The sequence below is a fragment of the Gilliamella sp. wkB171 genome, from assembly GCF_001693755.1.
GTDB lineage: Bacteria > Pseudomonadota > Gammaproteobacteria > Enterobacterales > Orbaceae > Gilliamella > Gilliamella apicola_F.
The window spans coordinates 57,672-107,075 of sequence record NZ_LYST01000051.1; the positions used below are offsets into that span (position 1 = coordinate 57,672).

Consider the following 49,404-nt stretch of genomic DNA (forward strand, 5'->3'; position numbering starts at 1 on the left):
TTAGCTGGTCAAGAAGGGATGGCTATTTCTACTTTACCTCCTTATACTCAAGTTTTAGATGATAAAATAGCGGAAAATGATATTGCTTTTATCGAGACTCCAAAAGAAGAAACGATGTTAGTATTACAACCGAACGATTTTATTGTTTTTTTACCTAATGAAGTGCATAAACCGCTTTGTGCAGTCGATAATAAGATTGCAGCGGTTCGAAAAGTTGTGGTAAAAATCGCATTGGATTATTTATAAATAGAAGTAAGGATTTTAGGTAACACTATGGCAACAAAAATCGCTGTTATTGGCGAATGTATGATTGAACTTTCGATAAAACAAGATTCAACAACCCGCAGCTTTGGAGGCGATACACTTAATACGTCGATTTATTTATCTCGTTTATTAAAAAATAAAGATTTTTCGATTCACTATGTGACTGGATTAGGAACTGATCCTTTTAGTCAAGAGATGCTTGATAGCTGGCAAAAAGAGCAGATCCAAACCGATCTTGTGCAAAAAATGTCTGACAAAATGCCTGGGCTTTATTCGATTGTGACCGATGAACATGGCGAACGCTCATTTTATTATTGGCGTAATGATGCAGCGGCTAAGTTTTGGTTAAAAACGGCTGAAACAGCAAGAATTGCTGAGCAAATTGCTAAATACGATTATGTCTATCTAAGTGGCATCAGTATTGCCATATTAGATGCTGAAAGTATTCTGAAATTATTGGATCTATTAAAACGCGTTAAAGCCAATGGTGGTAAAGTGATTTTTGATAATAACTTCCGTCCACGCTTATGGAGTAGTCTTGATTTAGCGCGTAGCGTATATGCCGATATTCTATCTTACACTGATATTGCATTTTTAACACTAGATGACGAAGATCTATTATGGGGCAAACTACCTTATGAACAAGTCATTGACCGCACTAAAAACTTTGGTGTGACAGAAATTGTGATTAAACGTGCTAGCGAAAGTTGTATTATTGAATCAGCCGAAGGACGTTTTGATGTGCCTGCCAATAAAATAGCTAAAGAAAAAGTGATTGATACGACAGCTGCAGGTGACTCATTTAGTGCAGGTTACCTTGGTGCACGTTTAAGTGGGCAAAATCCTGCGCAATCAGCATTGCAAGGGCATCTAGTTGCAGGTACTGTTATTCAGTATCGCGGGGCTATTATTCCTTTGGATGTTACACCAACATTAATCGAAGATTAAACAACAAAACGGTCAATAATGACCGTTTTTTATATCACATTTATATCACAATAATGTATGCCAACATATTAGCTTTAAAATATTTAATGCTGATTTTTAGGGTTAAATAAACAGATTAAGGCAATATTGCAAAAGAACGTACCGGAAAACCTGAGGCATTATTGGGTTTGGCTACAATATTAAAAATAACCGCTCCTTTGGTTGGCAACTGATCTAAATTGGTCATTAACTCAACTTGATAAGTATCTTGCTCTAAAACATAGTATTCACCTTTTAACGCATTATTTTCTCGAAATGCTTTTGCAGAGTCAGTATCAAACGTTTCATGACCAATAGCTTTAATTTTTCGCTCTTCAAATAAAAATTTTAATGCATCAAGTCCCCAGCCTGGAATTTGATTGTTTCCTTCTTTATCTTTATTTTCCATTGCCGATTGTGAAGGCCATTTCTTACTCCAGTCTGTTCGCAGTGCAACAAAACTACCGGTTTCAATTTGTCCATGTTGCTTTTCAAAAGCTAAAACATCATCTTTAGAAAAAGAAAAGTTGGGATCTTGTTCTGCGCGTTTAGATTGATCGATTACGATTAATGGTAATACTAATTCTTGTAATTCAAGTTCGTGTAAATACCGAGTATTAGGAACAAAATGAATTGGTGCATCTAAATGGGTACCATATTGACCAGCAAAACTAAAATTCTGTGCTAAAAAGCCGTCACTATGATCGAACAGCGTTTTTATTTCAGCAGGTTTAAACATAAAAAAATGGGGAGAATTGTGATCGAATGCATGAGTTAAATCTACCCATTTTTTCGATTTTAATAAGTTTAATGCTTGCAAGACTTCGTTATTCAAAATAGCTCCTTATTTTTAAAAAACGTGTGATTGGTTTATTGTAAGATGATTAAATTCTCTAAACTAATAATTTTCAGTTATAAAAATATAATTTTTAGTTCTAATTTATTTTTAAAAAAGTTTAAATACGCACAGTAAGAGGCAAAAAATGCTTTATTCGTGCTAATTGATTAAGAATTTTGGTTAATATGATTGAAATTTTGCTAACCGACACTATTGAGCTATATAGTAGTATATTTAATCAAATGTTACTGGTATAATATACAGTTAATTTTTTCCTAATTCGTCTAAAAACTCACTTTAAGAAGAGATCTATGTCAATCAAAGATATCGATATTCGTGGTGCGCGAACGCACAATCTGAAAAATATCAATGTAATCATTCCTAGAGATAAGCTGGTTGTGATTACCGGACTTTCTGGTTCAGGAAAGTCGTCGTTAGCATTTGATACTTTATATGCAGAAGGGCAACGCCGTTATGTTGAATCGCTGTCGGCTTATGCTCGTCAGTTTTTATCGCTTATGGAAAAACCCGATGTGGATCATATTGAAGGATTATCACCTGCAATTTCGATTGAGCAAAAATCAACATCGCATAATCCGCGTTCGACTGTAGGTACTATTACTGAAATTTACGATTATTTGCGATTATTGTTTGCCAGAATCGGTGAACCACGTTGTCCTAATCATAATTTACCTTTAGCTGCGCAAACGGTTTCGCAAATGGTTGATAGCATAATGGCACTTCCTGCCGACAATCGTTATATGTTGCTTGCCCCCGTTGTTACTGAACGTAAAGGTGAATTTGTTAAACTGTTTGAACAGCTATCGGCAAGTGGTTATATTCGTGTTCGGGTTGATGGTGATGTGTATGATCTGTCTGATCCTCCAACACTCGAACTTCAGAAAAAACATACAATTGAAGTCGTTGTGGATCGTTTTCGTATTCGAGATGATCTAAAATTACGTTTGGCTGAATCTATTGAAACAGCACTTTCAATTACAAACGGTATTGTTAAAGTCGCCAATTTAGATGATCCGAAAGCCGAAGAACAGCTATATTCGGCTAATTTTGCTTGTCCAATCTGTGGTTATAGCATCTCTGAACTTGAGCCTCGATTATTTTCGTTTAATAATCCTGCGGGTGCTTGTCCTGAATGTGATGGCTTAGGGGTACAGCAATATTTTGATCCAAAACGTATTGTGCAAATGCACGAGGTTTCATTGGCTGCTGGCGCAATTAAGGGATGGGATCGTCGTAATTTTTATTATTTTCAGATGTTAACATCACTAGCCGAGCACTATAAGTTTGATATTGACACTCCTTATGAAAAATTACCAGAAAAAATAAAAGATATTTTATTAAATGGTTCTGGTAATACCGAAATCCAATTTGTTTACACTAATGATCGTGGTGATGTAGTTAAACGTAAACATGTTTTTGAAGGGATTATTAATAATCTAACTCGTCGTTATAAAGAAACCGAATCGCAAACTATTCGTGAAGAGCTGGCTAAATATATTAGTAATCGTCCTTGCCCTAGCTGTGGTGGTTCTCGATTATGTACCACAGCACGGCATGTCTATGTTAATGATACTAATTTGCCAACGATTAGTGATTTAAGTACACAACAAGCCAAAGATTTTTTTGATAAGCTAACTTTAACTGGTCAACGTGCGCAAATCGCTGAAAAAATACTGAAAGAGATCAATGATCGTCTACAATTTTTAATTAATGTTGGATTAAATTATTTGACTTTGTCACGTTCGGCCGAAACGTTATCGGGTGGTGAGGCACAACGTATTCGATTAGCTAGTCAAATCGGTGCTGGATTGGTTGGCGTAATGTATGTTCTTGATGAACCGTCAATCGGTTTACATCAACGAGATAACACCCGTCTAATTGATACGTTAACCCATTTACGTGACCTAGGTAATACCGTTATTGTCGTTGAACATGACGAAGAAGCCATTATGGCGGCCGATTATGTGATAGATATTGGCCCCGGTGCTGGCGTTCATGGTGGCGAAGTTGTTGCACAAGGCACACCAAAACAGATTATGGCTTGTAAAAATTCATTAACCGGTCAATATCTATCTGGTAAAGAAAAAATTGAAATTCCTAAAAATCGGACTAAAGTCGATAAAAAACGGATACTTTCACTTATTGGTGCAACCGGTAATAATCTTAAAGATGTTACCTTAAATATTCCTGTTGGATTATTTACCTGTATTACTGGCGTGTCAGGTTCGGGTAAATCGACGTTGATTAATGATACTTTATATCCACTTGCGCAAAATGAGTTAAATGGTGCAGAAAAGAGTGAAATTGCACCTTATAAAGCAATAAAAGGCCTTAACTATTTTGATAAAGTCATTGCGATTGATCAAAGCCCAATTGGTCGTACCCCCCGATCTAATCCTGCTACTTATACTGGATTTTTTACTTCTATTCGTGAACTTTACGCAGGTGTACCTGAATCGCGTGCACGAGGATATAATCCAGGTCGATTTAGTTTCAATGTAAAAGGGGGGCGCTGTGAAGCTTGTCAAGGTGATGGCCTAATAAAAGTTGAAATGCACTTTTTGCCAGATATCTATGTGCCTTGTGATCAGTGTCATGGCGCGCGATATAATCGAGAAACATTAGAAATCAAATACAAAGGTAAGTCGATTAATGAAATTCTTAACATGACTGTTGAAGAAGGACGAGAATTTTTTGATGCGGTACCGATGATTTCACGCAAATTACAGACTTTAATTGATGTTGGTCTTGCTTATATTACCATTGGTCAGTCAGCAACAACATTATCAGGCGGTGAAGCGCAACGAGTAAAACTTGCAAAAGAGTTATCTAAGCGAGATACTGGTAGCACACTTTATATCCTAGATGAACCAACTACGGGTTTACACTTTGCAGATGTAAAACAATTGCTAGCTCAATTACATTCATTGAGGGATAAAGGCAACACCATTGTTGTTATTGAACATAATTTGGATGTTGTCAAAACTGCCGATTGGATTGTTGATTTAGGTCCTGAAGGCGGTAGTGGTGGCGGTCAAATAATTGCCGAAGGTACACCAGAAGATGTTGCTGAATCGAAAATATCTTATACTGGGCAATATTTAAAACCATTATTAGAAAAGCAAAAAAAGAGTTAAAGTTGTTTGTTAATAATTATATTAGGGATTAGTTTTTAGCTTAAGTATAATTTGTATTACTGACAATTTAATGCCGCATCAAGCAGTTGATATGAATGCGGCATTGCTTGTTTTTACTTGGATTATTAAAAATTAAGAGGGATGGCATTTTGATAATACAAATTGTAACGATGATCATTATTGCCTATTTATGTGGGTCACTATCAGGTGCGATGATTATTAGTCGTATTATGCGATTACAAAATCCCTCATTACATGGTTCTCATAATCCGGGGGCAACAAATGTCCTGCGGATTAGTGGAAAATTGCCAGCAGTATTTGTTTTAGTTTTTGATATGCTAAAAGGCGCTATTCCTGTTTATATTGCTTATCGACTTGGTATTTCCCCTTTCTTTTTAGGCATAATTGGTATTGCTGCTTGTTTGGGTCATATTTTTCCTTGCTTTTTTCATTTTCGTGGGGGAAAGGGCGTGGCGACAGCTTTGGGGATGATGGTCCCAATTGGGTTAGATTTTACCGGTTGTTTTATTTTAACTTGGCTTATTGTATTACTTATCACCGGTTATTCTTCTGTTGCTGCTATTGTTGGTTTTCTTTTAGCGCCATTTTATGTTTGGTTATTTAAACCTGAACTCACCTTGCCTGTTGCGATGCTTTCATGCCTAATTATTGTTCGGCATAGCAGTAACATTGCCAGACTATTTAAAGGTGTTGAGCCTAAAAGTCTTTATCGTAAACATTTAAAATAGTTGAAAAACAGTATCAAATGTTTGTTAATTTGTTCTGAATTTAACAACATTATGACTTATAAAATATAAATTAATAGAAAAATTGCTTACGCTTTTTTTGAATGAATTTGATTAATCGTTAATTAAATCAATAGAACATATCTTGTTTTATCAATAATAGAAACAAGGTATGATGAATATAAATAATAAATTGTTGGTTACTAAATTATTTTATGCAAATTAGCCCATTACTAGAATCATTTATGGAATCCTTGCGTTGCTTGCCAGGTGTAGGGCCAAAATCAGCACAACGAATGGCTTACCATTTATTACAACGCAATCGACAAGGTGGTATTAATTTAGCACATGTATTGCATGAAGCTATGATTAATATAGGCCATTGTAAGCAGTGTCGTACTTTTACTGAACAAGATATCTGTAATATTTGCGCTAATGTTCGTAGGCAAAGTAGTGGTCAGCTTTGTGTGGTTGAAACACCGGCTGATATCATTGCTATTGAACAAACGGGACAATATAGTGGACGCTATTTTGTCTTATTGGGTCATTTGTCACCGCTTGATGGTATTGGACCAACGGATATTGGTCTTGATTTGCTTAAACAAAGATTATCAACAGAGCAAATAAATGAAGTTATTTTAGCTACTAATCCGACTGTTGAAGGTGATGCTACAGCTAATTATATTGCGCAAATGTGCCTTGAATTTAATGTTATCGCTACGCGCATTGCTCATGGCGTTCCGGTTGGTGGTGAACTTGAAATGGTTGATGGTACAACATTATCTCACTCATTTATTGGTCGTCAAAAAATAGAATTTTAATCTTATTTATTTAGTAAGATTGTTTATCGTATAAAATTAACAATTGGATATTTACTCTAAGGTTAAATGGTATAAATACAAGAGGATAGATATGAAGTATAAAGCGGTTGCATTTGATATGGATGGCACATTACTGGCGAGTAATCGCCTAATTTTACCGGAAACAGTTGACGTACTTAAAAAAATCAGTGATAAAGGTATAAAAGTTATTTTAGTTTCTGGTCGCCACCATTCTGTGATTTATCCTTATTATTATCAACTTAACTTATCAACGCCGGCTATTTGTTGCAACGGATCGTATCTTTATGATTTCGAAAATCATAAAACTTTAGCGGCTAAACCAATGACCAAAGATCAAGCTAACATACTTTTAAATCTAGTTAACCATTATGGTATCCATACTTTGATTTACACTGATAAAATGATGACTTATGAAGTTTTAGACGATCATCTGGAAGGATTTTTTAAATGGGTTAATGCGCTACCAACTTTTTTACAGCCTGAGATCAAAAAGGTAGATAGTTTTGCAAAGGTGATTGAAGAGTCTAAAGCGATTTTCAAATTTGCAACAAGTAGTCATAATTTACCCGCATTGCAGCAATTTTCGCAAGCAGTGGATAAACTTGACCAGTTTTCGTGTGAATGGTCTTGGTCAAATCGTGCTGATGTTGCGATCAAAGGCAATACTAAAGGTAATGGACTTACTCATTGGGCACAACATGAGCAAATCGATTTAAACGAAATTGTTGCTTTTGGTGACAGTTATAATGACATCAGTATGTTAACGATTGCAGGATTGGGCATCGCGATGGGAAATGCTGATGATGAGGTTAAATCTCATGCAAATTATGCAATTGGTGATAATAATAGCCCAAGTATTGCAGCTGAATTGAAAAAACTCTTTTTATAAATTACTTGGTAAATATTGATTGTGTTCGAAATTCTTTATCAAGATAATGATTTAATTGCGATTAATAAGCCCTCAGGATGGTTGGTACATCGTAGCTGGTTAGACAAACAGCAAACTATTGTTGTTATGCAAACACTAAGGGATCAAATTGGACAGCATGTCTTTCCTATACATCGGTTAGATAGACCAACCTCTGGTGTACTATTATTTGCATTATCAAGTGACGTTGCCCGTTTAATGTCAGAGCAATTTAACTCAAAACAAATTGAAAAAACTTATCATGCAATAGTTCGTGGTTATGTCGATGGTGAAGCAGTGATTTATTATCCATTAATTGAAGAGCTCGATAAAATTGCCGATAAGTTTGCTGATCGTAATAAACCTGCACAAGATGCAGTAACTTTTTATCGAGCGATTAGTAAAATTGAGATACCTGTCAGTGTTGGGAAATTCAAAACAGCAAGATATAGCTTTGTAGAGTTAAAACCTAAGACCGGTCGAAAACATCAATTACGTCGTCACATGAAGCATATCTTTCATCCCATTTTAGGCGACAGCAAGCATGGCGATCTTCATCAAAATAGAGCTTTCACCGATTATTTTGGTATTAAACGATTAATGTTACATGCTAGTGGTTTAGCGCTCATTCATCCTATCACACAACAGCCGCTAGTGATTGAAGCTAAATTAGATCAAAGCTGGCAAAATATCCTACTTAATTTTAAATAGATGATTGAGTATAGTGTTTATTTTTTCTCTTTGATTCATCTAGATAAATAAGATAGTATGTTACGAAAGTATAAGCCATATTTATTATTGCAATATGGCTTAATAGTTTAATACATTTTGAATGATCCCTGTAAGGAAATGAAACAATGAAATTAGTAATGAAATTCTTTAGCGTCTTTTTACTTGCTCTTATAGTCTCTGCATGTTCTTCCGAAGAATCGCCAGAAAGAACGGCCGAGAATTGTGTTAAAGCTGTTTATAGCGGTGATTTAGACACTGTTATCAATCTAATGTATCTACCAGAAGACAAAACTAACAAAAATTTTGATATGAAAGAATTAGTTAAATCAAAAATGCAACAAGTAATAGGTAAAGCACAAAAATTGGCTCAAGAGCATGGTGGCGTTGATAAAGTTCAAGCTTCCCCTGCTGAATATATCAATGAAGATAAAACAATGGCAAAAGTTAAAACCACTATCTTTTTCAAAGATAAAACGCAACAAGAGGGTGGTAGTGCAAGTTTAATCAAAATTGATGGTAAATGGTTGATGAATTTTAACTAGTTTAGCAATATTAAATAATCAATATTGTGATAATACAATAAGGAAAGGGTAAAGCGTATTTACCCTTTTTTATTAGGAATCGATTTTGATGAAATATATTCGCTTTTTTCCTATAATTTTTATCATATTGACGAAATTAGTTTTGGCCAATGTGCCGCTTGTTATTCCCGATTTAAATCGTCAATTTACTGCTTCAGTAAAAGTGGGCGATTGGATCTTTAGAAAAGGGATTCAAGTTGATAGTCTTATTGTTAATCAGGTTAGTGGTGGGGATTTTTCACATATTGGTATGATAATATCCATCGAGCCTGAAGTTAAAATTATTCACGCAACAACAAGTGATGATATTAACTATCCAAACCAAGTCATTATTTCTAGTTTAGCCGAATTTATCACTCCAGAGTTTGCCGAAAAATATGCGGTAGCCAGACCTAATTTTTTGTCAGATCGACAAAAGCAGCAAATTGTTGAGGATATTTTAACGAAAAAGGGTGAGGAATTTGTATTAGCATCGCGTGATCACCCCCATTTGTACTGCACTACACTGCTTTTTGATTCCATTGTTAAAGTTCAACCTGATTTTAATCCAGAATGGACGTATTCACATGTTCCGTTATTAACTGGCATTTACTTATTTCCGAATGCGTTTGCTAATTATCCTAATATTACTTGGATCTATAAGTACCCTGAAGTCAATTAAAGTTTCTAGTCATAACTAAATTAAATAATGAACATTGTATAATAAATCAACATGCTTTGACGATATATTCAGCTTGAATTACACTGTGTAAAAAATCAATTGTTGATAGCAGATTTATTATGATTCCTCGATTATCCATCTCGCCTCAAATAAATGAGGTAACACTTAACTATCTAATAGCGCTTAAAAATTCTGCTTATACAGGTGATATTGAACACAGCTATGCATCACGCCTTAGCATGGCGACAGATAATAGTATCTATCAATTGATGCCTCAAGCTATTTTATTTCCTCGTTCAACTGATGATGTACAATTACTAGCAAGTATAGCTCAACGTGATGAGTTTAAAACGATAAAATTTACCCCAAGGGGTGGAGGAACAGGCACCAACGGGCAGTCATTAAACAGTGGTATTGTTGTCGATCTGTCACGTTATATGAACCGAATTTTAGCGCTCAATATTGAAGAAGGTTGGGTGAGGGTTGAGGCTGGTGTCGTTAAGGATCAATTAAATCAATACTTAAAAGCTTATCGCTATTTTTTTGCACCCGAACTTTCAACCAGTAATCGGGCAACCATTGGCGGGATGATTAATACCGATGCTTCAGGACAAGGTTCGATGATATATGGTAAAACATCTAATCATGTTTTGGCACTCAAAGCGGTATTAATTACTGGTGAATTACTTGAAACAGGCAAAAAAAATCTAACCGAAATCGAAAAATTAGCGCATGATTCTTCTATTTATCGTTCTGTTTTTGATTATTGCAAAAATAACCGTCAATTGATTTTAGATAAATTTCCTCAATTAAATCGCTTTTTGACCGGTTATGATCTTAAACATGTTTTTAATGATAATTTGACTGAGTTTGATTTAACACGAATCATAACAGGTAGTGAAGGATCATTAGCGTTTGTCACCGAAGCTAAATTAAATATTATTCCATTACCAAAATATCGATTTTTAATTAATATCAAATATGATTCATTTCAATCCGCGCTAAGTAATGCTCCCTTTTTAGTCAAAGCAGACGCTTTATCTGTTGAAACAGTGGATTCAAAAGTTTTAGGTCTAGCCAAAGAAGATATTATTTGGCAATCCATTAAGGACCTAATTACAGAGGTCGATAATCATCAGATGCAAGGTATTAATATTGTTGAATTTGCTGGTAATGATTTTGATTCTGTCAAAGGGAAAATGGATAAGTTATGCCTGATTCTTGATCAACTTATGTTAGATCATTCAACAGGCATCATCGGCTATCAAACATGTCACGAACTTGGCGAAATTGAAAAAATTTATGCAATGCGTAAAAAAGCAGTAGGTTTGCTTGGTAATGCTAAAGGGGCGCGTAAGCCGATTCCTTTTGTTGAAGATACATGTGTTCCTCCTGAGCACTTAGCCGATTATATTCATGAATTTCGAGCATTACTTGATAGCCACAATTTAACATATGGTATGTTTGGACATGTCGATTCTGGGGTATTACATGTTAGACCCGCCTTAGATATGTGTGATCCACAGCAAGAAAAGTTAGTAAAGCAAATTTCGGATCAAGTTGTGGCGCTGACGGCTAAGTATGGCGGTTTACTTTGGGGTGAGCACGGTAAAGGTTTTCGTAGCGAATATAGCCCAGCATTTTTTGGCGAAACGTTATATCATGGGCTTCGTATTATCAAAACAGCATTTGATCCTGATAATCGTCTCAATCCAGGTAAAATTTGTGTACCATTAAATAGTAATGACCCCATGATAAGTATTGAATCAGTCACGCGCGGTTTTTATGATCGACAAATTCCAGTTAATGTAAAACGCGTATTTCATGGTGCCACTGAATGCAATGGTAATGGTCTTTGCTTTAATTTCGATGTTAATAGTCCAATGTGCCCATCAATGAAATTGTCTCAAAACCGTATTTATTCACCGAAAGGGCGGGCAGCATTAGTGCGGGAATGGCTACGTTTGATGGTAGAATTGGGTGTTAAAGAAGATGAACTTAATACATTATTACCCAAGGAACAGAGTCGTTTAGTCAGTTTTGCTAAAAAGCTTGTTTATACTTTACAGGCCAAATTTGGCCAATATGATTTTTCTCACGAGGTAAAAGATTCGATGGCCCATTGTTTGTCATGCAAAGCATGCTCAACACAATGTCCGATTAAAATAGATGTACCTGATTTTAAGGCTCGGTTTTTACAACTTTACCACACCCGTTATTTAAGACCAATGCGTGATTATTTAGTTGGTAATATTGAATCCTATTTACCAATAATGGCTCGTGCCCCACGTTTTTTTAATTTTTTTATGAAAATGTCGGTGACAGAATACCTGACTAATAAAACAGTTGGAATGGCAAGTTTACCAATGTTGTCTTTTCCAACATTAAAAAAACAGTTAATTGGGCATCCTAGCGCAAATGTTAAATTAGAATATTTACAGAATTTATCGGCGACTGAAAAAGCGCAATATGTATTAGTGGTGCAAGATCCCTTTACAACCTATTACGATGCAAAAGTCGTATTTGATTTTGTGTGTTTGATTGAAAAATTAGGCTTCAAACCCGTTGTATTGCCTTTTGTCCCTAATGGTAAGGCTCAGCATATAAAAGGCTTTTTAAAACAATTTGCCAAAACTGCTCAAACTGCTTCTGATGTGTTATCGCAAATAGCGCAATTAAATATTCCAATGGTTGGCGTTGATCCTGCTTTAGTGCTTTGCTACCGTGATGAATATAAATTGATTTTACAAGATAAGTTAGGCGATTTTAGTGTTTTACTGTCACATGAGTGGCTGACGCATGTTTTAACTAAGATTTCAAAACCTAATATCACAATCAGTAATGGTGATAAACAATGGTTTTTACTTGGTCACTGTAGCGAAACGACACAATTACCAGCAAGTAATCAACAGTGGCAATATATTTTCAAGCAGTTTGGCGCACAATTACAACCTATTAGTGTTGGATGTTGTGGTATGGCAGGTACATATGGTCATGAAGTTAATAATTTGCACTCTTCGAAACAGTTGTATCAATTATCTTGGCAAAAAGCACTTGAAAAATATCCTAAACAATTTTGTTTAACAACGGGTTATTCTTGTCGCAGCCAAGTTAAGCGCTTTGATAACTATAGTTTAAAACACCCTGTGCAGGCATTATTGGAATTGGTTTCGTTTAATTGTTTAACTTAATGTGTCATTGTCATGCTTTAGCATAACTAACTTCATTGATGAATGGTAAATTTAAGTGAGTAGGGCAATGCAAAATAGCCCTTAAATTAATTGTAAGAAGCGCAATAAAATTGCGCTTTTCTATTGGTTATTTGTTAATGAATTATTCTAAGTAGATAGATTGCATTAATTTGAAGTGTTCATCAGTAAAACCAAGCTCTTGCTTGATATAATTACTTGGCGTTCCTGCTACTTTTTTCATGGTATTGAGGATTTCAATTACAAAACTTTCTCGAGTATCAATTAGACTTAGCAGATAACCAAGCACATCTTCATTATCGGTAATCTTGCGATAAGCCGCCATTTTAATTTTATTTCTTTCTAAGCGATTATCGTGTGTCAACATGTAATCATAAATGATGTCATCTTCACTCACACCAAGCATGACTTGAATTAATAATACCCCATAACCTGTTCTGTCCTTTCCGCCACGACAATGCTGAATGCTAGGGCTATTATTGGCATCTAAAACAACGTTGAGCATTTGCCGATAAGCATTTTTAGATTTATCGCTTAATACAAAATTACGATATTGTTCAAGAACTTGCTTACCTTCGCCATTGACCAACTCTTTTGGTATATCACGAATAACACTTTCCACTAACGCACGATCTTCATCACTTGGATCAGCGGCAAATTGTGCGGCTAGTTCCGCTGTTTGTGCTGATGCATCTAAATGGAAGGTATGTTTTTCACCGACAAAAGTATTCGGACTGGTTTTGATTTCGTTTATGCTACGATAATCAATAATGGTTTTAATTCCTAACGCTTTGATATATTGTTCAGCATCTGGTTTTAAACCATATAAATGGTTAGAGCGATAAAGTTGCCCCCATTTTACACGTTTACCTGATGCACCTAGGTAGCCACCAAAATCACGAAAATTATTTAGTCCAGTAATAGGTAATGTTCTCTCAGCAAATATAAAGTTATCTTGTCCTGCAATGGCCAAAATTAAATAAATTCGTTTTTTACCCTGTAATGGATCATCAAAAGTAAAAGGACTTTTTATGTTTTTACTCACTAACGTTTTATGTACAGAATTGGCATTAGCTTCATCAGTCCAATATAAATCTACAGGTTGGTTTTGAGCAATGTTAAACGAAACTTCTAATTGCCCAACTTTATTGCGGATAACTGATGCTATTTGTGTTTTTGTAATCATGATTCATCCTTACTTTAATATACCAAACATTGAAAAAATTACGCCAATTACCATGACACCTAAAATTAAAGTAACAGTGTATTTTCCTTGAAATTTTTTAACTAAAAAGAACGTAGCTAAGGCAAAAAGTAAGGTCAAACAGTTTGGCATGACTTTATCAAACATCTCTTGTACTTTGATGGATTGTTCACCGACATTAATCGATAGTGGTGTGGATATTTTTACCGTTGTTGCAATTAGTGAGCCAAGGACCATAACGCCTACAACATTAGCGAGATTACTTATCCTTTGAATAATGTTAGAATTTTTAGATTGTTCAATTAGATCAACCCCTTTGTTATAACCATAATGAATAAAAAAGTATTTTGATAGTACATTCACCAAGTTATAAATCAAAAACATCAAAATTGGACCAATAATGTTACCTTGTAAGGCAAAAGCTGCGCCAATACTGCCGCAAATTGGCATCCAAGTAAATTTAAGTAAGCTATCACCTAGACCTGCGAAAGGTCCCATCAGGCCAGCTTTAACCGACACAACAGCTTCTTTTTCATCTTCGCTGGTTTTTTCTTCCATTGCAGCGGTTACACCTAATATTAATGCACCTGCATTAATTTGCGTGTTAAAAAATTCCAAATGGCGTTTCATAGCTCGCACACGGGTTTCTTGATCAGCATCATGATAAAGCCGTTCTAATACCGGCGTCATACAGTGGGCGAATCCTATCATCTGCATTTTTTCATAGTTATAAGAAAAAGACATGGTTTGCAGATTCCAAAAGATACGATTAAGATCTTTTTTAGTTATTTTATGTTGAGTGCTCATAGATCATAGTCCTCTTCAGTATTATTTAATGCAGGTTTATTGTCTGATTGTTCGGCGTTATTGTTATTATTGTTACCACTTGACGCCATGTCATAAAGCACAGCAAAGGCAAGGGCGATAAAGGTGATTGGAATAATTGGTAACTTTAAGTAAGTCGTTAACATAAAACCAAGTAAAAAGAAGAACCACATGCGTCCTTTTAACAACATTAATAATAAGATACAAATACCGACCGCTGGAATTAATTTTGATGCAACGCCCATGCCGTCAATAATACTTTTTGGAATAGCATCAAGAATGGTTTTAACTAAATCACTACCAAAATAAATCGCGATAAAACACGGCACAGCTCGAATTAAAAACCAGACTGGAGTTGAAAAAAAGTGAACTCTAGCTAAACCTTTATAACTTCCGCTTAATACAGAACGTTCAGCCCATGGATTAAGGAAACAAGCAAACGAACGCCAAATAATGAGTAATTGTTGACAGAGCAAAGAGACTGGCACGCCAAGCGCAATTCCTGTTGCAATACCACCACCTGTTGTAATTCCTAAAGACACACCAATAATTGCGCCTGCAACAATGTCGGGTGCTGAATAAGCCCCTACATTGCCAATACCCATCCACATTAATTCTAGGGTAGCACTAATGGCGAGTCCCTGAACCATATCTCCCATAATAATTCCAGCTACCGTACCGGTTAATAATGGTCTTCGTAACATTTGTGGTCCGACGTCATCCATCGAACAAATTCCCGCCCAAATGGCGACAAGAATAGCCTGTGTTAACATAAGTTAACCTCCAAATTGATTAGTTAGAGCGATAAAAGCGAAAATCAGTTAAGTAGGGTTTTAAGATCAACCACAGGATCTTTTGGCACCATTTGAACTTCAACTTCGACATTATTCGCGATAATATTTCTAAAAGCCTGCTCTTCTTCAGGCGTAACAGATACCGCTCTTGATAATTGATGACGTCCGTCTTGCATGCGCATACCACCGACATTCAATTTTTCTAGTTCAAGTCCGCCTTCGATTAAAGCATTAACATCAATACTATTGGTAAAAAGTAGCATAGTACGTTTTTTGATAGGGGTCTTTTTTAAGATATCAATGAATTGTTGAACACCAAAAACCAATACTTTTAATCCTGGCGGTGCAGACATGGTTAGTACTGATTGTTGTACTTTATCCGCAGCGGCCTTATCATTGATTATAAGTACTTGTTCAATATCGTAATTTTTCACCCAAGTAGTAATTACTTGTCCATGAATTAAACGATCATCAATTCTAGCTACATTAATTGGCATGGTGTTCTCCTTACAGCTCATTAGATTGTTCGCGTTGAGAATTAAGAACTTGGCGTACGTCGATACAGCTTTGTGGAAAGACTTCTTCAATGGCTGATTTAACGTTGTTAAGAGTTCCTTCTCGATTATTGAAAACTTCAAGTAAAACAGGGATGTTAAAACCGCAAAATAGCAATACATCATCATGATTTAATAAAAGTTCACTGGCAAGATTGCATGGTGTTCCTCCAAGAATATCGACTAAAATAATTACACCTTTACCATTATTTAATTTTTGATAACTTTCTTGCATTTGTTGGCGTAAATTATCGATATTGCTATCGATTAAAACCGAAATCACTTGCACTTTTGATTGTTCACCCATCAGCATTTCGGCGCATTCAAGTGCACCTTGTGCAAACGGGCCATGACTAGCAAGAATGATTGGTATTTGTGTTTGCATCATCTATTTCCTTTAGCTTTTTAGTAATAATATTACTTATATGTGTTTTATATTTAGTAATAAAATTACATCCATGTGCAATGTAAGTCATCTCTTTTTTTTAGATTTTTAAAAATTTGTGAACTCGATCATATTTATAAAAAAAAGTTTTTTGGACTGGGTTAATTACAATTTAAATAGCGGCATGGTTAACGTGATAAAATTCACTATCAATATGATTAATAGTGATTAATTAGGTAGGCTAATAAAACTTTAGTTTGTTGTTTTATTATTGTTTTATTAATGTGGATATTTTCGCTCTTCACGGTGTAGGATTTGTTGCAATAAACGTTCATCATATTTACGTATGAACAAATTAGTGACTAGCATGTTGATTACCGAAATTTGCGATATTTTGGAGCGAATTGGAATTAAGCGAGAAACATGTTCGGTTGACGTGGTATGTAAAATTACCTCAGCAAGAGACGATACTTGGCTTTGTCCCATTTTAGTTATTGCAATTGAACGCACATTGTTTTTTTGAGCTAATTTAAGTAAGTCTATGCATTCCGGAGTTTCACCAGAGTGCGATATAATAATAATTAAATCATTGCTGTCTAAAGTATTAGCAATACTTTTTTGAATATGAGAGTCAAAATGACAACTGACATCTTTTTTTATTTTAATAAGTTGATATTCTAATTCCTTACCAACTAAACCACTGCTACTTGCGCCAAAAATAATAATTTTATTGCTATCTATAATTAGGTCGATAGCTTTATTTAATGATTCTAAATTAATCATCGAGTGGGTTTCATCTATTGATGATTTTTCCATTGCTTGGACTTTATTATTTACATCTTGCAGGGAATCATTAAGATTGATGTCATCTTGTAAAACATCTGTGTTGAGTTTTCGGGGGAGTGAAGAAATAAGATCGACTTTAAAATCACTAAAACCACTATATCCTAATTTATTGCACAAACGCAGAATGGTGCTGGTGCTAACTTGATTTAATTTAGCTAATGATTGAATGCTCATATTTTTTAATGCGTCGGTATTTGCTTGAATAAACGTTGCCACTGCAAGTTCTTTTGCGGACAGATCTTTTTTCACTTCCCTAAGTTTTAAATCAATCATTACCCACCTCAATGTTTAAATCTCATATTCTGAATATACAAAATAGTGTATAAGTTTGAGAAAATTTATAATTAAATCTTATCTATTCTAAATGTGATTTAATTATTTCACGTTGATGCAATCGATAAATTAAGTTTTATTGATGCTGTTGATGGGTAAAATACCACTTAATCATATTCATGCAAATTATTTTGATTTTATCTTATTGTTGACTGAAAGCAAAAACGAGATCATTATTTAACAAATTTTTTTAAAAGCAATACCGCTAAGATAATGATTAGCTTGATCGGTTAAACTCTTTGATGATTAATTTATTTTTTCAAATATTTTATATTCTTGCATTTTATAAAGTAACGTTCGTTTACTAACACCTAAGGCATTTGCGGTAGTTTCACGATGACCATTATGGTTTTTTAATGCGTTAATAATCAGCTCTTTCTCGTAATTTTTTACTTTGTCTTTTAAGGTGGTACTAGGTGAATCAGCATCATTAAAATTGACTGTTAAATTAGGTATATCTCTATTAGCATTTATTTGTGCTGGTAAATCCTTAGCATAAATAAATAGCCCATTTGACATGATAACTGAATATTCAATGGCATTAGCTAATTCGCGGATGTTACCAGGCCATGAATACTGATTTAATGCTTCTACAGCATCAATTGAAAAATCTAATAAAGCTTTATTTTGTTCATGACAAAATTGATTCGCGAAATAGCGTGCTAATAACATGATATCATTTTGTCTTTCTCGTAATGGCGGTAAATTTAAGCACATAACATTTAAACGATAAAATAGATCTTGTCGAAATTTTCCAGCTTCAACTAAATTTTGTAAATTACGGTTAGTTGCAGTAATCAATCGAAAATCACTCTTGATTAGTTTATTACCACCTAATGGTTCAAACTCTTTTTCTTGAATTACACGTAATAACTTTACTTGTAGATTTGTTGACATTTCGCCAACTTCGTCTAGAAATAACGTACCCAAATGAGCGCGTTCAAAAACGCCAATTTGGCGTTGGTAAGCGCCAGTAAATGCGCCTTTCTCGTGACCAAATAGGGTACTTTCAAGCAAAGTTTCAGGTAACGCGCCACAATTGATTTTGATAAATGGACCTGTTGAACGGGTGCTGTAATAATGAATTGTTTTTGCAACTAACTCTTTACCTGTGCCACTTTCTCCGGTAATCAGGACAGTGGTATTGGTTTGAGACACTTTTGCGATATTACGGCATAACTCCATCATATTTAGACTATTAGTTAATATATGCTCTTTATTATCAGAATTGGCTAATTCAATTTGTGGCACTAGAGAAATGCCATTTTTTTGCGCTTGACTAAATTCAAGCGTACGATGAATCAATGCTTTTAGTTCGTCTAAGTCAAATGGTTTAACAATATAATCATAAGCACCGAGTTTTAATGCCTCAACGGCGGTGTCAACACTGGCATAAGCGGTCATTAAAATGACATAGATATCAGGATTTATTGCTTTAATTATTTTTAATGCTTCAAGACCACTCATCTTTGGTAGACGATTATCCAACAAAATAAGATCAATGTGTTGTTGTTTGATGATAGCAATTGCTTCTTCACTATTGCTTGCTTCAACAACTTGATATTGCTGTTCAGATAACAAAAGACTTAATAACTTTCGTAAATTTAATTCATCTTCAACAATTAAAATTTTTTCTGACATAGGATCCTTAATTTTTAATTAATTGGTAGTGCGATCTCAACAGTAACACCTGTACTGTTCACATTATTTTTAATTGTGATTTTACCTTTATGAGAGGCAATAATCTTTTGTACTATGGGCAATCCTAAACCAGTACCAGATAGTTTTGTGGTGAAAAAGGGATTAAATATTTTATTAAGTAGTGCTTCGGGAATACCTTCACCATTATCTTTAATACAAATCAATTGATACTTTTGATTACTCGATAATTTTGTCGAGATTTGTATAATGCCTTGCGCTGGTATTGCTTGAATGGCATTAATAATTAAGTTTAATAGTGCTTGTTTCATTAACTCTTTATCCAAATATAAGGTAGGTAACTGGTGGTCAAGCGAAAGCTCAATATCAATGTTATTGGAACGGTGTGAAGTGTTTATCAATATTAACACTTCTTCGATTAAGTGGTTGATATTGATTGAACTATAAAAGTTTTTTGATGGTGCAGCAAAGTCTAGTAATTGTTGTATCACGTGGTTAATTGAATCCACCTCTTTGAGAATAATTGTGATGTATTCAGACTTTTCGCTATTGCTGATATTGTTTTGCAAATATTGCACAAAACCACGTATTGCCGCTAAAGGATTACGAATTTCATGGGCAACGCCGGCCATTAATTCGCCTAATGATACAAGTCGTTCTGTTTGTTGTATTAATTTTTCAATCTCTTTTTGTTCGGTAATGTCTTTAAAAATGACTAAGGCGCCAATTATATTGCCTTGATGATCTTTTAAGTGACTGGTGCTAGACGAAATTTTGATAACCTGACCTGACACCGGAAAGTCGACTTCCACACTATTATGATCAATGCCGTTATATAAAGTATCAAGTAGTGGACTATTAAACTCTTTATCATCTAATAGTGTTGAGTAAGGCTTACCCAAAACTTGTTTTAATTGATATCCGGTCATTTTTTCAGCGGCAGGATTTAGCATGGTAATTGCACCGTTATTATCGATAGTAATGACTCCGTCTAAGCTGTTTTCTAAGATTAGTTCATTGATTGTTTTGGTTTTACTCAATGTTTCGGCAAGATTACTTATGCCAGTGACAATTTCATTTAATTCGCCACGTATCGCAGGCAGATGTAAGGTAAGATCAAATGGTAATGCATGCAATCCATGTTTAATGACATCGATATCCGAATTGAGTTTTTGTGATAAAATCCAGGCAATTAAAATGCAACTTAACATGCACAAGATACTGATAATAATCACATTTTTATCAAAAACGAAAGTTTGTTTTTCAATGTCATCAATCGTTTCATTTGCCCAAATATAGCCTAAAATTTGATTATCACGCACAATTGGTATCATGGCATTCATGATATTGCCTCTGACTTGTTTACCAATATCGACCATGCTATGACCGCTATTCATTACTTCTCGCCCTTTATGCGAAGCAGCTATTGATTTGCCTACGTTGTTTCCATAAGCTGATTTAGGGGCATAGACAACAATTGCATCTAATTGTTTGTGATAATAGCCAGCAGCAATTTTAGGCATATTGGCTAAGAGCGGTTCTATTTTAGGTGAAAGGTATTGATTTATTTGTTCGATTTGTTGTTGGTGAGAAAGATTTTTGTCAATTTTATGGTAAGCATCATCCAATAATAGATCTAGCATTTGGCTGATAGCATATAATTTTTGACTTTTTTCTTGGTTAAGAAGATTGCGGCCTTCTTTGTCGATTAATACGGCAAAGATAATTATTGAAAAGCAAGAAAGTAACGTAACCAATAAAAATATACGTGCGCTAATTTTATCGGGGTATAATTTTTTGAAAAAACTAGACGGCATAAATACTTTAATATCCTTAATCATCAATTATTTTTAATAGTCACTATATGCTTATTTCAAATCTAATTGTTATTCCTATTGGTGATTATGCATTAAATCACTAGTGCTCACAAGGTTGGTGGAATAGGGATGATCGCCTAACCCACCAATTTTTACTTAATTATTTACATGTTAGATTGTCTTTATTTTCAATTACGCTCGATAATGACCGTCGTACCTAATCCACCACCTATACATAGGGTTGCGAGTCCTAATTGCTTATCGTGATGAATCATTGAGTAGAGCAAAGTGACTAATATGCGTGCACCACTTGCCCCTATAGGATGACCAAGTGCAATAGCACCACCATGGATATTGGTTTTATCAAGAGCAAGATTGAGTTCTCGACCAACGCCTAAAAACTGAGCTGCAAAGGCTTCGTTAGCTTCGATTAAATCAATATCAGTAAGATTGAGTCCAGCTTTTTGTAACGCTAATTGAGTCGCGGGAACTGGTCCTAATCCCATAACACTAGGATCAACCCCACCCGATGCGTAACTACGGATGTATGCTAATGGTTTTAGCCCTAACTCCTTGGCTTTGCTTTCCGACATGATAACTAATGCGGCGGCACCATCATTGATACCAGAGGCGTTGCCGGCAGTCACTGTACCGTCTTTTTTAAAAGCAGGGCGGAGTTTAGTTAATGCCTCTAAACTGGCATCAAATTTAGGATGTTCATCTTGATCAAAGATAATATCCCCTTTACGACTACTCACCGTTACTGGCACTATTTCATCAACAAACATTCCATTTTTAATTGCTTGAGAGGCTAACTGTTGAGAACGTAATGCAAGCTGATCTTGCTCTTGGCGAGTGATATGATATTGCTGAGCAACGTTTTCTGCTGTGATTCCCATATGGTAATGATGCGTTGCGCAAGTTAAACCGTCGTTAACTAAAGTGTCATAGAGTTCGGCATTTCCCATTTTTAATCCCCAACGAGCTTTGCTGTTGATTAAATAGGGCGCTTGTGACATGTTTTCCATGCCACCGGCAACGACGATATCGTTGTCACCGGCCAAAATACTTTGTGCGGCTAATTCAACTGATTTTAACCCACTACCACACACTTTATTAACGGTGAAAGCAGGAACGCTATTAGCAATATTTGCCTTTAACGCTGCTTGCCTTGCAGGATTTTGTCCTAAACCGGCTTGTAATACATTCCCCATAATTACTTCATTAACTAAATTGGCATCTAATTTTGCGCGTTTTAACGCTTCTTGTATGACAATTGCACCCAATTCAATAGTACCAACTGATGCTAATGAACCATTAAAAGTGCCTATTGCTGTTCGGGTGGCGCTAACAATTACTGCTTTTTTCATAATTTACATCCTTTTATTGGTAATCAAAAAAAGTACAAACCGATGAGAAATATTGGAGTAGTAAAGATTAAGGCTGTCATGCAATAGCCCATGATATCTCGTACCCCTAATCCCGCTATTGCAAGAGCAGGTAAAGCCCAGAATGGCTGTAACATATTCATCCACTGTTCACCATAGGCAATGGCCATGGTTGATTTACCTAAATCTGCACCTAATGATTGCGCAGCAGGAATGACAAACGGTCCTTGAATAACCCAGTGACCACCGCCAGAAGGTACAGCAAAGTTAATAATGCCAGAACTGAAAAAGGTCCAAATTGGGAAGGTATCTTTATTAGCAATATTGATAAAAAATTCAGTAATTAATCCACCTAAACCAGAGTGTTCCATCATTAACTGGATGCCTGCATAGAATGGAAATTGAATGATGATTCCTGCAGTACTTTTAGCTGCATTAGACACCGCGCGCATATATGCCATTGGTGTGCGGTGTAATAAAATCCCTGCAGTTAAGAAGATTAGATTAACGGTGTTGATAGTAATGTTAAAGCCATGATTGTAAAAATAGATGGCTAAATAGCTAATCCCTAGTACACCGATCAATAACGATAATATTTTGCTCTCTTCTAATTTTTCAGCTGCTGTTGCTGTTTTTCGGTCGATCTTTTTCTGAAAATCAGGTTCAGGAGCCAGTAATTCCGGATTAACAGTATGAATCGAATCATCTTTACGAATCATAAAACGTACTAAGATCGGTAAGCAAATGACTAACATGACTGTAATAAAAATATTACTTGCCGAGAACATTGTGTGTGAAATAGGGATAATCCCTTGAGGATTACTTTCTGATACCATAAAGTGAGAAACAGGATTATTCGGCGTAGCAGCCATTAGTGGCATTGAACCCGATAAACCGCCGCCCCAAGTCATGAAAGCAATATAGGCACATGCAATTAACAAACCATAATCAACATTTTTGACTTGTCTTGCCACTTCTTTGGCTAACATAGCGCCTACGACCAATCCAAATCCCCAATTTAAAATACAGGCTATACAACCAACAAAAGTAACAAGCATCGCTGCTTGTGTTGGGGTTTTTGCTAATGAAGCAATAGAGACTAAAATGGCTTTAACTGGGGGAGAGCTTGCCAAAGCATGGCCTGTCACAACAATCAATGCCATTTGCATACCGAATGCTAGTAGGTTCCAAAAACCATCTCCCCACATTTTAACTAAGCCAAGGGGTTGTGAATCGGTTAATCCCCATGCCATAAAAAAGATAACAAAAGTAAGTAATAATGCAAAAATGAGTGGATCAGGTAGATATTTGCTAACTAAACTCGTGGTATATTTTGATAATCGAGAGATCATATTGCATTACTCCTCATGACCAATTGACATGGTTTTTAAATTCTCAGCAATTAAAAACTCAGCTTGTGTTTTACTTTTAATTGTGGCTAAATCGACTCCATTGGCCATTTCAATTAAGTAAAGCTGGCCATTGCGAAACTCGAATACCGCAAGTTCGGTAACAATCATGTTTACTTTTTCTTTGGCGGTGAGTGGTAAAGTACAATGGCGTAATATTTTTGCTTCGCCATTTTTAGTGCAGTGCTCCATGGCAATAATCACTTTTTTAGCGCCTGTGACTAAATCCATCGCACCACCCATTCCGGGTACCATTTTGCCGGGGACCATCCAATTGGCTAGATTGGCATCTTGATCAACTTCTAAACCACCTAACACGCATGCATCAACATGCCCACCTCGAATTAATACAAAAGAAAATGCACTATCAAATGTCGCGCCACCGGCGATGATGCCACAAGGTTGTCCTCCGGCATTGACAATGTTTGGATGATCAACCGTTTTGGGGCCTAAGCCTAAAAAACCATTTTCAGATTGCAATGTGATATGAACATCTTTCGGCAAGTAATTCACGACTTGTGTTGGCAAACCAATTCCTAAATTAACGACATCGCCATCTTTCAGTTCTTGTGCGACACGCCTAGCTATTAACTCTTTATTATCCATTATGATTCTCCTTAATTATCAGAACTGACTATGTAATCAACAAGTGCTGCTGGCGTCATAACGGCATCTGCGTCGATTTGACCAATTTCAAGTAAATTATCCACCTGAGCAATTACGGTATTTGCTGCTGTTGCGATTAAAGGATTGAAATTGCGAGCTGAGTATTGATAAACAAGATTACCGCTATAATCGCCTTGATAAGCTTGAATAATTGCCAAATCGGCAAGGATAGGGAGTTCTAACAAATATTTAACCCCATTAATGGTCAAAATTTGCTTACCTTCTTCAACGATTGTTCCAACGCCAGTTGGGGTTAATACGCCGCCTAAACCAGCACCGGCAGAACGAATTCTTTCTGCAAGCGTACCTTGTGGAACTAATTCAACGTCGATTTCACCTGCAATCATTTTTTTCCCGGTTTCAGGATTCGTACCAATATGTGAGGCGATTAATCTTTTCACGCGATTATTGGTGATTAACGGACCAACGCCGGTATCGACAAAGGCAGTGTCATTACCAATTAAAGTCAAATTTTTAACGCCTGAATCTAAAATGACTTGGACGATTTTTTCAGGTGTGCCACATCCCATAAATCCACCAAACATAATTGACATGCCATCTTTTAAATGCGCTTTAATTTGTTCTGAGTTTATTAATTTTTTTTTCATCCATTTCCTCCATGGTATAAAACTAAAATAGTTGTTATTACAATTTCGATTGCAAATGCCATACCACACCAGATAAGAGGATAAGGATTTAATTTATTTATTTGATTTAAAAGTATTTAATCTGATTTTTATATTGAAAATAAAAGTGACTTCACGAAATAATTTGCATATAAGTGCAAAATTTATTGCGTGAGTAAAGAATGGAAAAATGACTAAGAACTGCATCGTCATGGGTTAACCACTATTTTTATTTTAAAACATATGTTATTGCGTAACTTTTTTCACAGATAAAATCTATTTTTAAAAATTTAACCCCAAAACACATGACTGCTGTAATTATAGTCTATTTAAACTTGACGTCTAAACAAGGCAATGCTAATATTTGCCACCTATTCAGATAGACCCCTACGGCGCGTTGGCAGAGTGGCCATGCTGCGGATTGCAAATCCGTCTACCTCGGTTCGACTCCGGGACGCGCCTCCATTAAAACGTCCAGCAAATCAATAAATTAAATAGTTAATCGCTCAAAAAATTAAAGCACTTAGAATATACAGTTAGAATAAATCTTCTTTATGAGTGGGTTTAACGTCGGTGTAACTTTGACTTTTCTGTCATAGGTATTAACTTGTTTTGGTGATTGATTGAGTTTAATTTTAGGTCTTGTTTATGTTGTGAGTATGCTTGTTATTTTATTGATGGCATCACACAATTCATGTTTTTTCTGTAACGTTGATTCAAGTTTGAATGATTATTACTAGAAAACCACTTAGTATTAAATACAAACTGACCAACAAATTAATAGCGTCTGAATTATTAGTTATATATTCCTTGCCTAAATAAGACATGAAAGCACTCAATGAAACGGTTAGTATAAATTTCATTATATTCACTGTAACCATCCTAACTGATAGTTTCTGTTTATTTGCACTGTGTTATTCGTTTGTAATACCACTTTTTTCAAGTTCTAAATAATAATTTTTCAGGCAATCCCAAGCACTGATCAGATTCATGGTTTTACCATCTTTTTCAACTTTTACAGATTTTTTTATCTTCAAATCATTGAAAGTAATTGTATTCCCGGACTGTGTTTTTATGCAATAACCTCTTTTTTCATCATTAATAAAAGCAGTGCCTAGCTCACATAACTGTTTTGATGATATTTGTTTATCTTTATGGTTTAAATTAAAGGTCAAACCGACTTTCATGTTTGCTAATTCTTCAATGTCAGTATCACCGTTTTGATTAGAAAGACTTTTCAATGCACCTAATATACCTAACGCAATTTGATCTTTAGTCTTGTGATCTTTCAAGTTTGCATATTCCAGTGATGCTTTACATAAATTTAGATTTAAATCAATGTAAGACACGCCATCTCTTTTTATTAATTTAATTTTATCTTCCTTTGTCGCTGGACTAAATTTTATACATGAAGGAATTAAGTTGAAATTACTTCCTATTAATAATTTTAAATGTTTTAATGCGGCTGAAATTCCCGTGGTGCATGGACAGCTAATCATATCGTTTTTATAAACTAAAACACATGCACCTCTATCATTCCAGTATGGCTCTGAGGTAGCTGCTGGTATACGTTCGTAAAACGCTATATGAAAAAGTAAGATATCTTTCTCTTCAACTTTTGCATACTCGTATTTTCCGATGTAGCTGACTCTATGATCCAAGTTGATATAGCGTAAAAATGTATTTGTTCTTGACTCAAGAATTTTTTTTAATGTTTCCTGAAGATTTAAAGCAGGTTTTTCCTCGTCACTAATATTAATCAATGAAAATCGATGATAATACATTGTTCTGTCTGTTGTCTTATCTTTTGCCATTTTTCTTTCCTATATCCAATTAAAATTATCTATTTTATTGTGTCAAAAAACGCCGAATTTTTTACCTTGCTCCATTTGAAGCGACTATCTTTTTCTTCTAAATATTCTTTAACCATTGTCCAAATAATTCTAATTTATTGTTTTAATGTTCTCATAATTGTATAGTTTTGACTTAAAGCAATTAGTTCAAAGTACATTTTTTCGTGTTCATTATATTCCAGTTTTCTATATTTTTTAGCAGTTGCTTAGGATTTTCCCTTCATTGTTACTACAAATTCACAAGGCGTTGTTTTAACAGCCGGGTGAATAATAACAATCTCACTTTCTTTAAATTCAGGTTTCATTGAATAGCCCTTGCTCTGTAACGCAAATGATTTATCTAATAACTCTATTAAGATTATAATATATTCAAATCTAGTTGAATTTCTCAAAATTCATAGCTTGCACATTTTTTAATGCTTTTTCTTTCCCCCTTAACAACCATGCCATATTGCTCTTGGATGCAAGAGAGATTTCATACAAGTACCGTGTTTTTTTACATTATTACTTTAGTTAACAAGATGTAAAAGTTGGAAAAGGGGGGGGATGTTTTAAATGAAGCAATGAATAGCCTTGGTATTCAACAAGAAGCTATTAATTTATTCAATGGTAGAATTTTGTCACGAGGTAAAGTGTCGATGTGTTACCCGCGCACAGCTATGCAAAACATCATCACCAATAATAATGCTAACGGGTCATTACAATGACGAACAACTTATTGTAATAAAATTAAGGTATCTTTTAGATGCTCTTTCAACTAATTTCTTTTTTTATATTAAAAGTAATTATTTTTTTCGAGTAACTTAATAAAAAGAAAAAATTTGCTAACTATGTCAAAGCGATTATTGATGAGATAAGATGAATAAAAAAGCTAGGTTCATTAATAAAAGCGAAAGAAGATTATAGATAAAATTATTAATTGATATAATCAAACTTATTTGCACCAAGGTGTTTGTGGCCTTAGATTTAGCTGTGTGGATGTTTTACGCTTTCTCTTTATAGCTGCTCCATTAGGAGCATGGTATATTTATGGACTCGTTTTCGTTTTAGCCATTTAACTTCTTGTCGCTAATAAAAAAGGGTGGTAACCGAAAATTGATCATTACAGGTAAAATATTAATTACGTTTATTGTTATCGATTATATCTGTAACGCATTGTTTATTCTTTCTTAAAAAAATATTGATAATTTTAATATCTTTAATCTGATTGGGTCACTAAAGAATGAGTTTTCATCAATTTTCTTAGATCTAAGCTATTTTGTCTGTTGCTATTAACAATCTGAAAATAATAGAAGTTATAGTTAAAACTGTTAGTGAATTTTGATACGTTTTGATTTAAATACAATCTTATTGACCACAGAAAGGAAAATAACTTATGGCATATTTTAATTATCATGCAAAAGCAAAAAAATTAATTCAAGATGGTATGCTTATTCATTATGAATTTGTCGATAATTGGAATGGCATTAAACCCGCTTTAGTTCTCTATTTCAAAGATGCTAAACCGATGCCAATTAGAGAATATCGTTGGCAAGAATATTTACCTTTAATTGGTCCAAATCAATAATCATTTTTATTAAATTTAAACCAACCGCATCTATTTATTTAGTTGCAGGGCAATATAAAGTAACACTCGGTCGTCAAATTTGGCTAAATTAAATCCTGTCAAAGCCGCAATTTTATTTAAACGATACTCTAAGGTATTGCGATGAATAAATAATGCTTCTGCAGTTTTGTTATATTGTAAATTATGACAAAACCAAGTGGAAAGTGTTCTTTGTAGTACTCCATTAGAGTCTTCTAATTGTAATTTTTTCAAAGGTGATAGTAACTCTTCAGCTTGCCAATCTTGATTTAGGCTATCAAGTAATACAGGTAAAATAAGTTCTTGATAATAAAAGTTACGGCATTGTGGCATCCTTTGTTTACCGACTAATAGCGCTGTTTTAGCTGTTTGATAGGAACGGACAATCCTATCTTTATTTTGATGAAAATAGTTCCCCAATGAAATTCTCACTAAGAATTTACTGGAAGATTTGATATGGCTCACTAATTGTTCTAATTTTTGTTTATGACTAGCAAGATCCCAACGATTAAATTTATTCAGTGCTGGCATCAACATGACGATTTCTGTTAATGATTTTATTGCAACAAGATTATTCTTAGTAATGTTAATTATCTCATTTTGTATATATTGTAATTCACTCATGGCAGTTTGTATGCCTAGTTGACCGCTATCAACCTCAATTATCACAACAACGTAAGGTAAAGAAAGATCGATATTGAGTTTTCTGCTCCATTCTGTCACATCTACTACAGTATTCTCTGATTGAATTATGGATAAAATAAATTCTTCTTTTAAGCGATTGTCTTGCGATAATTGATTAAGTAATTGCGCTTGTTCCATCATCATTTCGGCTGACATGCAAACTAACTGAGCAAATTGTGTGATTTGAGTCGGTTCGCCAGTGATGCCGATTACGCCAACGATTTCATCGTTTAATTTAAGTGGAAAATTGACGCCAGGCTTAACCCCTTTAAGTGTTTTTGCTGTGGGTGAATCGATGGTTACTACTCTTTTTTGTGAAATGGCTAGCATTGCGCCTTCATGTAGTTGTCCAATTCTATCCAAATCTCCACTACCAATAATTTTACCCTCACCATTCATGACATTAACGTTGTGCTTGATAATTTTCATTGTTTTTTCAACGATATATTGAGCAAGAGTTGGCGTGAAATTATTAGATTTCATAGGACAAATACCTTAAAAGGTTAATAATAAAATAGCCATTAAAATATTGGTTTTAAATTGCATTTTGTATACAACTTATTGTAATAATAACAACTTGAGTTATGTAAATTATTTTCTAACATGAAAACGATAATATCTTTACTATTTTAATAAAGAAAATTTTATTTATAAAAATAAGGTTAAAGTTTAACTAAATTTTATCTTTTAGTTTACTTTACCCTTTTTAACTTCTTATCGGATCGTTGCCTAGATTTTGTTTTTAAGTTGAGCGATATTAATTAAACGAGCTATATTTTCGCTTGTTCGTTCAACATTACAAAAACCTGAATCCAATAAATCTTCTATATTTGCAGCACATGGAATGATGCCAAAAATTGCATCAATTCCTTCCGGATAAAGTTCATTAATATTTTTACCAACAGTACCCGCTAACGCAATAACAGGTATACTTAAGTTTTTAGCAACTTGTGCAACACCATAAGGTGTTTTTCCGAATTTTGTCTGAAAATCAATACCACCTTCGCCAGTGAAACAAAAATCAGCGCCTTTTAATTTGTTTTTTAAGTCACTGTACTGGATAACAATATCAATGCCTCGTTCCATTTTACTGTTAGTAAAAGCCATTAATCCTGCTCCTAATCCACCTGCAGCCCCAGCACCAGGAATAGTCGCTACATTTTTGCCGAGTTGAGATTGGATAATCGAGGCATAATGTTTTAAATTGTTATCTAGTTGTTTGACCATTTCAGGGGTTGCCCCTTTTTGTGGACCAAAAACGTTTGAAGCACCTTTTTCTCCGCATAATGGATTAGTTACATCACTAGCAACTATAAACTGAACTGTATTTAGTGCTGGATTTATATCAGTCACATCAATTTTTACTAATTCAGCTAGTGCACCACCACCTTTGCTTAATATTTTATGATCTTTATCATAGAATTTAACCCCTAAAGCTTGAGCCATTCCAGCTCCACCATCATTAGTTGCGCTACCACCAATACCTAAAATGATTTTCTTTACGTCATGTTTTAAGCAAGCTAGAATTAATTCACCTGTACCGTAGGTTGTGGTAATCAACGGGTTACGTTTTTCTTTTGATATTAATTGAATGCCACTTGCAGAAGCCATTTCAATAACTGCAGTAGTTTTATCACCTAATATTCCATAATGTGCGGTTACTTTATCGCCTAAAGGGCCTGTTACTTGACAAGAATAAAGCGTACCATTTGTTGCATCAACTAAGGATTGTGTTGTTCCTTCACCACCATCAGCCATAGGAACATGAATAAAATTTGCATCAGGGTATACTTTTTTTAAACCTGATTCCATTGCTTTACAAACTTCCTTTGCAGTCATACTTTCCTTGAAAGAATCCGGTGCAAGTACAAATGTTTTTTGTTTCATAACATAATATCCCGATATTAAATAATAAAGTCATATAAAATTGTTGCGACGATTGTCATCGTGCCACCAACAAGTGCTTCGAAAGGAATTAATTTCATACGTTGTTTGATTGACATGTTCATACTATTACCTGTGACATGGAAATAGTTACCTTGAGGTAAAGAGTCAATTACAGTAGCACCGGTATGCATCATGACAGCAGCGCTTATACTTGGTATTCCTAAATCAGTAATGGTTGTACCAAACGTACCTGTTGCTAGAATTACTCCTGTTGATGTTGAAGCGGTTGCTGCAGCCATTAAAATACCTGAAATTGGTGCAAGGTAATAACCTGATATCCCCATAGAATCAATAATATCAATAACTTGTTTAGCTAAGTTTGATGAACCAATTAATCCTGCGATAGCACCAGCTCCAACCAAAATAAGTACAGTCGGCGTCATTTTATCGATACCTGATTTAGTGTACAGCGCAATTTTGCGATGCTGACCCATCGCTAGCATACCAACCATACCGGCAATAGGTAAAACATATAATGCATCTAATTTTAAGTTAGTTAAAAAATCAATATGAAATATATTACCAATTGGACTTAGCATTAGTAATAAGATAGCAGTAACAGGTGCGACAATAGCTTTTCCTAATGAAGGATTATTGGTTTTTTCCTCAGCATTATTTTTTAACATTAGTACTTCTTGAGTCGCAATTTTGTCGCCTTTATTTTTTATTAATGAAGCAATAACAACTGTAGCAATTAAGCCAAATATTGCAGGAATGAAACCAGCAATCATCACATCGCTTAAACTTAAATTAAATCCATTTGCAACGGCTATTGTATTTGGGTTTGGAGAAATAATATTTCCTGCTTTTCCGCCTCCAGATAATGCCAATAAAAGTGCTAAACGTGATATGCCCATTTTATTGCCTACTGATAGTGCGATAGGGGCTACAATTAATACCGCAACAGGTATAAAGACACCTGATGCAGTAATAATTCCTGTTGCTAACGCTAAAGCAAGTAGTGCTTTTTTCTCACCTAATTTTCGTACCACTGCTTGGGCAATCGTTTCTGCAGCACCTGATTCCATCATCACACCAGCTAAAATACCTGCAGCTAATACACGAATCACCGTTCCCATAATACTTTGTGTACCGCTAGTTAATATCGATACTGTTTGAAGTAAGTTTGCGCCACCAATAAAAGCCCCAATGATAGCTCCAAAGAAAAGTGAATAAACAGGATTTATACCACGTAAAATTAAAAAAATAGCTAAAAACAAACCTATCAGTGCACCGTACCAATTGATCAGTTCAGTCATTAAAATTCTCCTTGTTTTGAAAATAGCATTAATTTGAATTCGGCTAATTTTAATCTTAGGTTGAGTTTAAAGCTATGTAACATTGCCCAAAAATCATAAGTTATTAGCCTGAAAAAATTGGGCGTAGTCATAATTTAATGTGAGCCGCGCCACATTATTGGGAAATATATTTATCATTTTAACAATGAGTTAGAAAATATTTTTCAATACATAATTGATTTTATATTTTTTTAAGTAGTTTTTAAAAATTATTCTTACATGATGCTTAAAATCATTTTTCTAAATTAAGTGATTCACATAAATTTGCCAACCGATCCGCTAAAGCGTAAAATGCCCACCTATTTTGCTTAACCTATTACTGATAAGTAATACTGACTTGAAATCAGAGGCATTTTTTAATGACACTTTTATATGCAAAACCAGAGTTACTTTCTCCTGCTGGTTCTTTAAAAAATATGCGTTATGCGTTCGCTTATGGTGCCGATGCGGTTTATGCCGGTCAACCACGTTATAGTTTGCGCGTTCGTAACAATGAATTTAATCACGAAAACTTAGCTATCGGGATTAATGAAGCCCATGCACAGGGTAAAAAATTCTATGTGGTTGTTAATATTGCGCCACACAATTCAAAATTGAAAACATTTATTCGAGATTTAGAACCGATAGTTAATATGAAGCCTGACGCATTTATTATGTCAGATCCAGGATTGATTATGTTGGTGCGTGAGCATTTTCCAGAAATGGAAGTGCATTTATCGGTACAATCGAATGCCGTTAACTGGGCGACAGTGAAATTTTGGCACAAAATGGGATTAACCCGTGTGGTTTTATCGCGTGAATTATCACTCGATGAGATAGCAGAAATACGTGAAAAAGTACCTGAAATGGAACTTGAAGTATTTATTCATGGTGCACTGTGTATGGCGTATTCAGGGCGTTGTCTGCTTTCCGGTTACATTAATAAAAGAGATTCAAATCAAGGTACTTGTACTAATGCGTGTCGTTGGGAATATAAAGTATCTGAAGGCAAAGAGGATGAAGTAGGGCAAATTGTGCATAAATGTGAACCTATACCAGTTCAGCAAATTGATCCAACTTTAGGTATTGGACCAACCACTAATCAGGTTTTTATGCTTGAAGAATCTGGGCGCCCAGGTGAATATATGCAAGCCTATGAAGATGAGCATGGTACTTATATCATGAATTCAAAGGATTTAAGAGCTGTTGAGTTAGTCGGTGATTTGACTAAGATTGGTGTTCATTCTTTAAAAATCGAAGGGCGAACTAAGTCTTTTTATTACTGTGCAAGGACTGCTCAAGTTTACCGTCAAGCTATTGATGCAGCGAGTGAAGGTAAACCTTTTGATCCACAATTATTAGCTGAACTTGACTCGCTAGCTCATAGAGGCTATACCGAAGGCTTTTTACGTCGTCACAAACACGAAGATATGCAAAATTATGTGCATAGTCATTCAGTGTCAGACCGACAACAATTTGTTGGTGAGTTTAGCGGTGAACGTTTAAATGGTCTAGCCGAAGTGATTGTTAAAAATAAGTTTTCAGTGGGCGATAGTGTGGAAATGATGACGCCTAAGGGCAATAAAAACTTTGTAATTGAACGAATGGAAAATAAAAAAGGGCAACCTGTTCCAGCAGGTCTTGGTGATGGACACATTGTTTATATCCCAATCCCCGAAGAAATTGACTTAAATTATGCACTACTAATGCGTAATTTTGATTAATTTATTTTCGATTTGAAGCTGTTCGGGGAACAAGCCGAACAGCCTTTACTATCTTACTATTGACGAATCAAATCGTCACCAAAAGCTATCCATTTATAAGTCGTTAATGCCTCAAGTCCCATTGGTCCGCGAGCATGCAGTTTTTGCGTACTTACGGCAACTTCAGCACCCAGGCCAAATTGTCCACCATCTGTAAAGCGAGTAGATGCATTGACATAAACCGCTGCTGCATCAACTAAATTAACGAATTGTTCCGCATTAGCTAAATCTCGCGTTAAGATAGCTTCGGAATGACCGCTGCCATATTCGCGAATATGTTCAACAGCCATAGTTAATGAATCAACAATAACGACATTTAAATCTTTTGATAGCCATTCTTGGCGAAGCTCTGCATCTTCAACAGGAAATACGTTGGCAACGCCTGTTTCCAAAATTTTAAATGCATCGGTATCGGCATGTAATATAACGTTATTATCTGCCATGATTTGACTTAGTTTGGGTAAAAATGTATTGGCAATATTAGTATGAACAAGTAATGTTTCAAGTGTATTACAAGTACTCGGACGTTGGGTTTTTGCATTAATAATTATTGGTAATGCACAATCAAAATCCATACTTTCATCCATGAACATATGACAAACACCAATTCCACCTGTAATAACTGGAATAGTGGAGTGTTCACGACACAATTTATGCAAGGCCGAACCACCACGTGGAATAATCATATCAACATATCGGTCGAGCTTTAGTAGTTCATTGATATATTTACGATCAGGATTATCAATAAATTGTATCGCGGTTTTGGGCAGTCCAACTTGTTCTAATGCTTGTTGAAGAATCGCTATAATAGCGGTATTGGTGTGAATAGTTTCTTTACCGCCACGTAATATTGTGGCATTTCCTGTTTTTAAACATAATGCTGCAATATCAATAGTTACATTGGGTCTTGCTTCATAAATTACGCCGATAACGCCTAGCGGCACTCGGTGACGTTGTAACTTTAATCCGTTTTCTAAGGTTGAACCATCAATGACTTGGCCTATTGGATCGGTTAATAATTCGACTTTACGTACATCATTTGCGATAGAGGCTAGCCGTTCTGGGGTTAATAGTAAGCGATCAAGTATTGCCTCACTTGTTCCTTGTTGTTTAGCTAGTTCAATATCTTTTTTATTTGCATTAAGGATGATTGTGCTGTTTTTTTCTAGTAAATCAGCAATACTACTTAACACTTTATTTTTAATGGCAGTAGGACATTGTGATAATTGATATGAAGCTTGTTTTGCATCTTTTCCCATCTGTTGTAACATTTTTTGCCTCTACATGTAGTATTTTTATAGGTTATTTAATTAGCATATCATCACGATGTACAGCAACAGCGCCATATTCATAACCAATGATTTGGTTGATTTCTTGAGAGTGGTGTCCTGCAATTTGTTTTAATGCATCACTATTATAACGACTTACACCTCTAGCGATTCGTTTTCCTGACTTATCACAGATATCAATGACTTCTCCACGCGAAAAATCTTTTTCCACCGCTACAATTCCTTTAGGTAAGAGCGAGCTACCATTATTTAAAATCGCGTTGACAGCACCGTCATCTAGTATGACTTTTCCGGCATTTGGCGCGCCATATAACCAATGCTTACGATGTTCTAATGGGGTTTTTTGTGGTAAAAAACGCGTGCCCACCGCTTGATTATTGACGGCATCAATTATCACATTTTCTTTATTTCCAGCGGCAATGATGACTTCTATGCCAGCACTACCCGCCACTTCGGCTGCCTGAATTTTAGTGCTCATGCCTCCGGTGCCAAGACCTGAAACACTATCCCCAGCGATACTACGTAAATGATCGTCAATATGTTCAATTTCTGCGATTAATTTTGCATTTTTGTCGGATCTAGGATCAGCTGTATATAAGCCCTCGATATCTGTTAATAATATAAGTTTATCTGCTTGGGCTAAAATAGCCGCTAGTGCAGACAAATTATCATTATCTCCAACTTTGATTTCGGCTGTAGCGACAGCATCATTTTCATTGATTACGGGAATGATATGGTTATCTAACATTGCCTTTAAGACATCTTGAGCATTTAAAAACCTTTCACGATCTTCTAAATCGGCTCGCGTTAGTAACATTTGACCAATGTAGATTTTATAAATCGAAAATAATTGTTCCCAAAGTTGTATTAACTTGCTTTGTCCAACAGATGCTAACAATTGTTTTGATGCGACGGTATTAGGAAGAGTAGGGAATTTTAGGTATTCACGACCCGCAGCAATTGCGCCAGATGTAACGATGATAATTTTATGTCCGGCTTGATGTAAGTAAGAGCATTGTCGAATCAACTCAACTATTCGAGCACGATCTAGTTCTTTCGTGCCACCAGTCAATACACTGGTACCAAGTTTAACCACTACAGTTTGTTGTTTTTTATTGTCCATAACAATACTCTTTTTAAAATAATGTATTACAAAATAGTCTCCATCCATTTTACCGATTGCGTTAGAGCATCATGTAAGTTTTTTTGTAATGGTGTTTTTTGTATTGTAACTATTTTATTTTGCTTAGTTGAATGAATTAATTTTGCTTCATTAATACTACTTAATTTATCACCTTCAAAAACAATATTCATAACAGGCAAAGAACAAGCATGGGTCAAAAGACCTTGATTTTTTAGCGAAAAATAATTTAATTCTGCTGCTAATTGCTGGTTTGATACACAAGGTAATCCAAGGCGGCTTGCTAACATGTCTTTATAAACATTAGGAAGACTTTTTTGTAATTCTTTATTTACAAACATTTCATGAACAAAAGGCGTGAAATTAAATAACCCTTTAATTTTATTTGGCATTAAGTAAGCTAAACGCGTTGCAATATGTGAGCCAAATCGAAAGCCCGCAACAATAACACGATTACTATCAATCCAAGGAATGTTTGAAAGCTGTTCAATGATAGCTTGGTAAATTTGGCTACTATTTTGTGTTAAAGCGAAGTTACGACTAAAACCAACAGTTGGTAAATCGACTGTTAACATAGCTAGTCCATTTGGTGCTAAAAATTCACTGAAATATCGGTAATAATCGATTTGTAAATTACCTAATGCATTACATACTAAGACGACAGGGCATACACCATCACAATTTTGTGGTAAATGTAAAATTGTTTTAACATTACGTCCATCGACGTTAAATTCCAATTCTTTACTTGTAAATGGTGAATAGCCTAATGCCTTATGATAAGCGTGATAAGCACATGTTTGCGCATACATAGCTAGCTCATCATTTTTAAAATGAGGATAGCTTGCAATACTACAATATTGACTAGCAATCAAATAATATTGATTTAGTTTAGATTTATCATCTTCGGTTAAATTGGATTTATCGATAGAATCCGCCTTGGCTTGCCATTTTGCTGCTTGATTCAAAAACTCATAAATCCAATTACCTGGTTGATAACCAATAACTGAATCTAACCAGTTATCATTGGTATGGCGTTTGGTCGAGGCTGCTATTTTTGATAGTACTTCTTCCAGTTCTAATTTGGGTAAACCACGCCAATACCATAAAATAGGGTTGACAATCCGATACCATTTTAAATCAACTTCACCATCTAATGGGCTAACACTGTTACCTGCGCTGCAATCAATACGATTGACAAGCGTGGTTGTTTCAGGATAATCATATTGTGGTTTAAAGATCTTTTCTGATAGGTTTTCGGTATTTGTCATCACAACCTTAGTATCCTTATTATTTATGATCACTAATCGGTTTTACAAACATTACCCCAGTATCCCACGGTTGTTCAATCCAAGTGTCTTGCTCGATATCGACAATATAATCATCAACTAATGGTTTACCTGCTGGTTTGGCAAAAATAGTTACAAAGCGTGCTTTAGGATACATATCTCGAATAGTATGAGCTGTATTACCTGTATCAACTAAATCATCAACGACAATAAAACCTTCGCCATCGCCATTTGCTTGTTTTAATATTAACTTTTCGCGTTGATGATCATGATCATAACTTGAAATACAAACAGTATCGACATAACGGATACTTAGTTCACGAGCAAGAATAGCAGCAGGAACTAAACCACCACGACTAACAGCAATGATGCCTTTCCATTGGTTTGCGGGTAATAATCTTTTTGAAAGTTGTCGACCATAGGATTGTAGCATTTCCCATGTTACGTTGAATTTTTCTTTTTCAGCGATGAGTTCTGCTTTATGTTGTTTTTTAGCTTGAATTTCTTCTTCTGTTAGTGTTTGTTCTATTGACATGAGTAACCTGCAATTTTAATCGTTAATAAATTAATATTAATGGACTTGAAATAGATGTAAAATTGCACCTTATTATAGAGTGATTAGACAAAAAAAACCACTCATTAATTCATTAATGACATAATATTGAGGTTAAATTATGCTATCTACATTAAAGCCAAAATTTGTTTGGCAGATTTTTAATGATATTTGTAACATTCCACATCCTTCTCATCATGAGCAAATGATAACTAAATATATTGTTGATTTTGCTAATTCACATCACATCAGTTGTGAACTTGATAAAGTTGGTAATATTTTGTTAACAAAACCTGCAACTAAAGGGATGGAACATTGCCCATCAATTGCATTGCAAGCTCATATGGATATGGTTCCACAAAAAAATGAAGGTACTGTCCATGATTTTTTTACTGATCCTATTGAAGCCTATGTTGATGGCGAATGGGTTAAAGCAAAAGGAACGACACTTGGCGCCGATAATGGTATAGGTTTGGCATCTGCTTTAGCTGTTTTAGTCGATCCAGCTATTGAACACGGTCCAATTGAAGTTTTAGTGACAACGTCGGAAGAAACAGGTATGCATGGCGCATTCGGTTTACAACCGAATTGGTTAAAAAGTCACTATTTGATTAATACTGATTCTGAAGATGAAGGCGAAATTTTTACTGGATGCGCTGGTGGGGTAGATTTCACCTCAACTTTCGCTGTGACTTATGCGGTTATACCTGAAAAACATGATTGTTATATGCAGATCGCACTTAAAGGTCTTAAAGGAGGACATTCTGGTTGTGATATACATTTAGGGCGCGGTAATGCGATTAAATTAATGGCGCGATTTTTAGCTGAATATGCGCAAGATATTTCATTTCGCCTTGCTGATATTAAAGGCGGCTCACTCCGTAATGCAATTCCACGAGAAGCTTTTGTCGAAATCAGTTTAAGTAAAGATGATTTATCTAAATTAGAATCTATTATTGAACAATACAAATCGACATTACAAAATGAATTAGGAAAAGTCGAGCCAAACCTAGAAATTACCTTAACTGAAGTTAAATCTGATAAGATTAAACGCGTTTTAACGACAGAACACCAAAATAAAATTATTAATTGGCTAAATTCGGCACCAAATGGCGTAGTGCGAATGAGTGATCAATTGCAGGGTGTTGTTGAAACCTCATTAAATTTAGGCATTGTGAATATTGAAGATAACCAACTTTATGTTCATTTTTTAATTCGTTCACAAGTTGATAGTGCAAAAGATGCGGTTGTTTCAACACTTATCTCACTCAGTCAGTTAGCTAATGCGAATTACGAAATAAAAGGGGGATATTCTGGTTGGGAGCCAAATTTAAATTCGTGTCTTTTACAGTTAGCACAAGATAAGTATTATGAAATCTTCTCGCAAAAACCGAAGATTATGGTTATCCATGCTGGATTAGAATGTGGCTTATTTAAACAGTCTTATCCTAATATGGATATGATCTCAATTGGCCCAACCATTGTTTCACCACACTCACCTGATGAGAAAGTTAATATTCAAAGTGTAATTCGTTATTGGGAATTACTCATTGCAATGTTACGTTCTGCAACTCAATTAAAATAATTTTAAAATCCTGTCGTATTTATTCGACAGGATCTTTTTAGTATTACATCTAACTTTTTCTTAGACTTCACCTATTTTTGGTGCGTGATGACTCATATAATCACGCCAAAATATCTATCTTTTAAAGTGTTAAATGAAATAAATCGCTAGAATGTCCAAATCGCTTTCGAAAATTTAAATTAAAAATGAAATTAAATTCATAAAAAGTGAATAAAAATTCATTTTATTGCTTGTGTTGATATAATAAATATCCTACTATATGTCTATTATTAAAAATAATAAATAAGGAATAATATGTTAAAAGCAATAATTGTGGGAGCGAGTGGTTATGCAGGTGCTAAACTTGCTTATTATTTAAATAAGCACCCTAATATCGATATTATCGCCTTAACTGTTTCTGAAAATAGCCAAGATGGTGGTAAATGTATTTCAGATCGGGATTTATATCCTCAGTTAAAAGGTATTGTTGATTTACCCTTAATTGCAACCAATGATTATTCTTCCCTTATCGAGCAGGTTGATGTTGTGTTTCTCGCAACCGATCATCTCGTTAGCCATAATATTGCGCCTTATTTTTTAGAACGAGGTTGCACAGTTATTGATTTATCAGGTGCTTTTCGTGTTAATGATACTTCTTTTTATGAGCAATATTATGGTTTTGAGCATCAACATAAAACCTGGTTAGAACAGGCAGTATATGGTTTAGCTGAATGGAATTATAAGGCAATAAAACAAGCGCAATTAATTGCAGTGCCTGGTTGTTATCCTACCGCATCACAATTACCGTTAAAACCATTAATTGAGGAAGATCTGCTAGATAAAACGCAATGGCCTGTTATCAATGCAGTGAGTGGCGTTAGTGGTGCAGGTCGTAAACCTTCACTAAATAATCTATTTTGTGAAGTGAGCTTGCATGCTTATGGATTATTTACACATCGACATCAACCTGAAATTGCCACACATTTAAGGCAAGACGTTATTTTTACTCCCCATCTTGGTAGTTTTAAACAAGGTATTCATGCCACCATTACTTGCCTTGTAAAAGAGGGTGTTACATCAGATGATATTTTGGCAGCTTTAAATAAATATTATCACAATAAACCTTTAGTCAGAATTTATCAAAAAGATTGGCCTGCCTTAAAATCTGTAGTGGGTTTGCCATTTTGTGATATTGGATTTGCTTTAAAAGGACGACATCTTATTTTGATTGCGGTTGAAGATAATTTATTGAAAGGTGCAGCAGCGCAAGCGGTACAATGTATGAATATTCGATTTGGTTTTGAAGAAACAACTTCATTACTTTAGGTGAAGTAAATTCAGCGACAAGCTTATTAACAATTTGCAAACTATTCAATTATAAAATGATTAACTTAATTTGAATCAATAGGAAATGAAAATGAAACCATTAATTATTAAGCTTGGTGGAGTGTTACTCGATAATAAAGATGCATTAAGTGATCTATTTGATGTGATTAGTAAATATAAGAAGAATTTTCAACGTTCACTTGTTATTGTTCATGGTGGGGGCAGTGTAGTTGATTATTTAATGGACCGTTTATCCTTGCCTGTTGTGCGCCGAAATGGATTACGTGTTACACCAGCTGATCAAATTGATGTTATTGTTGGAAGCTTAGCAGGCAGTGCTAATACTACCTTGTTATCTGAAGCAAAAAAATTAGCGATTCCAAGTGTTGGGCTCTGTTTAGCAGATGGTAATAGTGTTGAAGTTAAACAGATATCAGAAGAATTGGGTTATGTTGGGGAAGCTAGCAGTGGCGATCCTAGTTTAGTAAATTTACTACTTAATTCAGGTTATCTACCCATTATGAGTTCTATAGGTATAACTCAAGAGGGTAAAATGATGAATGTTAATGCCGATCACGCAGCCGTTGCACTGGCAAAAACATTAGATGCCGATTTGATTTTACTTTCTGATGTAGTTGGTGTTTTAGATGGTAATAAGCAATTAATAGCATCATTAACTCAATCAAATGCCGATAATTTAATTGCTAGTGGGGTGATTACCGATGGCATGGTAGTAAAAGTAAATTCAGCTTTTGAAGCGGCTAAAGCGTTAGGTAGACCTATCGATATAGCCAGTTGGAAAGAAGCAGATAAACTGATTGATTTATTTAATGGAAAATCAGGAATAACAGGGACAAGAATTATTGCTTAAATATAATTCAGACAGTATATTAAACTGGTCATTTATATTTACAGTAAGTAACAAACGTCTTTAACTCATTTATTTGTCGTAAGTTAATTAAGAAAGGGTATAACATGAAAAAGAGTGGAACAAAAAAGGTTGTTTTAGCCTATTCAGGTGGTTTAGATACATCAGCAATTATTCCTTGGTTAAAAGAAAATTATGGCGGTTGTGAAGTTTACGCTCTAGTCGCTAATGTTGGTCAAGATCCTAAAGAGCTAAAAGATGTTGAGAAAAAAGCTAAAGCATCTGGGGCAGTAGCTTGTAAAGTTGTTGATTTGCGAGAAGAATTTGTTAAAGATTATGTTTACCCTGTGTTAAAAACAGGTGCTTTATATGAAGGTACATACTACCTAGGCACGTCTATGGCTCGTCCTATTATTGCTAAAGCTCAGGTTGAATATGCATTAGAAGTCGGTGCTGATACATTATGTCATGGTGCCACAGGTAAAGGTAATGACCAAGTGCGCTTTGAAACAACTTATACTGCACTTGCTCCACAACTTAAAGTTATTGCACCTTGGCGTGAATGGGACTTACGTTCGCGCGAAGCTTTAATTGATTATTTAAAAGTACGTAAAATTCCAACAACTGCAACCGTTGAAAAAATTTATAGTCGTGATGAAAATGCTTGGCACATCTCTACCGAGGGTGGTGTACTAGAAAGTACATGGAATCAAGCAAATGCAGATTGTTGGGCGTGGACAGTATCACCAGAAGATGCACCAAATAAACCAGAACTTGTCACCATTGGAATTGAAAAAGGTGAAGTGGTTTCAGTCAATGGCAAGAAATTATCGCCATACAATTGTGTTGCGACTTTAAATAAAATTGGTGCTAAACATGGTGTAGGCCGTGTTGATATTATTGAAAACCGTTTAGTTGGTATAAAATCTCGTGGTTGTTATGAAACCCCAGGCGGCACAATTATGATGACTGCATTACGAGGTTTAGAACAGTTAATTTTGGATCGTGATAGCTTTAAATGGCGTGAACAATTAGGTTTAGAAATGGCTTATGTTGTTTATGATGGTCGTTGGTTTGCACCATATCGTCGTTCAATTCAAGCGGCAGCTGATGTTTTGGCTGAGGATATGACAGGTGAAGTTGTAGTTAAACTTTATAAAGGCAGTGCTACAGCAGTTCAGAAAAAATCACCTAATAGCTTATATAGTGAAGAATTTGCGACTTTTGGTGAGGATGAAGTATACGACCACAGTCACGCAGGTGGATTTATTCGCTTGTTCTCATTATCTTCACGCATTCGAGCATTAAATGAAGGTAAGAAAAAACAACCAGCTAAAAAAGCTGATACTAAAACAACAGCAAACAAATCGAAGACAGCGACTAAAACTAAAAAATAGTTTTAATCACTAAATTTGATAAAACTTAATAATATATACAGGCAAAGTCCTGTATATATTGTTTATGGTGTTAATAGAATTATTAATTAATATATAAAAAAGCGATTAAATTAAATCGTTTATAATTGATTTAAAGATAATATTTGAGGTAATTATGGCATTATGGGGTGGGCGTTTTAGCCAAGCAGCAGATCAACGATTTAAACATTTTAATGATTCTTTACGCTTTGACTATCGGCTTGCAGAGCAGGATATCATTGGATCAATTGCATGGTCTAAAGCATTGGTGACAGTTGACGTTTTATCTTATGATGAACAAAAAAAATTAGAAAAAGCTTTAAATGAATTATTAGAATCAGTACGACAAAACCCGCAACAAATTCTACAAAGTGATGCGGAAGATATTCACAGTTGGGTAGAGCAAAAACTCATCGAAAAAGTTGGTGATTTAGGTAAAAAATTACATACGGGACGTAGCCGTAACGATCAATCAACAACCGATCTAAAATTATGGTGTAAAGATGAAATCGCTCACCTTATTACTGCTATCAATGAACTTAGAAAACGCTTAGTGCTTACAGCCGAGCAACATCAAGAAGCGGTTATGCCTGGCTACACTCATCTACAACGTGCACAACCTGTTACGTTTGCTCATTGGTGCTTAGCGTATTATGAAATGCTAACACGTGATGAAAGTCGTTTACAAGATACGTTAAAACGTTTAGATGTCTGTCCTTTAGGTAGTGGTGCGCTTGCTGGCACCGCCTATCCAATGGATCGTGATGAGTTAGCTCATTGGTTAGGATTTTCTTGCGCGACCAATAATAGTTTAGATTCTGTTTCTGATCGTGATCATATTTTGGAGCTATTGAACAATGCGTCAATTAGTATGGTTCATTTATCTCGATTTGCTGAAGATCTAATCATTTTCAATAGCGGTGAAGCCAATTTTATTGAATTGTCTGATCGTGTAACCTCGGGTTCATCATTAATGCCACAAAAAAAGAATCCTGATGCATTAGAACTTATTCGAGGTAAAGTAGGGCGAGTCGCTGGCGCACTAACTGGGGCAATGATAACCTTTAAAGGCTTACCTCTTGCTTATAATAAGGATCTCCAAGAAGATAAAGAACATTTATTTGATGCATTAGACACATGGCATGAGTGTCTAGATATGGCCGCATTAGTGCTTGAAGATATAAAAGTCAATTATGCTATTTGTCGACAAGCTGCAAAACAAGGTTACTCTAATGCAACTGAACTTGCCGATTATTTGGTGGCTAAAGGGATACCATTTAGAGAAGCGCATCACATTGTCGGCGAAGCGGTTATTAGTGCAATAGCAAAACAAAAAGCATTAGAAGAACTCTCTTTGGATGAATTAAAAATATTCAGCTCGGTTATTGAACAAGATGTTTATGAAAGCCTCTCACTCGAATCATGTTTAGCTAAGCGATTAGCCAAAGGTGGTGTATCACCACAGCAAGTTAAAATAGCCATAGACAACGCAAAACAACAAGTTTTATAACTTTCTATCAAAATCTACCTATATAATTTGCCGATGATAAGTCGGCATTTTGATAAAAACCTATTTATTAAACAAATATTTTTACTAAAAATATGATTGTATATCTTTTAAGACAGTGTAAAAATAGAACTCTTTTTGAAAGGATTAAAGTGAATTGCAATGAGTAAAAGTTATAACTTTAGTGCAGGTCCTGCAAAACTACCTGCTGATGTCTTAAAACAAGTTCAAACTGAATTATTAGATTGGCATAATACAGGTGCTTCTGTTATGGAGTTAAGTCATCGAGGTAAGGATTTTGATGCTTGTGCAATTGAAGCAACCAACGATCTTCGTGATATTCTAAACGTACCTAATAATTATAAAATTCTCTTTTGCCAAGGTGGAGCAAGAGCACAATTTGCAGCCGTACCTTTAAATATTCTTGGTAATAAAATATGTGCTGATTATATAAATAGTGGTTATTGGAGCCAGTGTGCCGCCAAAGAAGCAACAAAATACTGCAATGTGATTGAACAAAATGTGGTGATTAAAAACCAAGGTATAACCTCAATCAAACCGATGTCCGAATGGCAATTAAGTGATAATAGTGCGTATATTCATTATTGCCCTAATGAAACCATTGACGGAGTAGAAATATTCGAACAACCTAATTTTGGTGATAAAACAGTCGTTGCTGATTTATCGTCTTGTATTTTATCTCAACCAATTGATGTAAATCGCTATGGCATTATTTACGCGGGAGCACAGAAAAATATTGGTCCTTCAGGAATCACGATTGTAATTGTTCGTGAAGATCTAATTGGTCATGCTCAAAAAGTATTACCTTCTGTTTTAGACTATAAAATATTAATGGATCATGACTCAATGTTTAATACGCCACCTACATTCGCTTGGTACATGTCTGGGTTAGTATTTAAATGGATTAAAAATTTAGGTGGATTAAAAGCGATTGAGCAACGTAATCAAGCTAAGGCACAATTACTTTACCAATTTATCGATCAATCCGATTTTTATCGTAATACCGTGGCTATCTCTAATCGATCTATCATGAATGTAACCTTCTTATCACCAAATGACGATCTTGATAAAAAGTTTGTTAGCGAAGCAACACAAGCAAATATTATCGGAATTAAAGGTCATAGAATTGCTGGTGGGATGAGGGCTTCAATCTATAATGCAATGGATCTTGAAGGCGTTAACTATTTAATCGATTTTATGAAGCACTTTGAAAAACAGTACGGATAATTATTTAAAACTCTATCAAAAAAGGGAGCGACTCAGCTCCCTTTTTCATTTTGCTTAATTGTTGCAGCGGAAAACTTCACCAACCATGACAGCATCTGTTGGAGCGACTTCTGATATATAATTCAATGATGCATCTTGGGCATTATAAATCACATTTCCACCCATAGCGGCAGCTTTATTCATTAAATCTGAAGCGGCATCGCGAATAAGCTCACTGTGTGTTTTTAAACCAGAAAATAGTGAGCTACGACGACCTTCTGCTTTACCAACAAATTGACAACTAGCGGCAGGTTTTGTGTCAATAAATTGGACTTGTCTACCCGCAGAGGTGAGTTGATAGTTAGAGTTACTACAAGCATTTAAAAGTAATGCAGTTGAAATAGCTGCACTAATAAGTAAACATTTTTTGAAAGACATAATATTTCCTCAACCAATAAAACAACGAATAATTATTTATAAAGTTATTGTATCAGGTTAATAGATTAAAAAATATCTGTAATTATTAATGAATATAGATATGGCTACGAGTTAAAGATTAATAATTAAGCAACTCAACCTATTTTAATAATTAATTGTAGCAAATTAAAAATAACTCTATTATAATCGCAACCCTACTAATTAAGTAGCACTTCTCAATATGGCCCCTTAGCTCAGTTGGTCAGAGCAGTCGACTCATAATCGATTGGTCACTGGTTCAAGTCCAGTAGGGGCCACCATCGCAAGAATCAAGCAAGATTAAAAACGTTCAAAAAACCTTTAATTAACAAGCTTTATAGTTAATTTGCTGTTCAACTAAGTTCATCCAAATTTAGCTAAATTCAAACTTTTATGTTATATATTATGTTATACGTTTGAATATAACATCGAGTTGTATAACATGGTAAAAATAGTTAAGCCTCTTACAGATACCCAAATTAAAAACGTCAAGCCAAGAGAAAAGGATTACACTTTATCTGATGGAGACGGATTATATTTGTTGATTAAAAAGACTGGTTCGAAAATATGGCGCTTTAATTATATTCGCCCATCAACTAAAAAGAGAGCATTAATTAGTTTTGGTCATTATCCTCAAGTTAGTTTACTCGATGCTAGAACTCTCCGTAATAAATCCAGAGATTTAATTAGGCAAAATAGAGACCCATTAGAAAAAGAGCTAATCAATACTCAAAAGATACGAACACTTAAAAGTGTGGCCGATGATTGGCTTATACTGGAAAAGTCGCAAGGGTATAAAGATGAGACAATCAAAAAAAGTTGGCAGTCATTAGAAAAGCATGTTTTTCCTTATCTTGGTAATACACTGATAACAGATATTACCCCAACATTATTTATTAATATATTGGCTCCATTAAAAGCAGCTAGAAAGTTCGATATGATAAAGCGAGTAATCAGGCGAGTTAACAAAATAATGGATTATGCTGTTAATTATGAGCTAATAGAATCTAATAAATTAATTAAAGTAGGCAAGGAATTTGAAAGCCCAACACCTATAAATATGCCAAGTATTCGACCTAATGAACTACCTGAATTTATGCAAGCTCTTTCTTTGGCTAATATAGAATTACAAACCAGATGCTTAATAGAATGGCAATTATTGACTATCACAAGACCAAGTGAGGCAGTAGGTGCTTTATGGGAGGAAATAGATATCAAGCAAAGGATTTGGACAATTCCTGCTAGTAAAATGAAAATGAAGCGAGATCATATTATTCCGCTACCATATCAGGCTATAAAGATACTTGAAATCATGCTACCTATAACCAATCATAAAGAATTCGTATTCCCAAGTATGAAAGGTTCTATTAATAAGCCTATGAGTAGCCAAACTGTTAATATGGCCATAAAAAGGATGGGGTTTGGTGGTCGCCTTGTTTCTCATGGGTTAAGGTCATTAGCAAGTACGGCATTAAATGAACAAGGCTTTAATCCTGACTTGATAGAGGCATCTTTGGCTCATGCTGATAAAAATGAAGTTAGGCGTATTTATAACCGAGCAAATTATCTTGAGCAACGTCGTGAATTAATGAATTGGTGGGGGGATTTTGTAGAGCAAGCTAGCCAAGGAAATATATCCTTGTCAGGTAGTTAATATTAAAACTATAAATTTAATTTTGTCATATTCATATATTTAAGCCAGTCAACTAGACTGGTTTTTTTATTGTCTCTTATATAAGAATTACTTTATATATATTTTTAATAACACTAACAACACTAATAACATAATATAATTGATTTATATGTATTTTTTTAAGTGTTATTAAAAGATAATAATAACATATATAACATAAAATTATGTCATTAAATTGATTCCAAATTCGTGCAGTTTCCTAAATGAGATCCTTTCCTTTGGCTAGCTAAATTCCACTAAATAGTGGTATTTGAAGTGGTTTTTTTTTATACAGTAGTGGTATAATTTTATTAACTCATGTTTAGAAAAGAGAATTTTATGAATGAAATAGTAGTTGGAATCATAGTATTTTTAATTACTGCTCCAATTAGTGCATATTTAGGTTATAAAGCAAATATAATACAGGATAAAAGAAAAGAGTTTAATCAATTAGCTGAACCTATTTTATTTGATTTAATAAGGCATAATAAAAATTATTTAATAAATAAAGATTACAAACCACTAAAATACAATGATTTTGATCATCAAAATATTGAAAAAATTTATGTTAGAGTTAATAG

42 protein-coding genes, 2 tRNA genes and 1 pseudogene (1 of these 45 cut by a window edge) are annotated in these 49,404 nt (G+C 34.8%); 23 read left to right on the top strand and 22 right to left on the bottom strand.

Features of this window, described 5'->3' with window-relative positions; genetic code table 11:
* Together A9G03_RS10350 and A9G03_RS10355 are read left to right on the top strand one after the other, a co-directional pair.
* On the top strand, positions 1-246 hold the 3' portion of the coding sequence (locus A9G03_RS10350) for a YhcH/YjgK/YiaL family protein (RefSeq protein WP_065799165.1). The gene continues 225 nt to the left of window position 1, outside the view; only the last 246 of its 471 coding nucleotides appear in the window; its start codon lies off the left edge, out of view; it ends in the stop codon at positions 244-246.
* Between the two features lie 27 nt (positions 247-273).
* Entirely contained in the window at positions 274-1,212 is a 939-nt protein-coding gene (locus A9G03_RS10355; RefSeq protein WP_065799166.1) for a sugar kinase, read from the top strand.
* A 115-nt stretch (positions 1,213-1,327) separates the two neighbouring features.
* Here the strand turns inward: A9G03_RS10355 and A9G03_RS10360 are convergent, their stop codons facing one another.
* Positions 1,328-2,065 (bottom strand): cyclase family protein, encoded by a 738-nt coding sequence (locus A9G03_RS10360; RefSeq protein WP_065799167.1) that lies wholly within the window; start codon positions 2,063-2,065, stop codon positions 1,328-1,330.
* A 320-nt stretch (positions 2,066-2,385) separates the two neighbouring features.
* On the opposite strand from A9G03_RS10360, the gene uvrA reads away from it, so the two are divergent.
* The 8 genes from uvrA (at position 2,386) to ydiJ (ending at position 12,886) form a co-directional block, all read left to right on the top strand.
* Positions 2,386-5,226 carry an excinuclease ABC subunit UvrA gene (uvrA, locus tag A9G03_RS10365; protein ID WP_143425852.1) on the top strand — a complete coding sequence of 947 codons (2,841 nt, stop codon included), beginning with the start codon at positions 2,386-2,388 and terminating at the stop codon, positions 5,224-5,226.
* Between the two features lie 170 nt (positions 5,227-5,396).
* A complete protein-coding gene (gene plsY, locus A9G03_RS10370) occupies positions 5,397-5,975 on the top strand; it encodes a glycerol-3-phosphate 1-O-acyltransferase PlsY (protein WP_065635018.1) in 579 nt (192 codons plus the stop codon).
* A 212-nt stretch (positions 5,976-6,187) separates the two neighbouring features.
* A complete protein-coding gene (gene recR / locus A9G03_RS10375) occupies positions 6,188-6,793 on the top strand; it encodes a recombination mediator RecR (RefSeq protein WP_065634997.1) in 606 nt (201 codons plus the stop codon).
* A gap of 91 nt (positions 6,794-6,884) precedes the next feature.
* The gene (locus A9G03_RS10380; RefSeq protein ID WP_065799169.1) at positions 6,885-7,703 is read left to right on the top strand and encodes a pyridoxal phosphatase; all 819 of its coding nucleotides are present in this window, start codon (positions 6,885-6,887) and stop codon (positions 7,701-7,703) included.
* 21 nt (positions 7,704-7,724) lie between these two features.
* On the top strand, positions 7,725-8,432 hold the full coding sequence (gene truC / locus A9G03_RS10385) for a tRNA pseudouridine(65) synthase TruC (protein WP_065799193.1): 708 nt from the start codon (positions 7,725-7,727) through the stop codon (positions 8,430-8,432).
* A 146-nt stretch (positions 8,433-8,578) separates the two neighbouring features.
* Entirely contained in the window at positions 8,579-8,995 is a 417-nt protein-coding gene (locus tag A9G03_RS10390; RefSeq protein ID WP_065799170.1) for a DUF4878 domain-containing protein, read from the top strand.
* An 88-nt stretch (positions 8,996-9,083) separates the two neighbouring features.
* Entirely contained in the window at positions 9,084-9,695 is a 612-nt protein-coding gene (locus tag A9G03_RS10395; RefSeq protein ID WP_065799171.1) for a YiiX/YebB-like N1pC/P60 family cysteine hydrolase, read from the top strand.
* A gap of 119 nt (positions 9,696-9,814) precedes the next feature.
* Positions 9,815-12,886 (top strand): D-2-hydroxyglutarate dehydrogenase YdiJ, encoded by a 3,072-nt coding sequence (gene ydiJ, locus A9G03_RS10400; RefSeq protein WP_065799172.1) that lies wholly within the window; start codon positions 9,815-9,817, stop codon positions 12,884-12,886.
* Between the two features lie 142 nt (positions 12,887-13,028).
* Here ydiJ and A9G03_RS10405 read toward each other — a convergent pair whose 3' ends face one another.
* From A9G03_RS10405 to atoD, 12 genes are all read right to left on the bottom strand, one after another.
* Positions 13,029-14,090 (bottom strand): tyrosine-protein phosphatase, encoded by a 1,062-nt coding sequence (locus tag A9G03_RS10405; RefSeq protein WP_143425850.1) that lies wholly within the window; start codon positions 14,088-14,090, stop codon positions 13,029-13,031.
* Between the two features lie 9 nt (positions 14,091-14,099).
* The gene (locus tag A9G03_RS10410; RefSeq protein WP_065635003.1) at positions 14,100-14,915 is read right to left on the bottom strand and encodes a PTS system mannose/fructose/sorbose family transporter subunit IID; all 816 of its coding nucleotides are present in this window, start codon (positions 14,913-14,915) and stop codon (positions 14,100-14,102) included.
* Positions 14,912-15,706 (bottom strand): PTS mannose/fructose/sorbose/N-acetylgalactosamine transporter subunit IIC, encoded by a 795-nt coding sequence (locus A9G03_RS10415; RefSeq protein ID WP_065635004.1) that lies wholly within the window; start codon positions 15,704-15,706, stop codon positions 14,912-14,914. The genes A9G03_RS10410 and A9G03_RS10415 overlap by 4 nt, the downstream gene beginning before the upstream one ends.
* A gap of 44 nt (positions 15,707-15,750) precedes the next feature.
* Positions 15,751-16,224 (bottom strand): PTS system mannose/fructose/N-acetylgalactosamine-transporter subunit IIB, encoded by a 474-nt coding sequence (locus A9G03_RS10420; protein WP_065635005.1) that lies wholly within the window; start codon positions 16,222-16,224, stop codon positions 15,751-15,753.
* 10 nt (positions 16,225-16,234) lie between these two features.
* Positions 16,235-16,669: a PTS sugar transporter subunit IIA gene (locus tag A9G03_RS10425; protein WP_218837125.1), complete on the bottom strand. Its 435-nt coding sequence runs from the start codon at positions 16,667-16,669 to the stop codon at positions 16,235-16,237.
* Positions 16,670-16,945: 276 nt separating this feature from the next.
* A complete protein-coding gene (locus A9G03_RS10430) occupies positions 16,946-17,785 on the bottom strand; it encodes a MurR/RpiR family transcriptional regulator (protein ID WP_065635007.1) in 840 nt (279 codons plus the stop codon).
* A gap of 306 nt (positions 17,786-18,091) precedes the next feature.
* Positions 18,092-19,486, bottom strand: coding sequence for a sigma-54-dependent transcriptional regulator (locus A9G03_RS10435; RefSeq protein ID WP_065799174.1), 1,395 nt, complete (start codon positions 19,484-19,486; stop codon positions 18,092-18,094).
* Positions 19,487-19,500: 14 nt separating this feature from the next.
* Positions 19,501-21,345, bottom strand: coding sequence for a two-component system sensor histidine kinase AtoS (gene atoS / locus A9G03_RS10440; RefSeq protein ID WP_082209452.1), 1,845 nt, complete (start codon positions 21,343-21,345; stop codon positions 19,501-19,503).
* A gap of 164 nt (positions 21,346-21,509) precedes the next feature.
* Entirely contained in the window at positions 21,510-22,691 is a 1,182-nt protein-coding gene (locus A9G03_RS10445) for an acetyl-CoA C-acetyltransferase (protein ID WP_065799176.1), read from the bottom strand.
* Between the two features lie 23 nt (positions 22,692-22,714).
* On the bottom strand, positions 22,715-24,061 hold the full coding sequence (locus A9G03_RS10450; protein WP_065799177.1) for a TIGR00366 family protein: 1,347 nt from the start codon (positions 24,059-24,061) through the stop codon (positions 22,715-22,717).
* 6 nt (positions 24,062-24,067) lie between these two features.
* Positions 24,068-24,724, bottom strand: coding sequence for a 3-oxoacid CoA-transferase subunit B (locus tag A9G03_RS10455; protein WP_065799178.1), 657 nt, complete (start codon positions 24,722-24,724; stop codon positions 24,068-24,070).
* Positions 24,725-24,735: 11 nt separating this feature from the next.
* Positions 24,736-25,392 (bottom strand): acetate CoA-transferase subunit alpha, encoded by a 657-nt coding sequence (gene atoD / locus A9G03_RS10460; RefSeq protein ID WP_065799179.1) that lies wholly within the window; start codon positions 25,390-25,392, stop codon positions 24,736-24,738.
* 409 nt (positions 25,393-25,801) lie between these two features.
* On the opposite strand from atoD, the gene A9G03_RS10465 reads away from it, so the two are divergent.
* Positions 25,802-25,875, top strand: a tRNA-Cys gene (locus tag A9G03_RS10465).
* 449 nt (positions 25,876-26,324) lie between these two features.
* Here A9G03_RS10465 and A9G03_RS10470 read toward each other — a convergent pair.
* Entirely contained in the window at positions 26,325-27,224 is a 900-nt protein-coding gene (locus A9G03_RS10470; RefSeq protein ID WP_065799180.1) for a hypothetical protein, read from the bottom strand.
* Between the two features lie 602 nt (positions 27,225-27,826).
* Between A9G03_RS10470 and A9G03_RS12575 the strand changes: the two genes are divergently transcribed.
* Positions 27,827-27,970, top strand: coding sequence for a hypothetical protein (locus A9G03_RS12575; protein WP_179854759.1), 144 nt, complete (start codon positions 27,827-27,829; stop codon positions 27,968-27,970).
* Positions 27,971-28,638: 668 nt separating this feature from the next.
* A complete protein-coding gene (locus tag A9G03_RS10475) occupies positions 28,639-28,830 on the top strand; it encodes a thermostable hemolysin delta-VPH (RefSeq protein WP_065635009.1) in 192 nt (63 codons plus the stop codon).
* Between the two features lie 30 nt (positions 28,831-28,860).
* Here A9G03_RS10475 and A9G03_RS10480 read toward each other — a convergent pair whose 3' ends face one another.
* From A9G03_RS10480 to A9G03_RS10490, 3 genes are all read right to left on the bottom strand, one after another.
* Positions 28,861-30,015 (bottom strand): sugar diacid recognition domain-containing protein, encoded by a 1,155-nt coding sequence (locus A9G03_RS10480; protein WP_065799181.1) that lies wholly within the window; start codon positions 30,013-30,015, stop codon positions 28,861-28,863.
* Between the two features lie 246 nt (positions 30,016-30,261).
* Positions 30,262-31,419 (bottom strand): glycerate kinase family protein, encoded by a 1,158-nt coding sequence (locus tag A9G03_RS10485; RefSeq protein WP_065799182.1) that lies wholly within the window; start codon positions 31,417-31,419, stop codon positions 30,262-30,264.
* Positions 31,420-31,436: 17 nt separating this feature from the next.
* Positions 31,437-32,738: a GntP family permease gene (locus A9G03_RS10490; RefSeq protein ID WP_065635011.1), complete on the bottom strand. Its 1,302-nt coding sequence runs from the start codon at positions 32,736-32,738 to the stop codon at positions 31,437-31,439.
* A 398-nt stretch (positions 32,739-33,136) separates the two neighbouring features.
* Here A9G03_RS10490 and trhP point away from each other — a divergent pair, with 398 nt between their 5' ends.
* Positions 33,137-34,480 (top strand): prephenate-dependent tRNA uridine(34) hydroxylase TrhP, encoded by a 1,344-nt coding sequence (gene trhP, locus A9G03_RS10495; RefSeq protein WP_065635012.1) that lies wholly within the window; start codon positions 33,137-33,139, stop codon positions 34,478-34,480.
* A gap of 56 nt (positions 34,481-34,536) precedes the next feature.
* Here trhP and proA read toward each other — a convergent pair whose 3' ends face one another.
* The 4 genes from proA to gpt are packed head-to-tail and all read right to left on the bottom strand — an operon-like array spanning position 34,537 to position 38,770.
* A complete protein-coding gene (gene proA / locus A9G03_RS10500) occupies positions 34,537-35,790 on the bottom strand; it encodes a glutamate-5-semialdehyde dehydrogenase (protein ID WP_065799183.1) in 1,254 nt (417 codons plus the stop codon).
* A 31-nt stretch (positions 35,791-35,821) separates the two neighbouring features.
* Positions 35,822-36,931, bottom strand: a complete 1,110-nt coding sequence (gene proB / locus A9G03_RS10505; protein ID WP_065799184.1) for a glutamate 5-kinase — start codon at positions 36,929-36,931, stop codon at positions 35,822-35,824.
* 26 nt (positions 36,932-36,957) lie between these two features.
* Complete coding sequence (locus tag A9G03_RS10510) at positions 36,958-38,217, bottom strand: alpha/beta hydrolase (RefSeq protein ID WP_065799185.1); 1,260 nt, start codon at positions 38,215-38,217, stop codon at positions 36,958-36,960.
* A 19-nt stretch (positions 38,218-38,236) separates the two neighbouring features.
* Positions 38,237-38,770 carry a xanthine phosphoribosyltransferase gene (gene gpt / locus A9G03_RS10515; protein WP_082209453.1) on the bottom strand — a complete coding sequence of 178 codons (534 nt, stop codon included), beginning with the start codon at positions 38,768-38,770 and terminating at the stop codon, positions 38,237-38,239.
* A 139-nt stretch (positions 38,771-38,909) separates the two neighbouring features.
* On the opposite strand from gpt, the gene A9G03_RS10520 reads away from it, so the two are divergent.
* The 6 genes and pseudogenes from A9G03_RS10520 to serC all read left to right on the top strand — a co-directional run bounded on the left by A9G03_RS10520 (position 38,910) and on the right by serC (position 46,716).
* On the top strand, positions 38,910-40,373 hold the full coding sequence (locus tag A9G03_RS10520) for an aminoacyl-histidine dipeptidase (protein WP_065799186.1): 1,464 nt from the start codon (positions 38,910-38,912) through the stop codon (positions 40,371-40,373).
* A 294-nt stretch (positions 40,374-40,667) separates the two neighbouring features.
* The gene (gene argC / locus A9G03_RS10525; protein WP_065799187.1) at positions 40,668-41,678 is read left to right on the top strand and encodes an N-acetyl-gamma-glutamyl-phosphate reductase; all 1,011 of its coding nucleotides are present in this window, start codon (positions 40,668-40,670) and stop codon (positions 41,676-41,678) included.
* Positions 41,679-41,769: 91 nt separating this feature from the next.
* The gene (gene argB / locus A9G03_RS10530) at positions 41,770-42,549 is read left to right on the top strand and encodes an acetylglutamate kinase (RefSeq protein WP_065799188.1); all 780 of its coding nucleotides are present in this window, start codon (positions 41,770-41,772) and stop codon (positions 42,547-42,549) included.
* A 104-nt stretch (positions 42,550-42,653) separates the two neighbouring features.
* Positions 42,654-43,871, top strand: a pseudogene (locus tag A9G03_RS10535) (argininosuccinate synthase); the annotation flags it as partial.
* Positions 43,872-44,097: 226 nt separating this feature from the next.
* Positions 44,098-45,471 (top strand): argininosuccinate lyase, encoded by a 1,374-nt coding sequence (argH, locus tag A9G03_RS10540; protein WP_065799189.1) that lies wholly within the window; start codon positions 44,098-44,100, stop codon positions 45,469-45,471.
* A gap of 159 nt (positions 45,472-45,630) precedes the next feature.
* Complete coding sequence (serC, locus tag A9G03_RS10545; protein ID WP_065633639.1) at positions 45,631-46,716, top strand: 3-phosphoserine/phosphohydroxythreonine transaminase; 1,086 nt, start codon at positions 45,631-45,633, stop codon at positions 46,714-46,716.
* 54 nt (positions 46,717-46,770) lie between these two features.
* Here the strand turns inward: serC and A9G03_RS10550 are convergent, their stop codons facing one another.
* Positions 46,771-47,133: a DUF4156 domain-containing protein gene (locus tag A9G03_RS10550; protein WP_065633640.1), complete on the bottom strand. Its 363-nt coding sequence runs from the start codon at positions 47,131-47,133 to the stop codon at positions 46,771-46,773.
* Between the two features lie 222 nt (positions 47,134-47,355).
* Here A9G03_RS10550 and A9G03_RS10555 point away from each other — a divergent pair.
* The 3 genes from A9G03_RS10555 to A9G03_RS10565 all read left to right on the top strand — a co-directional run.
* A tRNA-Ile gene (locus tag A9G03_RS10555) sits at positions 47,356-47,432 on the top strand.
* A 161-nt stretch (positions 47,433-47,593) separates the two neighbouring features.
* A complete protein-coding gene (locus A9G03_RS10560) occupies positions 47,594-48,805 on the top strand; it encodes an integrase domain-containing protein (RefSeq protein ID WP_065799190.1) in 1,212 nt (403 codons plus the stop codon).
* Between the two features lie 357 nt (positions 48,806-49,162).
* The coding region (locus A9G03_RS10565) for a hypothetical protein (protein WP_143425851.1) at positions 49,163-49,404 on the top strand (242 nt) is incomplete at its 3' end.

Coding starts and splice junctions, on each gene's coding strand:
- A9G03_RS10355 (WP_065799166.1), top strand. CDS start 274: ATGGCAACAAAAATCGCTGTTATTGGCGAATGTATGATTGAACTTTCG.
- plsY (WP_065635018.1), top strand. CDS start 5,397: ATGATCATTATTGCCTATTTATGTGGGTCACTATCAGGTGCGATGATT.
- recR (WP_065634997.1), top strand. CDS start 6,188: ATGCAAATTAGCCCATTACTAGAATCATTTATGGAATCCTTGCGTTGC.
- A9G03_RS10380 (WP_065799169.1), top strand. CDS start 6,885: ATGAAGTATAAAGCGGTTGCATTTGATATGGATGGCACATTACTGGCG.
- A9G03_RS10390 (WP_065799170.1), top strand. CDS start 8,579: ATGAAATTAGTAATGAAATTCTTTAGCGTCTTTTTACTTGCTCTTATA.
- A9G03_RS10395 (WP_065799171.1), top strand. CDS start 9,084: ATGAAATATATTCGCTTTTTTCCTATAATTTTTATCATATTGACGAAA.
- ydiJ (WP_065799172.1), top strand. CDS start 9,815: ATGATTCCTCGATTATCCATCTCGCCTCAAATAAATGAGGTAACACTT.
- A9G03_RS10405 (WP_143425850.1), bottom strand. CDS start 14,090: ATGATTACAAAAACACAAATAGCATCAGTTATCCGCAATAAAGTTGGG.
- A9G03_RS10410 (WP_065635003.1), bottom strand. CDS start 14,915: ATGAGCACTCAACATAAAATAACTAAAAAAGATCTTAATCGTATCTTT.
- A9G03_RS10415 (WP_065635004.1), bottom strand. CDS start 15,706: ATGTTAACACAGGCTATTCTTGTCGCCATTTGGGCGGGAATTTGTTCG.
- A9G03_RS10420 (WP_065635005.1), bottom strand. CDS start 16,224: ATGCCAATTAATGTAGCTAGAATTGATGATCGTTTAATTCATGGACAA.
- A9G03_RS10425 (WP_218837125.1), bottom strand. CDS start 16,669: ATGATGCAAACACAAATACCAATCATTCTTGCTAGTCATGGCCCGTTT.
- A9G03_RS10430 (WP_065635007.1), bottom strand. CDS start 17,785: ATGATTGATTTAAAACTTAGGGAAGTGAAAAAAGATCTGTCCGCAAAA.
- A9G03_RS10435 (WP_065799174.1), bottom strand. CDS start 19,486: ATGTCAGAAAAAATTTTAATTGTTGAAGATGAATTAAATTTACGAAAG.
- atoS (WP_082209452.1), bottom strand. CDS start 21,345: ATGATTAAGGATATTAAAGTATTTATGCCGTCTAGTTTTTTCAAAAAA.
- A9G03_RS10445 (WP_065799176.1), bottom strand. CDS start 22,691: ATGAAAAAAGCAGTAATTGTTAGCGCCACCCGAACAGCAATAGGCACT.
- A9G03_RS10450 (WP_065799177.1), bottom strand. CDS start 24,061: ATGATCTCTCGATTATCAAAATATACCACGAGTTTAGTTAGCAAATAT.
- A9G03_RS10455 (WP_065799178.1), bottom strand. CDS start 24,724: ATGGATAATAAAGAGTTAATAGCTAGGCGTGTCGCACAAGAACTGAAA.
- atoD (WP_065799179.1), bottom strand. CDS start 25,392: ATGAAAAAAAAATTAATAAACTCAGAACAAATTAAAGCGCATTTAAAA.
- A9G03_RS10470 (WP_065799180.1), bottom strand. CDS start 27,224: ATGGCAAAAGATAAGACAACAGACAGAACAATGTATTATCATCGATTT.
- A9G03_RS12575 (WP_179854759.1), top strand. CDS start 27,827: ATGAATAGCCTTGGTATTCAACAAGAAGCTATTAATTTATTCAATGGT.
- A9G03_RS10475 (WP_065635009.1), top strand. CDS start 28,639: ATGGCATATTTTAATTATCATGCAAAAGCAAAAAAATTAATTCAAGAT.
- A9G03_RS10480 (WP_065799181.1), bottom strand. CDS start 30,015: ATGAAATCTAATAATTTCACGCCAACTCTTGCTCAATATATCGTTGAA.
- A9G03_RS10485 (WP_065799182.1), bottom strand. CDS start 31,419: ATGAAACAAAAAACATTTGTACTTGCACCGGATTCTTTCAAGGAAAGT.
- A9G03_RS10490 (WP_065635011.1), bottom strand. CDS start 32,738: ATGACTGAACTGATCAATTGGTACGGTGCACTGATAGGTTTGTTTTTA.
- trhP (WP_065635012.1), top strand. CDS start 33,137: ATGACACTTTTATATGCAAAACCAGAGTTACTTTCTCCTGCTGGTTCT.
- proA (WP_065799183.1), bottom strand. CDS start 35,790: ATGTTACAACAGATGGGAAAAGATGCAAAACAAGCTTCATATCAATTA.
- proB (WP_065799184.1), bottom strand. CDS start 36,931: ATGGACAATAAAAAACAACAAACTGTAGTGGTTAAACTTGGTACCAGT.
- A9G03_RS10510 (WP_065799185.1), bottom strand. CDS start 38,217: ATGACAAATACCGAAAACCTATCAGAAAAGATCTTTAAACCACAATAT.
- gpt (WP_082209453.1), bottom strand. CDS start 38,770: ATGTCAATAGAACAAACACTAACAGAAGAAGAAATTCAAGCTAAAAAA.
- A9G03_RS10520 (WP_065799186.1), top strand. CDS start 38,910: ATGCTATCTACATTAAAGCCAAAATTTGTTTGGCAGATTTTTAATGAT.
- argC (WP_065799187.1), top strand. CDS start 40,668: ATGTTAAAAGCAATAATTGTGGGAGCGAGTGGTTATGCAGGTGCTAAA.
- argB (WP_065799188.1), top strand. CDS start 41,770: ATGAAACCATTAATTATTAAGCTTGGTGGAGTGTTACTCGATAATAAA.
- argH (WP_065799189.1), top strand. CDS start 44,098: ATGGCATTATGGGGTGGGCGTTTTAGCCAAGCAGCAGATCAACGATTT.
- serC (WP_065633639.1), top strand. CDS start 45,631: ATGAGTAAAAGTTATAACTTTAGTGCAGGTCCTGCAAAACTACCTGCT.
- A9G03_RS10550 (WP_065633640.1), bottom strand. CDS start 47,133: ATGTCTTTCAAAAAATGTTTACTTATTAGTGCAGCTATTTCAACTGCA.
- A9G03_RS10560 (WP_065799190.1), top strand. CDS start 47,594: ATGGTAAAAATAGTTAAGCCTCTTACAGATACCCAAATTAAAAACGTC.